Origin of the sequence: Mammaliicoccus sp. JADD-157, assembly GCF_049310805.1 — a bacterium.
In the GTDB taxonomy this organism is placed as follows: domain Bacteria; phylum Bacillota; class Bacilli; order Staphylococcales; family Staphylococcaceae; genus Mammaliicoccus; species Mammaliicoccus lentus.
Genome location: NZ_JBMOVZ010000003.1, coordinates 461,374 through 519,044 on the forward strand (window position 1 = coordinate 461,374; position 57,671 = coordinate 519,044).

At 32.4% G+C, this 57,671-nt stretch carries 55 protein-coding genes (2 of these 55 only partly in view); 18 read left to right on the forward strand and 37 right to left on the reverse strand.

Translation table 11 applies throughout. From position 1 onward, the window contains the following. Positions 1–1,002 carry the end of a YhgE/Pip family protein gene (locus tag ACO6VN_RS11290; protein ID WP_422404685.1) on the forward strand. Its footprint begins 2,130 nt before the window's first position, so only the last 1,002 of its 3,132 coding nucleotides appear in the window; its start codon lies off the left edge, out of view; the stop codon is at positions 1,000–1,002. 283 nt (positions 1,003–1,285) lie between these two features. Here ACO6VN_RS11290 and lacD read toward each other — a convergent pair whose 3' ends face one another. From lacD to pfkB, 3 genes are read right to left on the reverse strand one after another with little or no spacing between them, the layout of a single operon-like run. After that, on the reverse strand, positions 1,286–2,221 hold the full coding sequence (gene lacD, locus ACO6VN_RS11295; protein ID WP_017000422.1) for a tagatose-bisphosphate aldolase: 936 nt from the start codon (positions 2,219–2,221) through the stop codon (positions 1,286–1,288). Next, complete coding sequence (locus ACO6VN_RS11300; protein WP_017000423.1) at positions 2,221–4,143, reverse strand: fructose-specific PTS transporter subunit EIIC; 1,923 nt, start codon at positions 4,141–4,143, stop codon at positions 2,221–2,223. Before ACO6VN_RS11300 ends, lacD begins: the two co-directional genes overlap by 1 nt. Before the next feature lie 11 nt (positions 4,144–4,154). Beyond that, entirely contained in the window at positions 4,155–5,084 is a 930-nt protein-coding gene (gene pfkB / locus ACO6VN_RS11305; protein ID WP_017000424.1) for a 1-phosphofructokinase, read from the reverse strand. 116 nt (positions 5,085–5,200) lie between these two features. Here pfkB and ACO6VN_RS11310 point away from each other — a divergent pair, with 116 nt between their 5' ends. Next, positions 5,201–5,983 carry a MurR/RpiR family transcriptional regulator gene (locus ACO6VN_RS11310; protein WP_017000425.1) on the forward strand — a complete coding sequence of 261 codons (783 nt, stop codon included), beginning with the start codon at positions 5,201–5,203 and terminating at the stop codon, positions 5,981–5,983. Between the two features lie 145 nt (positions 5,984–6,128). On the opposite strand, the gene ACO6VN_RS11315 is transcribed toward ACO6VN_RS11310, so the two are convergent. Genes ACO6VN_RS11315 through nikA form a run of 5 tightly spaced genes read right to left on the reverse strand, consistent with a single transcriptional unit; the run spans position 6,129 to position 10,856 of the window. Beyond that, positions 6,129–6,818, reverse strand: a complete 690-nt coding sequence (locus ACO6VN_RS11315; RefSeq protein ID WP_422404686.1) for an ATP-binding cassette domain-containing protein — start codon at positions 6,816–6,818, stop codon at positions 6,129–6,131. Next, positions 6,811–7,590 (reverse strand): ATP-binding cassette domain-containing protein, encoded by a 780-nt coding sequence (locus tag ACO6VN_RS11320; protein WP_017000427.1) that lies wholly within the window; start codon positions 7,588–7,590, stop codon positions 6,811–6,813. The genes ACO6VN_RS11315 and ACO6VN_RS11320 overlap by 8 nt, the downstream gene beginning before the upstream one ends. Then, positions 7,583–8,404, reverse strand: coding sequence for a nickel transporter permease (gene nikC / locus ACO6VN_RS11325; RefSeq protein ID WP_194200308.1), 822 nt, complete (start codon positions 8,402–8,404; stop codon positions 7,583–7,585). Before nikC ends, ACO6VN_RS11320 begins: the two co-directional genes overlap by 8 nt. Further along, positions 8,404–9,381: a nickel ABC transporter permease gene (gene nikB, locus ACO6VN_RS11330; RefSeq protein WP_147640513.1), complete on the reverse strand. Its 978-nt coding sequence runs from the start codon at positions 9,379–9,381 to the stop codon at positions 8,404–8,406. The genes nikC and nikB overlap by 1 nt, the downstream gene beginning before the upstream one ends. Then, positions 9,378–10,856, reverse strand: coding sequence for a nickel ABC transporter substrate-binding protein (gene nikA / locus ACO6VN_RS11335; protein ID WP_194200307.1), 1,479 nt, complete (start codon positions 10,854–10,856; stop codon positions 9,378–9,380). Before nikA ends, nikB begins: the two co-directional genes overlap by 4 nt. Before the next feature lie 453 nt (positions 10,857–11,309). Between nikA and ACO6VN_RS11340 the strand changes: the two genes are divergently transcribed. The 8 genes from ACO6VN_RS11340 to ACO6VN_RS11375 all read left to right on the forward strand — a co-directional run bounded on the left by ACO6VN_RS11340 (position 11,310) and on the right by ACO6VN_RS11375 (position 17,144). Then, a complete protein-coding gene (locus tag ACO6VN_RS11340) occupies positions 11,310–11,612 on the forward strand; it encodes an urease subunit gamma (RefSeq protein ID WP_017000431.1) in 303 nt (100 codons plus the stop codon). A gap of 13 nt (positions 11,613–11,625) precedes the next feature. Further along, entirely contained in the window at positions 11,626–12,039 is a 414-nt protein-coding gene (locus ACO6VN_RS11345) for an urease subunit beta (protein ID WP_194200581.1), read from the forward strand. Further along, complete coding sequence (gene ureC, locus ACO6VN_RS11350; RefSeq protein ID WP_017000433.1) at positions 12,036–13,751, forward strand: urease subunit alpha; 1,716 nt, start codon at positions 12,036–12,038, stop codon at positions 13,749–13,751. The genes ACO6VN_RS11345 and ureC overlap by 4 nt, the downstream gene beginning before the upstream one ends. Positions 13,752–13,762: 11 nt before the next feature. Then, complete coding sequence (ureE, locus tag ACO6VN_RS11355; RefSeq protein ID WP_017000434.1) at positions 13,763–14,215, forward strand: urease accessory protein UreE; 453 nt, start codon at positions 13,763–13,765, stop codon at positions 14,213–14,215. Beyond that, on the forward strand, positions 14,208–14,897 hold the full coding sequence (locus ACO6VN_RS11360; RefSeq protein ID WP_216683491.1) for an urease accessory protein UreF: 690 nt from the start codon (positions 14,208–14,210) through the stop codon (positions 14,895–14,897). Before ureE ends, ACO6VN_RS11360 begins: the two co-directional genes overlap by 8 nt. 11 nt (positions 14,898–14,908) lie before the next feature. Continuing rightward, entirely contained in the window at positions 14,909–15,523 is a 615-nt protein-coding gene (gene ureG, locus ACO6VN_RS11365) for an urease accessory protein UreG (protein ID WP_422404687.1), read from the forward strand. Beyond that, positions 15,523–16,365 carry an urease accessory protein UreD gene (locus ACO6VN_RS11370; RefSeq protein ID WP_194200306.1) on the forward strand — a complete coding sequence of 281 codons (843 nt, stop codon included), beginning with the start codon at positions 15,523–15,525 and terminating at the stop codon, positions 16,363–16,365. Before ureG ends, ACO6VN_RS11370 begins: the two co-directional genes overlap by 1 nt. A 170-nt stretch (positions 16,366–16,535) precedes the next feature. Beyond that, entirely contained in the window at positions 16,536–17,144 is a 609-nt protein-coding gene (locus ACO6VN_RS11375) for a class I SAM-dependent methyltransferase (RefSeq protein ID WP_422404688.1), read from the forward strand. A 65-nt stretch (positions 17,145–17,209) separates the two neighbouring features. On the opposite strand, the gene ACO6VN_RS11380 is transcribed toward ACO6VN_RS11375, so the two are convergent. From ACO6VN_RS11380 to ACO6VN_RS11395, 4 genes are all read right to left on the reverse strand, one after another. Further along, positions 17,210–18,628 (reverse strand): sodium:solute symporter family protein, encoded by a 1,419-nt coding sequence (locus tag ACO6VN_RS11380; RefSeq protein WP_017000439.1) that lies wholly within the window; start codon positions 18,626–18,628, stop codon positions 17,210–17,212. A gap of 279 nt (positions 18,629–18,907) precedes the next feature. Further along, on the reverse strand, positions 18,908–20,053 hold the full coding sequence (locus ACO6VN_RS11385; RefSeq protein WP_422404689.1) for a Zn-dependent hydrolase: 1,146 nt from the start codon (positions 20,051–20,053) through the stop codon (positions 18,908–18,910). Beyond that, positions 20,043–21,401 (reverse strand): dihydroorotase, encoded by a 1,359-nt coding sequence (locus tag ACO6VN_RS11390; RefSeq protein ID WP_216683487.1) that lies wholly within the window; start codon positions 21,399–21,401, stop codon positions 20,043–20,045. Before ACO6VN_RS11390 ends, ACO6VN_RS11385 begins: the two co-directional genes overlap by 11 nt. Then, positions 21,391–22,797 carry a sodium:solute symporter family protein gene (locus ACO6VN_RS11395; protein WP_216683486.1) on the reverse strand — a complete coding sequence of 469 codons (1,407 nt, stop codon included), beginning with the start codon at positions 22,795–22,797 and terminating at the stop codon, positions 21,391–21,393. The genes ACO6VN_RS11390 and ACO6VN_RS11395 overlap by 11 nt, the downstream gene beginning before the upstream one ends. A 95-nt stretch (positions 22,798–22,892) precedes the next feature. On the opposite strand from ACO6VN_RS11395, the gene ACO6VN_RS11400 reads away from it, so the two are divergent. Next, the gene (locus ACO6VN_RS11400; protein WP_216683485.1) at positions 22,893–23,621 is read left to right on the forward strand and encodes an IclR family transcriptional regulator; all 729 of its coding nucleotides are present in this window, start codon (positions 22,893–22,895) and stop codon (positions 23,619–23,621) included. Between the two features lie 116 nt (positions 23,622–23,737). Here the strand turns inward: ACO6VN_RS11400 and ACO6VN_RS11405 are convergent, their stop codons facing one another. The 13 genes from ACO6VN_RS11405 to ACO6VN_RS11465 all read right to left on the reverse strand — a co-directional run bounded on the left by ACO6VN_RS11405 (position 23,738) and on the right by ACO6VN_RS11465 (position 34,275). Continuing rightward, positions 23,738–24,301, reverse strand: coding sequence for a DUF488 family protein (locus ACO6VN_RS11405; protein ID WP_422404690.1), 564 nt, complete (start codon positions 24,299–24,301; stop codon positions 23,738–23,740). A 157-nt stretch (positions 24,302–24,458) separates the two neighbouring features. Next, entirely contained in the window at positions 24,459–24,683 is a 225-nt protein-coding gene (locus ACO6VN_RS11410; protein ID WP_422404691.1) for a hypothetical protein, read from the reverse strand. Continuing rightward, positions 24,668–24,910, reverse strand: a complete 243-nt coding sequence (locus ACO6VN_RS11415; RefSeq protein ID WP_422404692.1) for a DUF805 domain-containing protein — start codon at positions 24,908–24,910, stop codon at positions 24,668–24,670. The genes ACO6VN_RS11410 and ACO6VN_RS11415 overlap by 16 nt, the downstream gene beginning before the upstream one ends. A 23-nt stretch (positions 24,911–24,933) precedes the next feature. Then, a complete protein-coding gene (locus ACO6VN_RS11420; RefSeq protein ID WP_422404693.1) occupies positions 24,934–26,130 on the reverse strand; it encodes an MFS transporter in 1,197 nt (398 codons plus the stop codon). 52 nt (positions 26,131–26,182) lie between these two features. Beyond that, on the reverse strand, positions 26,183–26,887 hold the full coding sequence (locus tag ACO6VN_RS11425) for a hypothetical protein (protein ID WP_422404694.1): 705 nt from the start codon (positions 26,885–26,887) through the stop codon (positions 26,183–26,185). 184 nt (positions 26,888–27,071) lie between these two features. Then, complete coding sequence (locus tag ACO6VN_RS11430) at positions 27,072–28,541, reverse strand: Mur ligase family protein (protein WP_325889505.1); 1,470 nt, start codon at positions 28,539–28,541, stop codon at positions 27,072–27,074. Between the two features lie 96 nt (positions 28,542–28,637). Beyond that, on the reverse strand, positions 28,638–29,894 hold the full coding sequence (locus ACO6VN_RS11435; RefSeq protein WP_064205168.1) for a hypothetical protein: 1,257 nt from the start codon (positions 29,892–29,894) through the stop codon (positions 28,638–28,640). Positions 29,895–29,983: 89 nt separating this feature from the next. Next, the gene (locus ACO6VN_RS11440) at positions 29,984–30,742 is read right to left on the reverse strand and encodes an anti-sigma factor (protein WP_064210935.1); all 759 of its coding nucleotides are present in this window, start codon (positions 30,740–30,742) and stop codon (positions 29,984–29,986) included. 1 nt (position 30,743) lies between these two features. After that, a complete protein-coding gene (locus ACO6VN_RS11445; RefSeq protein WP_353804846.1) occupies positions 30,744–31,301 on the reverse strand; it encodes an RNA polymerase sigma factor in 558 nt (185 codons plus the stop codon). Between the two features lie 55 nt (positions 31,302–31,356). After that, positions 31,357–31,962: a class F sortase gene (locus ACO6VN_RS11450; protein ID WP_153021200.1), complete on the reverse strand. Its 606-nt coding sequence runs from the start codon at positions 31,960–31,962 to the stop codon at positions 31,357–31,359. 124 nt (positions 31,963–32,086) lie between these two features. Continuing rightward, a complete protein-coding gene (locus ACO6VN_RS11455) occupies positions 32,087–32,902 on the reverse strand; it encodes a formate/nitrite transporter family protein (RefSeq protein WP_422404695.1) in 816 nt (271 codons plus the stop codon). Between the two features lie 277 nt (positions 32,903–33,179). Beyond that, the gene (locus ACO6VN_RS11460) at positions 33,180–33,401 is read right to left on the reverse strand and encodes an MptD family putative ECF transporter S component (RefSeq protein ID WP_082894569.1); all 222 of its coding nucleotides are present in this window, start codon (positions 33,399–33,401) and stop codon (positions 33,180–33,182) included. A gap of 112 nt (positions 33,402–33,513) precedes the next feature. Then, complete coding sequence (locus ACO6VN_RS11465) at positions 33,514–34,275, reverse strand: energy-coupling factor transporter transmembrane component T (protein WP_422404696.1); 762 nt, start codon at positions 34,273–34,275, stop codon at positions 33,514–33,516. A gap of 237 nt (positions 34,276–34,512) precedes the next feature. Between ACO6VN_RS11465 and ACO6VN_RS11470 the strand changes: the two genes are divergently transcribed. Continuing rightward, on the forward strand, positions 34,513–35,247 hold the full coding sequence (locus ACO6VN_RS11470; protein ID WP_422404697.1) for an NAD-dependent protein deacylase: 735 nt from the start codon (positions 34,513–34,515) through the stop codon (positions 35,245–35,247). Between the two features lie 266 nt (positions 35,248–35,513). Further along, positions 35,514–36,518 carry a M23 family metallopeptidase gene (locus tag ACO6VN_RS11475; RefSeq protein WP_194200298.1) on the forward strand — a complete coding sequence of 335 codons (1,005 nt, stop codon included), beginning with the start codon at positions 35,514–35,516 and terminating at the stop codon, positions 36,516–36,518. 62 nt (positions 36,519–36,580) lie between these two features. Here ACO6VN_RS11475 and sqr read toward each other — a convergent pair whose 3' ends face one another. The 3 genes from sqr to ACO6VN_RS11490 are packed head-to-tail and all read right to left on the reverse strand — an operon-like array spanning position 36,581 to position 40,229. Further along, a complete protein-coding gene (gene sqr, locus ACO6VN_RS11480; protein ID WP_194200297.1) occupies positions 36,581–37,774 on the reverse strand; it encodes a type II sulfide:quinone oxidoreductase Sqr in 1,194 nt (397 codons plus the stop codon). A 17-nt stretch (positions 37,775–37,791) separates the two neighbouring features. Then, on the reverse strand, positions 37,792–39,126 hold the full coding sequence (gene cstB, locus ACO6VN_RS11485) for a persulfide dioxygenase-sulfurtransferase CstB (RefSeq protein ID WP_422404698.1): 1,335 nt from the start codon (positions 39,124–39,126) through the stop codon (positions 37,792–37,794). Between the two features lie 32 nt (positions 39,127–39,158). Continuing rightward, positions 39,159–40,229 carry a DsrE/DsrF/DrsH-like family protein gene (locus ACO6VN_RS11490; protein WP_422404699.1) on the reverse strand — a complete coding sequence of 357 codons (1,071 nt, stop codon included), beginning with the start codon at positions 40,227–40,229 and terminating at the stop codon, positions 39,159–39,161. Positions 40,230–40,365: 136 nt separating this feature from the next. Between ACO6VN_RS11490 and cstR the strand changes: the two genes are divergently transcribed. Then, positions 40,366–40,626 (forward strand): persulfide-sensing transcriptional repressor CstR, encoded by a 261-nt coding sequence (gene cstR / locus ACO6VN_RS11495; protein WP_016999818.1) that lies wholly within the window; start codon positions 40,366–40,368, stop codon positions 40,624–40,626. After that, positions 40,626–41,381 (forward strand): sulfite exporter TauE/SafE family protein, encoded by a 756-nt coding sequence (locus ACO6VN_RS11500; RefSeq protein WP_422404700.1) that lies wholly within the window; start codon positions 40,626–40,628, stop codon positions 41,379–41,381. Before cstR ends, ACO6VN_RS11500 begins: the two co-directional genes overlap by 1 nt. A gap of 89 nt (positions 41,382–41,470) precedes the next feature. Here the strand turns inward: ACO6VN_RS11500 and ACO6VN_RS11505 are convergent, their stop codons facing one another. From ACO6VN_RS11505 to ACO6VN_RS11535, 7 genes are all read right to left on the reverse strand, one after another. Then, positions 41,471–42,403: a ketopantoate reductase family protein gene (locus ACO6VN_RS11505; RefSeq protein WP_422404701.1), complete on the reverse strand. Its 933-nt coding sequence runs from the start codon at positions 42,401–42,403 to the stop codon at positions 41,471–41,473. A gap of 99 nt (positions 42,404–42,502) precedes the next feature. Further along, entirely contained in the window at positions 42,503–43,441 is a 939-nt protein-coding gene (locus ACO6VN_RS11510; protein WP_194200292.1) for a TDT family transporter, read from the reverse strand. A gap of 134 nt (positions 43,442–43,575) precedes the next feature. Beyond that, on the reverse strand, positions 43,576–46,743 hold the full coding sequence (locus ACO6VN_RS11515; protein WP_194200291.1) for a DEAD/DEAH box helicase: 3,168 nt from the start codon (positions 46,741–46,743) through the stop codon (positions 43,576–43,578). Between the two features lie 121 nt (positions 46,744–46,864). After that, positions 46,865–48,172, reverse strand: coding sequence for an LLM class flavin-dependent oxidoreductase (locus tag ACO6VN_RS11520; RefSeq protein WP_016999808.1), 1,308 nt, complete (start codon positions 48,170–48,172; stop codon positions 46,865–46,867). Between the two features lie 175 nt (positions 48,173–48,347). Then, positions 48,348–49,721 (reverse strand): YfcC family protein, encoded by a 1,374-nt coding sequence (locus ACO6VN_RS11525; RefSeq protein WP_147640593.1) that lies wholly within the window; start codon positions 49,719–49,721, stop codon positions 48,348–48,350. Positions 49,722–49,905: 184 nt separating this feature from the next. Further along, entirely contained in the window at positions 49,906–51,168 is a 1,263-nt protein-coding gene (locus tag ACO6VN_RS11530; protein ID WP_194200290.1) for a putative glycoside hydrolase, read from the reverse strand. 137 nt (positions 51,169–51,305) lie between these two features. Continuing rightward, positions 51,306–52,373 (reverse strand): M20 family metallopeptidase, encoded by a 1,068-nt coding sequence (locus ACO6VN_RS11535; protein ID WP_216683470.1) that lies wholly within the window; start codon positions 52,371–52,373, stop codon positions 51,306–51,308. Between the two features lie 212 nt (positions 52,374–52,585). On the opposite strand from ACO6VN_RS11535, the gene ACO6VN_RS11540 reads away from it, so the two are divergent. Genes ACO6VN_RS11540 through ACO6VN_RS11550 form a run of 3 tightly spaced genes read left to right on the forward strand, consistent with a single transcriptional unit; the run spans position 52,586 to position 56,230 of the window. Next, positions 52,586–54,028, forward strand: a complete 1,443-nt coding sequence (locus ACO6VN_RS11540) for an NAD-dependent succinate-semialdehyde dehydrogenase (protein WP_216683469.1) — start codon at positions 52,586–52,588, stop codon at positions 54,026–54,028. Between the two features lie 14 nt (positions 54,029–54,042). Beyond that, positions 54,043–55,437, forward strand: a complete 1,395-nt coding sequence (locus ACO6VN_RS11545) for a glutamine synthetase family protein (RefSeq protein ID WP_016999804.1) — start codon at positions 54,043–54,045, stop codon at positions 55,435–55,437. A gap of 25 nt (positions 55,438–55,462) precedes the next feature. Continuing rightward, positions 55,463–56,230 carry an SDR family NAD(P)-dependent oxidoreductase gene (locus ACO6VN_RS11550; protein ID WP_016999803.1) on the forward strand — a complete coding sequence of 256 codons (768 nt, stop codon included), beginning with the start codon at positions 55,463–55,465 and terminating at the stop codon, positions 56,228–56,230. Positions 56,231–56,292: 62 nt separating this feature from the next. On the opposite strand, the gene eutH is transcribed toward ACO6VN_RS11550, so the two are convergent. Beyond that, complete coding sequence (eutH, locus tag ACO6VN_RS11555; RefSeq protein ID WP_016999802.1) at positions 56,293–57,534, reverse strand: ethanolamine utilization protein EutH; 1,242 nt, start codon at positions 57,532–57,534, stop codon at positions 56,293–56,295. Between the two features lie 98 nt (positions 57,535–57,632). Then, positions 57,633–57,671, reverse strand: the end of a protein-coding gene (locus tag ACO6VN_RS11560; protein WP_016999801.1) for an ANTAR domain-containing response regulator. Its footprint extends 528 nt past the window's final position; 39 of the gene's 567 nt are visible here — the last part of the coding sequence; its start codon lies beyond the right edge, outside the window; it ends in the stop codon at positions 57,633–57,635.

The following is a 57,671-nucleotide window of genomic DNA, read 5'->3' on the forward strand; positions in this document are numbered from 1 at the left end:
AAATTTAAAGAACAAGTAGGTAAAGGTGCTTATTACGTTGAAAATGAACTGCCAAACGTTCAATCAGAAGTAGAAAATTTAGCACAGTTTTCAAATAATGATTTACCAGCAATGATTGATAAATACGATCGCGCTGTTCAATTAGTAGATGACAACTTGCCAGAAGCACAAAAAGAAATTCATGACTTAGCAGAATTTGCACGAAATGATTTACCAGGTATTGAAAAAGATATTAAGAAAGCTGCGAACAAAGTTAGAGAAATAGATGAAGATGATACTGTTCATGAACTTATAAAATTATTGAAAAATGATTTGAAGAAACAAGCAGATATTATCGCACATCCAATAGAATTAAAAGAAGAATCGTTATTTAGTGTTCCTAACTACGGAACAGCTAGTACACCTTTCTATACATCTTTAGCTATTTGGGTAGGTGCTTTACTATTATCTAACTTATTAACGACAGATATTAAAAATCCAGAAATTAAGAATAAGTATTCATTAAGACAAACATTCGTTGGAAAGAGCTTTATATTCATAATTATAGGTGTTATGCAATCAATCATCGTGTCACTAGGAGATATGTTTATCTTAGGCGCCGCTATTGATAATAGACTATTATTTATATTACTATCTGTACTCGTTTCTATAGTGTTTATCAGCATAGTATATACATTAGTATCTCTATTCGGTAACGTTGGTAAAGCTTTAGCAATCGTTATAATGGTATTACAAATTGCAGGAGGCGGTGGAACATTCCCTATACAAGTTACACCAAAATTCTTCCAGGCAATACACCCATTCTTACCATTTACTTATGCTGTAGATGCATTAAGAGAAGCGGTTGGTGGTGTAGTACCAGAAATTTTAATTTATAATATAATATTCCTAGTATTATTTGGAGTCGTTATATTCACAATAGGATTTATCGTTAAACCGATACTGGATCCATGGAAAAACAAAACAAGTAAACGAGCTGAAGATAGTTATTTAATGGAATAACTTCATATATCAAAATTAGTCGCCCAATCCCTAGAAATTAACTACTGGATTGGGCGACTTTATTTATAATATTAATCTTGAAAGTGCATGCTTGCCTAGGGGTATGGTTCGAGCCTGTAGTCTCTCACTCATACTATTCCCCCGGGCGTCAGCACTTTCTAAAACCACTAAAAAACAGCTACTTTCTAATATATAGAAAGTAGCTGTTTTGTATATTGATGGCGTTCTTCGTTAAATAGTTGTTCTATTTTAAAGTCGTCTAGTATTTAAATTTTTGCTAGTTTCACTTAATTGGAGTCGCCACCAAATTCACTAAATCATTTAAATTATTAATATTGCTAACCCCAGTTTCTGTTAACCATTTTTTTGCTTTCTTACTATCATCACTATAAACATTCGTTGCTCCACTCCAAGTCGCTCTACCACATAACACACCATTGAAAGTAGACCCTGATTCATTGGCAAATTTTAATGTCTCTTGAAATAAATATGGTGTTACTCCCGCACTCAAGAAAATAAATGGAAGGTCAGTTGCTTCAGACTGTGCTTTGAAATATTCACTCGCTTCTTCTTCCGAATGTAAATATTCATTTTCAGTATATCCCTCAACAAAGTTCATATTCACTGGCACTTCAACTTTTAATACATCGACATTAAATCTATCTTCGCTATATCTCTTCATAGCGTCAATAACTTTATGGGGCTTAACTTTAGCAAATTCTTTACTTTTTTCATCACCAATATTATCATCATATGTTAGTATTTCTAAAAAGAATGGAATATCTTCAGCATTACATTCACTTCCAACACGCTCTACAAATGCTTCTTTTTCTTGGTTAATTCCATCTACTTCATCAACATCGACATAAATTAGCAATTTGATGCCGTCTGCACCTTGTTCTTTCAAATTTTTCACTGAGCAATTAGGAATTAAATCTGGACGTCTGCCTGGCTCTTGTTTATCATATCCTGTTTGTTCATATGCTAAAATTAACCCACAGTTTTCATCCCGATTATATGCTGCATTTAATCCATATTCAGGATCGAGTAATATACTTGATGCAAAAGGTGTTAATTCTTCTGACACAAGCGTTTTAAATTCAGAAATTGCTTCGTACGTTGTTCTTTCACCTAGCATTCTTTTAAGTGCACCTCTTTGATCAATTGCAAGTGCTGTAATTACACCTTTATCATTTGTGAGTTTTTCTAAATCTTTCATTATGAAATACCTCCTTGTATTAATTCAGTTACTTTTTCAGCAGATTGAGCATTTTTAAGTTCATTAATATAATTTTCATTCATAAGCTTTCTTGATAATTGAGATAATATTTCAAGGTGTTTATCACCGCTTCCTCTTGGAACAAGAATACTGATTACAAAATCGGTTAGACCACCGTCCATAGCATCCCAATCAATCCCTTGATTTAATCGAACAATAACGAGACTAGGAGATACAACATTTTCATTAGCTACATGTGGAATAGCTACTCCATTTTCCATACCGGTGCTGCTCTCATATTCTCGATTTTTTAACCCATTTAATATACTTTCAGATTCATTTGTTAAACCTAATTTAACCCCTTGGTTTGCTATGAATTTCAGAACTTCATTTTTATTCTGTATATTTTGATTTAAAAAGACTTGAGAAGGCTCTATAATACTTACATTTACTTCTTCATCATGTGACTTATGTTTTTCTTTATTATCAGCGCTACCAAACACACCATTATTTTTATTCGCATCAATCGTCTGTGACTTAAGAATATGTCGTTTTTGTTCTATAGCCATTAATACACCTGCTACAATCGATCCTATCAAGATAGCTACTACCCAAAATATTGGATGCGTAACTACAGGTAAAACAATAAAACCACCATGTGGTGCGGGCACTTCAACTTTGAGCACGTATGTGATAATTGCGGCAATAGATGAACCAAGCATAAGTATCGGTATAATAGTTAATGGCCGTTTAGCTGCAAATGGAATCGCTCCCTCTGTTATATGAGTAGAACCAAGCAAGAAGTTAACATACCCTGCACTTCTCTCCGTATTAGCATAATATCTCTTACCAAATAGGACAGAAAAACCTGTCGCTAATGGTGGAACAATACATGCAGCAGAAACTCCAGCCATAAACAAGTGATTACCTTGTGCTAATAATGCTGTACCAGTAACATATGCTGCTTTGTTAATTGGCCCACCCATATCAGCAGCACACATAATACCTACTATTAGTCCTAATATGATTGGACTAGAATCTTGGAATCCAGATAAAAAGCTCATCATTGTTTTGTTTATAATTTCCATCGGGACCGATAAATACCACATAATAAAACCAGCAATAAATATACCGAGCACCGGTAAAATAAATATAGATTTTAATCCATCTAATGATTTTGGTAATTTCTGCAACGCTTTTTGAAGTAAAACAATAACAGCTCCTGCTAAGAAACCAGAAACTATACCTCCTAAGAAGCCTGTACCATTATGATCTGCTACCATACCTGTAATAAAACCAATAACAAGCCCTGGTCTATTTCCAATGGATTGTGCTATGTACGCACTTAGAATTGGTACCATTAGTCCCATAGCTATTTCACCAATAGTATGCATTTGTTCAGCAAAAACATTATATTGTTCTGACTTCGGATCAGCAGAATAAATACCAAACATTAGTGATACTGCCATCATGACACCACCAGCTACAATGATAGGTAACATGTGAGAAACACCATTCATCAAATGCACATAAATTTTATGCCAAAAACTAGTGTTTTCATTTCCCTGCTTTTCTTGTTGTCCTTCATATTGGCCAGATGTTTGAAAAACGCTAACATCTCCGCTAATTGCTTGATTAAGTAATGCATCTGGCTGTTTAATACCTTTTGATACTGAAACGTTAATAACCTTTTTGCCGGCAAATCTGTTACTATCAACATTTTTATCTGCAGCGATAATTATCACTTCTGCATTATCAATATCTTCTTGAGTAAATTGATTTTCTATACCACGCTGACCATGAGTTTCTACTTTTATCGACACACCTTTTGATTCTGCAGCATTCTCCAAAGCTTCAGCTGCCATAAACGTATGTGCAATTCCAGTTGGACATCCTGTTACCCCTAAAAATTGATATTTCATAATTAGCCTCCTTAATTCGTAACGTTAATATTGCTAACTTGAACTTCCCCCATTAAATTATTGATATCCTTTAAATCACTAAGACCAGTACTAAAAGCTGTAGATGAGCCGATAGCAACTGCTTTTTTAATAGCTTTTTTAGCGCTCTTTGATTGCATGTATTCTTCAAAGAAACTAGCAAGCATCGCATCGCCAGAACATGCTGTGTTTACAACCTTACCTTCTGGTGCTGTACAATGAATTACTTCTTCATCATTTACAAAGTATGCACCTCTAGCACCAACAGATACTAAAACATTTTGGCAGCCTTGTGTAATAAGTTCTTTAGCAGCCTTTATAATATCTGTGTTTTTAGTCATATTTAATTCTGGAAATAATGATTGTAGTTCGTCATCATTTGGTTTAATTAAATATGGTTTATAATGCATAAGTTCTTTTAAAACTGGATGACTGATATCCAAGACCAAATTAAATTTTTGTTGTCCCGATAATTTGCCTATATCCAATAAAACATTTCCATTCAACCCTCTTGGTAAACTACCTGATACAAATAATGTATCCTGTTCATTTAGTGATTTTAATTTATCCAACAATAATTCTTTTTGTGTTTCTTGAATTTTTGGACCACTGTTAACGATTTTATATTCACCTTGATTAGATTTAAGAAATACATTTATGCGTGTATTACCTTCAACTTTAACAAAATCAGTATTGATACCCATTTCTAATAATTCATCTTCAATAAATTTGCCACTAAAACCACCTACAAATCCTGTAGCAATAGAGTTAGTATTTAATTTTCTTAACATGATTGAAATGTTTACACCTTTTCCATTTGCTTGAACTTCATCGTACAAACTTCTGTTTACAATATCTGGATAAAAATCTTCCATCTCGACAAACATATCAATCGCTGTGTTTAAAGTGCATGTATAAATCATTTTAATTTACCTCCACTTGCCTTTTTTCCATTGTTACATGTAGATTGATGAAAATGTTTACACTTTCTGTGATATAGTAAATTTATAATGAAAAGTTTTTCGCGTGGAGGTTAATTATGAATTTTCAACAACGTGTACAGTACCATTACGATAAATTAAGCGATAGTGATAAATATTTGACCGATTATATCGAAAAACATTATTTAGAATCATTAGATATTTCAATCGTAAAATTAAGTGATAATGCTAATGTATCGACTTCAACTATTGTAAGATGCATGAAAAAGCTTGGTTATAATGGTTTTACGGATTTTAAGTATCAGATGGTTGCTGAGGATAGTCATAAATTTTCTGAACCCATGAAACATTTCGAACATATGGACTCACAAATTCAAACAGCAATTGTTAAAAACCAAGAAGAAGTTGATAAAACGGTCCGCTACTTGAATTACACAATTATAGAAGATGCAATTTCAGCGATTAAATACAGTAAAAAAATAAACATTTTAGCGCGTGGTTTTTCAGAACATATTTCAAATGAAATGACAATTAAACTTCAACTTTTGAATAAACATGCTGAAGAACATAATGATCCTAATATTATAAAGATAAAGTCAAAGTCATTTGATGAAGATGATTTAGTGATATTTGTATCATTAAATGGTGAGACAGATGAACTTATTCAAGCTGCTGAAATATGTAAACAAAATAATGTCAAAACTATCTGTTTAACAACGAATAAAAATAGTCGCCTTTATAACCTATGTGATATCAATTTGCTAGGATTTAAGTCTGACAAGACATTTATTCCGGATTACGAAGTGCGTTCGAGACTGCCATTGCAAGTGTTAGCACGTGTATTGCTTGATGCATACGTAATAAGAAATGGGCAGATATAAACTACTGGATTGGGCGATTTTATTTATAATATTAATCTTGAAAGTGCATGCTTGCCTATGGGTATGGTTCGAGCCTGTAGTCTCTCACTCATACTATTCCCCCGGGCGTCAGCACTTTCTAAAACCACTAAAAAACAGCTACTTTCTAATATATAGAAAGTAGCTGTTTTGTATATTGATGTCGTTCTTCGTTAAATAGTTGTTCTATTTTAAAGTCGTCTAGTATTTCTCCTTCTTTCATAACGATAATACGATCTACGAATTGATTTAAGAAGGCTATGTCGTGTGAAATCATAAGCATGCCTTTATTTGTTTGTTCGTAATAGGCTTTTAGAACTTTAATCATTCTTTGTTCTGCTATTACATCTAGGCTTGCTGTAATTTCATCGCATACTAGCATGTCTGGTTCTAACATTAATGTGCGTATTGTATTAAATCTTTGTAATTGGCCACCGCTTAGTTCGTCTGGAAATCGCTCTAATAGTTTTTCGTCTAATTGCATATATGTCATCAATGTTTCTAGACGTTCACGGACTGTTTCTGATTGGATGTTTTTATAGTATCTTATAGGTTCTTCTAATGATGTTTTAATTTTAAATTTTGGATTAAAACTATTATATGCGTGTTGGAATATTGGCAACATACTTAAACCATTTGTTGAATAATCACCTTGATAATTTTTTAATAGTCCTAACATTATATGTGCTAATGTTGTCTTCCCAGAACCACTTTCACCGACTATTCCAACTTTTTCATCTGGTTTAATTGTTAGATTAATATCTTGTAAAACGGGTGTTTGTTTATACGCAAAGTTAACATGTTTCATTTCAATCATGCGTTTCACCCTTTCTTAATTGACTACGTGCATTAAATAGCTCAAGACTATATGGTTTTACATTTTCATCTTTAAAAGCTTGAACGTGATTTGAATCGACTAATTTTCCGTTTTGGATAACATTGATCCAATCACTAAAATCAAGTACGTGTGATAAATTATGCGTAATCATTAATAACGTCACTTGATGTACTTCGGCTAAATGCTTAATTAAATTCATCACATTATATCCCGTTATAGCGTCTAAAGAGGATGTTGGTTCGTCTGCAATGATTAAACTTGGGTTTAACATCAAGACACTCGCAATCTGCACTCTTGCAAGTTGTCCCCCTGACAAACTAAATCTATACCGCTTCAAAATTTGCTCTGGATCTAAATCAACCCATCCAAGCGCCTGCTTTACATATTTATTGGCCACTGTTTTATCGACTTTATAATGCATTCTATAAATAGCAACGAGCTGTTTACCTAATTTAGTATGATCATTAAAGCTGTGAGTATAATCTTGGGATATAAACCCTATTTCTTTTCCTAGTAATTTACGCATGTCCGTCACTGATTCATCTTTGTATTTCAATGTATCAAAATGTGTTTCTAATGATTTTGGTACTTGTTGTACAAGTGCTTTTGCAGTCAAACTCTTACCAGATCCACTTTCACCTACTAAAACGTTAACTTTACTTTTACGTAACGCCAAATCAAGATGTTGTACAAGTGATTCTCCAGCACTATCTTTTATTGTTAAGTTAGATATTTCTAAAATGTTAACCATCGGCATCATGCTTTCCTTTTAATAATTTATCTCGCAATGCATCACCAGCTAAATTGAACAATAAAATTGTTAAAGTGATTAAAAATGCTGGTACGAGTAATAATAACGGATATGAACTAATATAGTCTCTGCCTGCATTAAGCATTGCTCCCCACTCTGGAGAAGGTGGTTGTGCACCTAAACCTAAGAAAGATAGTGATGATATATATAAGATAATTTTACCAAAATCAACTGTCATCAAGACGATAATTGAAGGTGTGACTTGTGGTAAAAAATGCTGAAAAATAATAGTACGTGTTGGCACATTGAATAGCTTTGCCATTTGGATGTAAGGCTTACCTATTTCACTACTTACAATTGAACGTGTAAGCCTTGTATAAGTCATCCATTTTATAATGGTAATCGCTATAACCAAGTTCCAAATACTCGGTTTAAAGAAACTTGCTAAAGCTATCATCAATACAAATTCAGGAATGCTTAAACCGACATCAATAATTCTCATAATCACCGTATCGACAATGCCTTTTTTATAACCAGCTAAAAGACCAAGTGGCACGCCAATAACAACTGTTATAAGTAAAGTGATTAAACTGATAATCAATGTATATCTAGCACCTATTATGACTCTTGATAATAAGTCTCTACCGTAATCATCAGTACCTAACCAATGCGACATACTTGGAAGCTCCAAAGTACTACCAAGGTTTACTTCAAGTGCACTATCCGTTGAAGCAAAGAATTGAGCTACAACAAGTATCAGTAAATAAATTATAAATATATAAAATATCAAATTTTGTTTATTTATACGTTTCATTATATTTCACCGTCCTGACTATTACGCTTGTTTGAACGGCTACTTTTATTATATCGACGTTTCGGGTCCAACCATAAGAGCAGTAAGTCACTAACAGTATTAGCAAGTACTACAAAGAAACCAATCATGATTACTACACCTTGTACTACTGGATAATCTCTTGCTCTAATGCTATCTACGAGGAAATAACCTATACCTGGAATGCCAAATAAGTTTTCAATAACAACTGTTCCACCGATTAAACTGCCTACAGACATACCTAGTACAGTAATTACGGGAATAATCGCTGGCTTAAATAAATCTTTCCATAGAATATATCGTTCTGACATCCCTCTTAACCTCGCCGCTTCTACTTCTTTAGAATTATACAGTTCTACTAAATTTGAACGCATCAATCTTACATAGTATGCGCTCATACTTACACTTAGCGCTATGACAGGCATAATATACCCTGCCATCGAGTCTAAACCAGATGATGGTAATAGATTAAGTTTTTGTGCAAATAAATAGATTAATATCGTCCCTAAGAAGAATGATGGGATACTCACAGTCAATGAAGTGACTGATCGAATAAAAGTGTCTACCCATGTGTGATAGTATTTAGCTGCAACTATTCCTGAAGGAACGGCAACTATAAACACTATAATGATTGTTAATATCGCTATAAATGCAGTTGGAGGCGTATAAAAAATCAATTCATTGATTACTGGCTCTCCTGTTTGGTAACTCGTTCCGAAATTTAATTGAACGATTTGGCCCAGCCACTGAAAGTATTGAACTACAGGAGACTGATCTAATCCTAATCTTGCTTTTGTTTCTTCTATTTGTTCACTTGAAACATTCGCTACATCTAAATGTAAGACTTTATCAATAGGGTCGCCTGGCGTGAATTTCATTAATATAAAAGTGATAGTAGAAAGGACAAATAATACGATGATCATTTGTCCAATTCTAGAAAGTATATTTTTTAATATCATTGTTTGATATCTACCTTATAATCAATAAGATAAATGCCCTCAGGCGTAGCTTTTAAGTTTTCTACATCTTTATTCATACCAACAATGTTGTCATTGTATGAAATATAACTGTTTGCTATGTCACCACTTGTAATATCAATGATTTCATTTGTAATACGATTACGTTCATCTCTATCTACCGTTTTATTTAATTCATCGATTAAAGAAGTTACTTTTTTATTGTTATAACCGCCGTCATTGATTGCGCCTTCAGGTTTATAAGCTTGATTAAAGAAATAACCAGTATCACCTCTTGGAATAGTGCCAAAACTATAAAGTGAGGCGTCCCATTGACTTTGATCTTTTAAATAACCTAGAATGTCGTCCACGTTACGTATTGTAATATCAATATTCGCTTTTTTAGCATCTGATTGAATAACTTGTGCTAATTTAGGTAGTTCAGGTCGCCCGTTGTAAGTAGAAACTGTCAGTTTCAATGGATTTTCTTTCGTGTATCCTTCTTTTTCCATTAATTTCTTAGCTGCTTCTATATCTTGCTTTTGTACGCTCTTATCTTTAATAAAGTCTAATTTAGTATTGAAAGGTCCAGTAGCTGGTTTGGCATGGCCTTTTGATACGCTATCAGTGATACCTTTACGATCTATCGCTTTATCTAACGCTTCACGTACAGGTTTTGTCATTTTATCGCTTGTATGGTTATACAACACTAACCCAGTTCTAAAACCAGATACAGCTGAAACTTTTGTTTTATCATTGTTTTTCAACGATTTTACTTTTTCAACTGGCACATCTGTAATCACATCAGCTTTACCTGAATCTAAGTCACTTGTTCGTACGTTACCATCTTCTTGGTATGTAACATTGATATGATCCAGTTTAGGTTTACCTTGCCAATAATCTTTATTTCGATCTAATTGAATTTTTTGCGATTGTTTATAAGATTTTATTTGATACGGCCCGGTTCCGACAGGTGTTTTATTTATATCACCTTCAGCTTTTGTATCATAAATTGCTGAGAAAGGACTAGCCAATTCTGATATTAATTCAGGATAAGCATCTTTTGTCGTAATCGATACTTTTTGACCATCAGCTTTTATATTTTTAATAGGTAGTGATCCTTTTACTAAATCACTTTTTTTCATACTTTCTTCCAAGCTTGCTTTGACTGCTTCTCCAGTCACTTTCTTGCCATTTTGGAATTTAATATCGTCCTTTAATGTTAAATCTAATTGTGTTGATGATGTTTGTTTATAAGATTTAACTAATAATTTCTGAACTTCTCCATCAGCTGTAGCTTTAAATAATGATTCTGCTGCTCCGATTTTAACTGGAACATCTGTTTCATATGGTGCAATTGATGTTGTCTTTAATGGTAACTCTACATCTAATGTCTTTCCTTTAGACTGGCTTCCAGAACCGCCACAACCCGCTAATATAACTGCTGTAGAAGCCAATACCGCGATAAATTTCTTCATGTACATACCTCATTTCAAAATTAATATAAATTATAATTTATAATTTATTCCTTAATACGTTATTAATCATTTTCTATTCTCTCATACTTTTAGTGATAAATATTCTTATTAATATTAAAGTTCTTAGACATATTTTTCAATCAGAACACTCCACAAAACACCGAAGAGAAAGTAATATAATGACTATTTTAACTTTAAAATTTTTTCTTTTCATTTATAAATCTGAAACGACTTCTTTATGTATTTAAATCTTTATATCCCCAATATAAGTAATGATAAATTAAAGAATCTAGAATTTAAAGCATATAATTATTTAAAAAGTAAATTTCTTCTAAATTTTTATTGTTTCCAATGTGTAACTCTTGTAGTTATGCACCTTTACCTTTATTATTGAGTTGTAATAGCACTTATGTGTTAGACTGACAATTATTATGTGGAAAGGTAGTGAAAATCGTGCATTTTACACAACGTGAGCAAGATAAATTAATGCTAGTCATTGCCGCCGATTTAGCACGTAAACGCCAAAAAAGAGGATTAAAATTAAATTATCCTGAAGCAGTAGCAATTATTAGTTTCGAATTGCTAGAAGGCGCAAGAGACGGAAAATCCGTTGCAGAATTAATGAGCTACGGAAGACAAATATTAAGTGAAGATGATGTGATGGAAGGTGTTGCTGACATGATAAAAGACTTAGAAATTGAAGCAACCTTCCCGGACGGTACTAAATTGATTACAGTACATCATCCAATCGTTTAAAGGAGGATTCATGATGAAACCAGGAGAAATTATTGTTAAACGTACAGAAATTGATGTTAACAAAGGCTTAGATGCCACAATAATTACGGTTAAAAATACAGGGGATCGTCCTGTGCAAGTTGGTTCTCATTATCATTTTTATGAAGCAAACCCTGCATTAGACTTCGATCGTAAATTATCATATGGGAAACGTTTAGATATTCCTGCAGGTGCTGCTGTTCGTTTTGAACCAGGAGATGAAAAAGAAATACAATTAGTAGAATATCGTGGTAAACGTCAAATTTATGGTTTCCATGGCAAAATCAATGGACCTATAGACGAATCTCGTGTATTCAAACCAAAACACGATACAGAAGACACACAAATTATCGACGCTTCTGAATTACCAGAAGAAAATGCTAATAAAGAAAGTGGGTATAACAGATGAGTTTTAAAATGACGCAATCTCAATATACGAGTCTTTATGGTCCAACTGTCGGTGATTCAGTAAGACTCGGTGATACAAATTTATTCGCAAGAGTTGAAAAAGATTATGCCGCTTATGGCGATGAAGCTTCATTTGGTGGAGGTAAGTCAATCAGAGATGGTATGGCTCAAAACCCAAATGTAACAAGAGATGACAAGAAAGTAGCCGATTTAGTTATTACAAACGCACTTATCCTTGATTATGACAAAGTAATCAAAGGAGACGTGGGGATTAAAAACGGTTATATTATGAAAATTGGTAAAGCTGGTAACCCTGACATTATGGATAATGTCGATATTATTATCGGTGCATCAACGGATGTTATTGCAGCAGAAGGTAAAATTATAACTGCTGGTGCAATTGATACACACGTTCACTTCGTAAACCCCGAGCAGTCTCACGTAGCACTAGAAAGTGGTACTACTACATTAATCGGTGGAGGTGCTGGTCCTTCTGAAGGTTCAAAAGCGACAACTGTAACTGCTGGACCTTGGTATATTCACCGCATGCTTGAAGCAGCAGAATCTATTCCTTTAAACGTTGGGTTCACTGGTAAAGGTCAAGCAGTAAATCATACAGCATTAGTTGAACAAATACATGCTGGTGTAATCGGTCTTAAAGTCCATGAAGACTGGGGTGCAACACCTTCAGCTTTAGATCATTCTTTACGTGTAGCAGATGAATATGATGTTCAAGTTGCGTTACACGCAGATACATTAAATGAAGCTGGCTTTATGGAAGAAACAATGGATGCAGTTAAAGATCGAGTACTACACATGTATCACACTGAAGGTGCTGGTGGTGGTCACGCGCCTGACTTAATCAAATCAGCTGCATTCTCAAACATCTTACCATCATCTACAAACCCAACATTACCATATACACATAACACAATAGACGAGCATTTAGACATGGTTATGATCACTCATCATCTTAATGCTGCTATCCCAGAAGACATTGCTTTTGCTGATTCTCGTATTCGTAAAGAAACAATTGCAGCAGAAGACGTTTTACATGACTTGGGTGTATTCAGTATGGTAAGTTCCGACTCTCAAGCAATGGGTCGTGTCGGCGAAGTTGTTTCTCGTACATGGCAAGTTGCTCACCGCATGAAAGAACAACGCGGTCCTCTAGAAGGAGATAGCGAATATAACGATAATAACCGTATTAAACGTTATATTGCTAAATATACAATTAACCCAGCAATCACACATGGTCTTTCTGAATACGTTGGTTCAATCGATGAAGGTAAACTTGCAGATATCATTATGTGGGAACCTGCATTCTTCGGTGTTAAACCAGATGTCGTGATTAAAGGTGGTATGATTAGTACTGCAATTAACGGTGATGCTAATGGATCTATTCCAACATCTGAACCACTTAAATACCGTAATATGTATGCTCAATTAGGTGGTAACTTGCAAAGTACATCAATCACTTTCGTTTCTTCAATCGCTTATGAAAACGACATCGGTAGAACATTGGGCTTAAAACGTAAATTAAGACCAGTTAAAAATATTAGAAATTTAACTAAAGCAGATATGAAAAATAATAGCGCTACACCTAAATTAGATGTAGATCCGCAAACTTATGAAGTATTTGTTGATGGTGAAAAAATAACAAGCGAACCAGCTACTGAATTACCATTAACACAACGTTACTTCTTATTCTAGGAGGATAAAGTATGATCATCGAAGAAATTAAAGGTAATATCGCAAATCTTTCAGAAGCTGAAAGAAACAAACATGTTGAAAAAGTTTACCTTGAAAATTCTGATTTAGTTAAACGTATTCAACGCGTAACTACAGATCATGGTAATGAAATTGGCATTCGCTTGAAACAACCAATTGATTTGCAGTACGGAGATATTTTATATCAAGACGATACAAACATGATTATCGTAGATGTAAATTCAGAAGATTTATTAGTAATCAAGCCACGTACGTTACAAGAAATGGGCGATATTGCGCATCAACTAGGTAATAGACATTTACCTGCACAATTTACAGAGAATGAAATGCTTGTTCAATATGACTATTTAGTAGAGGCTTTACTTAAAGACTTAGGTATTCCTTATAGTCATGAAGACCGTAAAGTCAATCAAGCATTCAGACATATAGGACATTCACATGATTGATCATGCACATTTACGCCTGTTTCAGTTTTGTGATTCTCAATTTCCAACTGGTGCGTTCAGCCACTCATTTGGACTTGAAACGTATATACAGCGTGACACGGTTCACGATGAAGAAACGTTTAAACAATGGCTTGTGTTGTTTTTAAATGAACAATTAACTTATGCTGACGGCTTAACGATGCGTCTTGTTTATGAGGCGCTTAACGAAAATGATACTGAAAAGATTTTATACTTAGATAAAGTGCTTTTCGTTCAAACTCTGCCTAAAGAAACAAGAGTTGGCTCAAAACAAATGGGCAATCGCATGGTCAAGCTTGCAGCTGAACTATATGATAGTGAATGGGTTAAGTGGTACCAAACTCAAAATAAAAATAAAAAAGCAAAATTGCATCCAGCAATTGGCTTTACTATGCTCGGTCACCATTTAGGTGTCGATATAGAAACGATAATAGATTATTACCTATATCAAAACGTATCGAGTTTAACACAAAACGCAGTACGTGCAATTCCTTTAGGACAAACTGCCGGTCAAAGAATTGTCCATGGTATGATTCCTTTCATGAAAGATACTAGAAATCATATTATGACACTAGATGAGTCGCAATTAGGTATCACTGCACCTGGTTTAGAAATTAACCAGATGGAACATGAAAATGTAAATGTAAGAATTTTCATATCTTAGGAGGGTATTATATGACAGAGACAGTTAAAATAGGTATCGGCGGCCCTGTAGGTGCAGGGAAAACGCAACTTATTGAAAAAATAGTAAAACAATTGGCAAAAGACATGAGCATTGGTGTTATTACCAATGATATTTATACAAAAGAAGACGAAAAAATCTTAGTTAACTCAGGTGTATTACCTGCAGACCGTATTATCGGTGTTGAAACTGGTGGTTGTCCACATACAGCGATTCGTGAAGACGCATCTATGAACTTTGCTGCAATCGATGAATTAAAAGAACGTCACGAGGACATTGAACTTCTTTTCATCGAATCAGGCGGAGACAATCTAGCTGCAACTTTCAGTCCAGAGCTTGTTGATTTTTCAATTTACATTATCGACGTTGCTCAAGGGGAAAAAATCCCTCGTAAAGGTGGACAAGGCATGATTAAATCAGACTTCTTTGTTATCAACAAAACAGATTTAGCTCCATATGTTGGTGCATCTTTAGACCGCATGGCAGAAGATACAAAAACATTCCGTGGCGATCGTCCATTCGTATTTACTAACCTGAAAACTGATGAAGGCCTAGATAAAGTTCTTGAATGGATAGACAAAGATGTCTTACTTAAAGGTTTAGCTTAATGCCTGATTCAAAACAAAAATGGACTGGTCAATTAGATTTAACCGTTTTTAAAAGCGGTGAAAAATCAGTCGCGCGTGACATCTTTTTTGAAAAAGCTTTAAAAGTCATACGACCAGTCTACTTAAATGGTTCGAATATCCCTACTTTCTATATTGTGAATGTGGGTGGCGGTTATTTAGATGGTGACCGCTATAAGATGGATTTTACTGCAGAAAAAGATGCTAGCGTTATTTTAACGTCACAAGGCGCAACAAAAATCTACAAAACTTTAAACGATCATGTCGAACAATATCAGAACTTTACAGTTAAAGATAATGGTTATATAGAATACGTAGGCGATCCAATTATTGCGTTTGAAAATGCTAAGTTCTTCCAACATAATAAATTCAACCTGAGCGCTAATGCGTCATTATTTTATACAGATATTTTGACGCCAGGTTATTCAAAAGAAGACAAAGACTTCACCTACACTTACATGCACTTATTAAATGAAATTTATGTTGATGATGAACTCGTAACTTTCGATAATATGTTGTTAGATCCGTCTAAAAATAAAGTAGATGGATTAGGATATATGGAAAACTATACACATCTAGGTTCATGCTATTTCATCAATCCTGAAGTAAATCAACACTTCATTGATGATGTATACGAACAAATCAAACACTTCCAACAAGAATATGACTGCCGCTTCGGTATTACTCAAATACCAACACATGGCTTTAGTATTCGTATATTATCGAATAAAACTCAAGTAATCGAACGCATTTTAAATGCAGTACAAAAGTATGTTGTTAATCAAATTTTCGATAGAGATGTCGATTTCTTAAGAAAATATTAATCGAATTTAAAGCACCAATCCGTGAATTAACAATGGATTGGTGCTTTTCTAATTAATAAATGATGATTTACCGAGTGTATACTTCGGGGATTTTATAGGTCATATGTTAAAGTAAAAATTAGTTCCCTGAAGTGCACGTATATTATTTCCTGGGAAAAGGAGGTTTTAAAATGAATCATTGGGATGATAAATTTGATTCAAATGATTATATTTATGGTAAAGAAGCTAACGCATTTGTTCAAAATATATTTCAAACACCAACTACTAAACATGAAAAAGTCGTTCTCCTAGCTGAAGGTGAAGGCCGTAATGCAATCTACCTTGCTAAGTTAGGTTATGATGTGACAACTTATGATATGTCACGAATCGGTATTAACAAACAATATAAATTAGCAGAAGAATATAATGTAGATATAGAAGCAATATATGGTGATATCACACAATCTGATTTAATTCCCCAAGCATCTTTTGATTATAGTATTAACATTTTTGGACACGTACCTAATGAAGGTAAACAAGGAATGTTTAATAATCTTATTCAACCGTTAGTTACAGGTGGCCATAGTTACTTTGAGTTCTATTCAACTGAACAATTAACTTATGGCACTGGTGGCCCAAAAGATGAATCAATGCTATATGATATTGATGAAATCAAAAACTACTTAGGCCACCTACCTGTAAAAATTCATAAATTAGAAAAAAGTGAAATTGACCGCAATGAAGGTTCTAAACATACAGGCACAGGCTCTATTATTCAAGGGCATCTAGAGAAAATATAATATAAAAAAAGAATCTGGATAAACGTCCAGATTCTTTTTTATAATGTTTTGCTTTAATCATATAATTAAATTGTTGCTTCATCTTTCTTACTTAAAAATGTAACAACCAATAACATAATAATTGAAAGTGGTAATCCAACTAAAATTGGATGAATCCCAAACGGATGACCAAGTATTTGCCAAATAACGGCTGATCCAAGTCCACTCCACATCGAAATATTCCCGGCGATTTTTGTAGGTCTTTGCCAGAATAAGCCGAAAACAACTGGCGCTAATAAACCTGATACTGACATCGCAGTACCTGTTACCATAAGGTTTACTAATCCAGGAATCATAAGTGATAATATCAAAGAAATAACAGAAACTATTAACACTGATATCTTACTATATAACAACATTTTCTTTTGACTAGAGATTTTGACATTTGGTTTAATAATGTCGTTAGCAATAGATGAAGCACCTGCAATGAAGAACGAATCTGCACTAGATATAACAGCTGCTAGTAACACCATAATCATAACGACTACTAAAGGAAACGGGAAGACTTCTTGAATCACATGATAATAAACTAATGGTGTCTCAGTTATATCGAGATTCAAACCAAATTTACTGTATACACCGATTAAAACTGTCATCGCGCCTAATATCACCGCAATAATCATTGAAATCCAGTAACCATTTCTCGCAGTTTTTAAATTCTTAGCTGCCCAAATACGTTGCCAAACATCTTGTCTAATAAACTGATAAAAAGCTAATGTTAAAAGATAAATTAAAATTTCATTTGGTGTAATATTAAGAAAATCTAACATATCATTTTGATTCTGGTTAATAGCGTTAGCTTGAACTTCGCTCCAACCACCTGAATAATATATAACCACAAAGAACAACACGATAATACCAACCGTAAGTATCGTACCTTGAATAACATCTTGCCAAATGACAGCTTTCAAACCACCGAGATAAGTTTTGATTGTCAGCAAGACCCAACCTAGAATGATACCAACTGTCATATTTAGTCCTAATGTTAAATTTAAAATAGAAGCAATAGCGACAAATTGCATACCTGTCATCGCACAATAAGCAAATAAGAAACTGATAACAGTAGGAATACGTGCAGATTCACCATATCGAAGCGCAGTGTAATCACCTATCGTTACCATGTTATATTTTTCACCTAATAATCTAATACGCTTTAAGAAGAATAATGCAAGAATGATAACGGCACTTATCATCGTAATATGTATCCATTGCTGGCCCATACCTAACGTATATCCATTTTCCATATACCCTAACAATGTAGCACCACCTACACCTGTACCAACAAATGTTAAAATCAATGGGATGACTGATACAGTTCTACTCGCCATATTATAGTCATCGTATGTTTTTATATTTCGCTTTATGTATAAAGACATGATTAGTAAAAACACAAAATAAATTATGATTATAAAACCTAGAACAAATTGTTCATTGTTATTAAACACTACAATACCACCTCGTAAATATGATGTTTTCACAATAAATTAAGCTTATTGTTATTTTTAACTCAATTGAAATCTTATCACTTAAGTAAGAATTATGAAAGCACCTTTTTATAGTACTATTAATTATTAAAATCATGCCTAATTCTTTTTTTAGCATCCTAGAATAGTTATATGTATAAAATAAACAAGACAATCCAACAAAGGATAGTCTTGTTTGAGTAATAATATCAATGAAAGTGCATTGTTCTTCTAAATTCAGTACCAAAACTTATCTTATATTTAATGTTCTAGAATATAATTTAATAGTACATTGCTTCCTTTTACTATTTGTTCTTTACTACTATATTCATCAGGATGGTGACTGATTCCATCTTTGCTAGGTATGAATATCATAGATGAAGGCATAATTGTACTAATTGAATTGGCATCATGATTTGCACCACTAACCATTTTTTTATAAGAATAACCTAATTTTTGTGCTATATTACATAACTTTAATATATTTTGCTGATCTAATGCCGTTGTTTCTTTTTTTATAAGTCTTTCACTTTGCACTGAAAGTTTACTTAATAATTGTGTTTGATACTCGTCGAGTTTTTGCTCGGAATAACTTCTTAACTCTACTAAAAACTCCACTTTATTAGGTATAACATTTGCTTGATTTGGATACATATTAAGTTTCCCAACAGTCAATACTGATTTATTGTCAATTGTTTCCGAGAACTCAAAAATATTTTGTAATTCTTTTGTTGCTTTCTTTAAAGCATCTTGTCTTAAAGCCATAGGTGTAGTGCCTGAGTGTCCACTTTTACCTTTAATCACAATTCTATATCGCCTTAAACCAGCAATGCTAGTGACTATACCAATATCAGTATTTTCACTTTCAAGCACTTCTCCTTGTTCAATATGCAATTCTATATAACTATGAAAATTTTTATAATTGCGCGATGTTATAATATCTTTTTTACTCAATCCAATCGATTCTAACTCTTCATGATTAGAATCGAACATACCAGTAAATACTCGACTACCAAATGTCCCGCCTAAAAGATTAGCTTCTTCCCCTCTAAATGCTACAAGCATAATAGGTTGATTAAGTTTTATATTATTTTCTTTTAGTGTGATTAAAACTTCTAATCCGCTCAGCACACCTAAAGCCCCATCATATAAACCTCCGTTCTGTACCGTATCTAAATGTGATCCAATTAAAATTGGGTTTTCACCTTCACCATATACCCCAAAAATATTTCCTACTCTATCTTTGTGAGAATATAATTGATTTTCTTTTAACACTTCTTCAAACCATAATAATGATTGCTCTTCTATTTCCGTAAATACTCGACGAGTATATCCTTGATTAGGTGTGTCATTATAAACTTTTAATTCTTCAAATAATGACTCTAATCTATCACCATTAATATTCACTTAATCTCCCCCCTTTAAGACCAGGTATAAATTTCCCTTTATTTTCAAATGTAACTTCTTTATCATGATATACAGTTTTTCCACGTACTATTGTTTCTATTATTTGTGCTCCTATGGTATTCCCATTAAATACTGATTGATTTGAGATAGATTGGTAAAATGCTTTTTCTAATTTCCACGGTTTATTAGGGTTGATTACAGTAAAATCCGCGTCGTATCCCTCTTCTATTTTTCCTTTATCAACAAGATTAAATCTTTCGGCTATGTTAGACGAAAAAAGTTCCGAAAACTTTTGTTCATTAAATCCTTTTTTTGATACAAGATAGTCAAACATAACTGGAATCATAATATCTAAACCTGTAAGCCCAGATGGGGCTTTAAATATATTTTTTTCAGTTTTATCTTTTACCCATGGTGCATGATCAGAGGTGATAAAATCTATATCACCTTTCTGTAATTGTTCATTTAGTTGTTCTACTTCTGATGGTCTACGTAAAGCTGGGTTACACTTAGCTATAACGCCATATTTTTTCAAACTATCTGTGTCTAAAGTTAAATATTGATAACATGTTTCATAAGTAACATTTATACTATATATCTTTTTCATTTTTTCTATCATATCTACAGTGTGTGGATGGCTAATATGCACAAGATGAAGCTTCGCATTGTTCCAATATGCTAAGTCTAGTAGGCTAGAGACCGCTGATGATTCAGATTCTGGCGGTCTACTAAGATGGTGGTAAATTGCTTCAACCTTACCTTCACTAGTATACTGATTAACTAGATTCGTTATAATATCTTCATTTTCAGCATGAAATGCTAATAATATATCATTCTTTGATGTAATTTTCATAATATCTATTATCTGATGGTCCGGAATACTAGGAAACCTTTGAGGGTCAGTTTCAAATGTAGATAACTTGAATGCAATAGCACCCGCATCAATCATTTTTTGAACTTGATTCACACCTTTATTTTTTGCTACCGTTCCCCATAAAGCTACATCAACAACTGCATTTTGATTTATATCTTCTATTTTTCTATTAAATTTTTCTACAGTATCAATAGGTTCTGGTCGATCATATGGCATATCAATAATTGTAGTTATTCCTCCTTGTGCAGCTGCTCTTGTAGCTCTATTCATTCCTTCATTTGGATTAGAATAACAATGGACATGGGAATCTATAAAACCTGGAAATATAATTTCATCATTATATTCAATAACTTTATCTGCACTTAAAGTTCTATAACCACTTAGCTCTACAATTTTTCCATCTTGTATTCCTATATCACCTTTTTGCAACCCATTACTCACATAAGTTCCTCTAACTACTACATCATATCTCATTTTGAACAACCTCAACTTTCTTTTTAGTTAAATAGCTTATTGTAAACAAGCAAATAATTGATAAACAAATACCATAAAATACATATGGTAATGAAGTCCCTATAGAATGCGCAATTCCTGAACCAACAATTCCTCCTACAATCGAGCTAATTCCACCATAAGTATTAATCCATCTTGTTCCTTTAAAAATAAATCCAAAAATAATTGGAACAATTAATGCTGATACTGAATAAGCAAAGGATGCTACAATCCATCCTAGTGCTTGAGGTACTAAAATAGATAAACTAACTGCAATAATTAATACGATTACAGCAATCAATCTTGATACAAAAACTTGTTGACTCCTTGTGGTTTCTGGATGAATATAGCTTACATAAATATCTTTCGTTAAAGTAACAACAACAGATTGAATGGCGCTTGATAAAGTAGACATTATAGTTGCAACGATAAAAGTAGAAAATATGACTGTAAACCATACAGGAGTTTGAGTTAAAAACCATCCTGTTGCATTTTCTGGATTAGACATTCCTGGATTTAAATGTCTAATAGTAATACCCATTACTGAAGACCATGCTGTTGCAAAAGCAAACAAAATAGCTGTCGCAATAATAGAAATTCTAGCGTTTTTAGCATTATCGGCAGCATATATTCTTTGGAATATTTGTTGGTTAGTCAAATTACCAGGCATTACACCAAATATCCAAAACAAAATCATAGTTCCTCCTATGCCAAATAATCCATTTGGCATTTTTGTATATTGAGGTTCTGAATTAGTAACTATTTCTGACCAACTTCCTCCCATTTGTAGTGCCACTATAACTGCAATAATTGCACCGACAATCATAAAACAACCAAAAATAAAATCAGTCCAAGCAACCGTAGTCATTCCGGCTGGTAACACAAAAGCTAAACTAATTAATGCAAAAATAATTACAACTGTGCTTTGCTCGAAACCGGTAATTTCCGAAAAAATTTTTCCAAATCCAACCAATTGAGTAATCATCCATCCAAATGGAACAATTAATGTTGCGATAATAACTAAAATCATAAAGATTTTATTTTTTCCAAAAATAGCACTTAACGCGTCAGGTAGTGATTCAAACTCACTATTTCTTAACCATTTCGCCATAAATATAAATGGAATTAATCCAATTGCAGTCAAAATTCCATAAGTTAAAGATGCCCACCCATAAGTATAGGCTGTACCTACTAAACCAACAATTACAGCACCCCCCATAACAGTTGCAAATTGAGTTCCAATTTGAACATAGATTGGCAAAGACCTTCCACCGACATTCCAATCATCAAGACTTTGATGTCTTTTTCCCATAATTAGAGAAAATACAAATAATCCCGATAACATAACCCCTAATGCAATAACTAATGGCAATAACATTTACAGCACCCCTTTGTTATAATTTATATGTATTCTATGTTATTATTTTATAATAAACAAATCACTATTCTTGTAATGTGAGAAAGAGGTGCATAATGAATGACATTAGAAGTATTATAAAATCTAATGAAATTTTACGCTTATTTATTAACAAAAAACGTCCTTTACGAATAAAAGAAATTATTCAAGAATTAGAGATTCCTCAAAGTACTGCTTATCGCATTATAAAAACTCATGTTAATCAAGGTATAATTGAGTCTTTAGGAGATGGGTTATACAAACCAGGATGGGTCATTCAAGCTTTGTACGAACCAGTTTATCCTCAAAATAGTAAATTAACTAAAATAACTAGACCTTTACTTGAAGAAGCAGTAGAAAAATTGGGTGAAACTATAATATTGACAACTTTACGAGGAAGTAGTGTGTTGGTGTTAGATACAGTGGAAAGCAGTCAAAATTTGAGGTTTTCTTTTTATAAAAATGAGGTATTTCTACCTTATTTCGGTGCTTCCTCTAAAGTTCTTATTGCATTCGCAGAACAAAATTATAGAAATGATTTAATTGAATTAAGCGAAGATATAGATAAAGGGATTTTTAGCAAAGATTTAGAAAATATAAGAAATAAAGGACACGCCATCTCTAAATCTGAGGTTGACGTTGGTGCAATAGGCATCGGGGTACCAATAATAGTCAAAAAAAAGCTGATTGGAGGACTTTCAGTCGCTGCTCCTGAATTTAGAATAGATGATTTAAAGAAGACAGAAATTATTAGTTACCTTAAAAACATGACAAAAGAAATCGCTTTTTTAATGCAAAATGATTAAAATCCAAATAAGAAAGATTATTCCTATTATATATTAATAAAAAACGACATTGAATAAATCATCAATGTCGTTTTAAATTATTAAATATAGATATAATTTTCATATCCCTACTATAACTAATTATTTTCCCCTGTTTCTTCCGGATAAACAACCTCGCCATCATCTTCTATAATTGGCATTGCACCCCATTGTCCGAGTTTATGTGGCACTATTTTTATTCCTTCTTTATCGTTCAATATAATATGTTTAACTTCTGTATCATATGCCACTAACCAATTGCTTATAATTAAACGATGACATCTTGAAGGATGTTGTTCTGCACATAAAATTGCTACAGTATCATTTTTAGTATCATTTATTAATGATTTAATACCTGTCTTGAAATCGTCTGTTAATGTGTAGTCTGCATAATTATGAAATGAATGGTTTTTCCAACCTTCATTTAAAGTTTCCCCTACTTCTTGAGATGGTTTTCGTCTTCCACCTAATAAATCTATATGATGGTAATTTATATCATGATTTTTCAGCCATTTCTTAAATGACCCTTGATTGTACTGCGGATGTCTTTTGCTATTAGGAAATGCACGAATATCAACAATCATTGTGATATGAGCCTTTTTCAACATTTTTAGAAAAGTATCTAACTCATAATCAAAATGACCTATAGTATATACACACATAAATTTCATTACCTCCATGTTTACAGATCTTTTTCATGTGAAACATCTTAGTTCCAAGTGTAGTTACATTTTATACATTGTATCATTTTATTTATTAATCCAAACCAAAATAAAATCCTATCAATAAATGATAGGATACATAAACACTGAAGTTTAATTATTGAGTTTGAACTTCTGGAGCAATATCACAACTACCGCCAGAACCATAATTATTAGCCATTTTATCACCAGGCTTAACTAACACATACAATGTATATAACGTCACTACTCCAGCTACAACTGTACCAAATGCACCAGCCATCAACGACGCACCAAGCATACCAGTACTTCCAGCGCCTGCAGCTACAAGGATAGCTACAACAAACGTTACAGTCGCAGCCAAAGCATAAGGCCACTAATATGAGAAATGATTGCAAGAACCATTGTACGATTTGAATCATGTAAACGTCTTGTCATAACAGTGAATGAAGGTATTATGACTGCCAATCCGAAAAGTCCGCTTAGAAACCCAGCTGAAACCATTCCTAAGAGAGAAGTTATTACAAAGTTGATCCAAAAAGGATGCCAAAGGTATAACCTTATATAGCAAATGAATTTAAAATTATTCATATTAAGAATAATAGATTTTTATTTTATATATGTAATTTTTTTATTTTACTGAACTTAGAAAAAATAACCGCTATTATACATGTAATTATCCCCGATATAGTATAAATATATTGTATTTCAATATGATCTGTTATATACCCTACTATTAAGATAGAAAATAAAAACGAAACCTGGACAAGTGAATTTTTCAATCCTGTTATTTTAATCATATCTTTTTCATCAATGTTATTAATAATGAAGGTTTCTTGAATTATATCTTTAATTTGTAAAACTGGACCCACTAATAAGACCAAAAATAACGCTATAATATCTATAACATTCACCGAATATAGAATTAACAAAATGCCGTATAGCATCATAAATATTACTATCTTTTTAATTGGTTGATGATTAAATAATTTGCTATATTTCATTACAACAAATGCTCCAAATATAGTGCCAAGGTAATAATTAGCGTTAATGTACCCCCACCAAGTAACATCTTGGCCTAAGTGTTCCTGAACAAATTTTAATGTAACTGACCCTATCCAAATAGAGCCTATTAAAACTTCTAAACATTCTATCACAATCAAATTACGTATCAAAGGCTTCCTGTTCAATAAAGAAAAACTACTCATAATCGTTCTAATAGGGTTTTTACTATTTATTTCTTCTTTTTTATTTTCTATTTTTATATTAATAACAGCTATAAATGCTAATGAAAGCAATACTAAAGATAATACTAGGAGATTATTGTTACCAATCATCGAAATAATCCAAGCACCTAATATCCACCCAGAAAACAATAATATTTGATCTAAACTTGTAATTATTGATAAACCTTTTGCCATATTTTCTTTATCTAGATTTTCCTTCAATATTCTTGATTTCAAAGGTGTGAAAATACCATTTACAAAAGATAAAAACATAATAAGGGCATAAATTATGATAAGGTTAGCACTATTTTTTATAAATATTAGTAGTAATATTATACTTAATATTTGAAATATAGTATTAAATGTCAATAAACTTTTCACTTTAATTCTTTCAGTAATAATAGAAATACTCAAGCCTGAAAGGATTTTGGAGCCAACGCTTATAAACGTTATTAAACTTGAGTAAAACACTGAATTAGTTAGATTATATACATAATAAGTAAGTGCCATAGTGTAGAAAGAAAAAGCTAAATTAGTAGAAAGTTGTGTTATTAAAAGTGAATAAAAACTTAAATTATACTGCATTAGCTATTCTCCTTCTTTTTAATAATACCTTTATGACCTCAATTTTTAGTTCTTACGAAGCTTTTTGACTCTGTTTATTAATAATTGTTTGTATATAAAGTGCCAAAAGTAATTCTGAATATTCGTGGGCAACATCAATTTTAATATAGTGTTTTTCACCGCGCTTTTTTGTATTTTGTTCTTTTGAAAAGTCAAAAACACTTCTATCCGCTTGAAATAATACTGCATCATTATTATTTGTAATAGTAGTTTTAGTGCTCATATATGCATTGTGAAGTGAATACTCATCATCTTCAGAACGAAATGTGTAAGGTAATTGTTGCTTAATACCTTTATCTTTGATGAGCTTTTTCATTTCATAAATTCCTACAAAATCATTATTTAAATAAATATTATACTTATATCTAAGTGAAAATGCATTTCGCAGAATAATTTTAATTTTATTTTTATCAGATGACAAATAAGTACTATAAATTGGCATAAAACCAAAAAGACTGATTAGTTTATGCAATTTATTAAAATAAGTTGGAGTATATGTTATATTTCCTTCTCCGTATATAGGAATCACTTGGTTATCAACTATGTATAAAGGAGATTGAAAGAAATATTCATTCTCCTTTAAATTTAATTTACTTTCATCAACTAAGCTATAAGATGAATACTTTTTTTGCAAAAATTTACGAAATAGAAATATTGTCGTGATAACAATTGTAATTCCTAAGAGAAATAGCCACGAACTCCATAATGGTATATTCAATAATTCACCATTCCCAACGACTATTGAAAAAGTATTTATAACACTGAAGATAAATATAACTATCCATATTAGCGTTTCACGGAACATTGCCAACAATAAAACCTCTTTTTTTAAAAGTAATACTATAAAAACTTATCATTTTTCCGCTTTAATATAAATAGGCTTTGATTCTCTATATCAACTTTCAACCTCGCTCATGATTAATACACTTTGTTATATATGTTTTATCGTCATGTCCAATGAGTTTTCCTCGGTAGTGTTGTGGCTCATTAATGCCTGTTAGTAGTATAATGTTTTCTTTTTTATTAACTTTATTTATTATTTTCTCTATTGCTTCTTTTCGAGATTTGCCTATAATGAGATTATTCAAATCGTATGTTTTGGGTAAATTTTTAATCATTGTATCGATAATTAAATTTTCATTTTCATATCCAACTTGCTCAGAAGCTAATACTACTTGATCGATATACTTTGGAATGAGTTTCATAGTGGATTCTATTTTATCGTAGCCTCTTAATCCGACTCCTGTAATCATAACTGTAAGTTGTTTATCTATATTTGAAGCGTATCTTAAGGCGTCTTCAATGGATTCTTTAATTGCTAATGGTGTATGCGCGAAATCTAATATGAATTGATAGTCGTTTATCTCAAACGTTTCAAATCGATGTGCTGGGGGTTTCATCGTTTCAACTGCTTTTAATATATCTATAATATTAAAGTTTAATTTGTGTAACGTAAATATGCTAGTCGCTAGATTAATATAGTTATGTGTTCCATTGAATAGGACATCTAATTTATAAACTTCTTTACCAATTGATATATATAGTTTATTATTTTTCAACTCATATTTATAATAGGTATCGTTATTATTAGAAAAATGATATTTGTCATTACATATTTTTAAATATTCTTTAGTATCATAATTCACCATGCTTCTCTTACTTAATTGATCTAGCTTTAGTTTTGATTCTAAATAGTTCTCTATTGTGTGATGATATTCTAGATGTTCAGAACTAAAGTTTGTAAATACAGCTATTTCATTTTCAATAAAATCTACTCTTCTTTGATCTAGAGCGATAGATGTTGCTTCATATACAATATAATCATAATCTCGTTCAGCGAAATACTTTATGATTTCGGCAAATTCAAAGTGCATAGGTGTTGTAGGAGTTGAATGTAAAAATTCTATTTTATTATAGTCATCATCGTAAACGCCTAACGTACCAATGGTAGCTACTTTTACATCCATTTTTGATAATAGCTTACATATCATATGGCTTGTAGTAGTCTTTCCATTAGTACCCGTAACTGCTATAAATTTTAATTGTTCTATATATTTGTCGTAGAATAAGTGGACTAGTTTAATTGCGACTGATTCATAATTATCTATATACACAACATAGACATTCCCTTTAATATCATCCAAACTATTTAATGGCATATTCGTGATGATTAACACTGGGTTTTTCTTAACCGCTTCTATTGCATATTTTTTTGAATGCTTTGATGATTTCAAAATAAAAATTGATGAGTCTTGAATATCTTGATACATAGATGTTACATCTGAACAATCTTTATTAAAATTAACTTTGTAACTATGATCATCAAATATGATATCTCTTTTTATTTTTGATAATACATTTGTAATTTCCATATTTTTCTCCCTTTAATGAATGATTCAGTCTTATCCATGTAAAAGAAAACTATATCCCCATGGGAAATAGTTTCCTCTTAAATCATTAATTGCTAATTATTTTTGTGCACCTGTATCTGGCATTTCTTTTGGCATATCCATTTCAAAATCTGATTTGTTCTGCATTACAATTGCGTTACTTAAACCTTTAGCTGGCATAAACATATGAGCGTATGCTTCTCTTACTTTCATAGTAGATGTTTTATAATCGCCTTTTGTATATGCATCAAATGAAGCTAGTAATTGATCTACGTGCATACCTAAACCATCAGCTAATTCATTACTTTTCAGTTGATTATCTGTAGCTTTAGATAAGAATGCTCCAAACTCTTTACTGTAATTATCTAAATTGCTTTTCGCTTCTTGTTTAGCATCTTTATCGTTATTTTTAGAAGCTTCTACATAATCTACAAAGTAACCAATGTGTTCAGACCACATTTTTTCAAATTCCATTCCTGCGTCTTTACCATATGCGTCTTCTATTGCTTTTGATAAGTCTTTCGTATTCATTTCTAGCGCTTTTACAGAGGCTTTATAATTTTCAGAACCATCATATCCATTTTGCATTGCATCAGCTGCTAGTGCTGCATGCTCACTCATGAGATAATTTAAATCTGATCTTAAGTCTGCTGCTTTAGTAGTTGCACTTGTATGATGATAGTCTTCTGGGAACTGTTTAGTAATTGCGTCCGATAAGCCTTTACTCACCATGTACATATGATGAATGGATTCTCTTTCATATTTATAAGCTTTGTCGTAGTCTCCATTTACCGATGCGTCAAATGCACTAACTAATTGGTTAACATGCATTTGTAAACCGTCTGATAATCCTTTAGCTTCTAATTTTTCATCAGTGGCTGTAGCCATAAATTGTGAGAACGTATCTCTATAATTATCTAAGTTATTCAACGCTTCTTGTCGTCCTTTTTCATCATTGTTGTTTGTAGCATTCACGTAATCTACAAAGTAACCAATATGTTCAGACCACATTTTTTCAAATTCCATTCCTGCGTCTTTACCGTATACATCCCCAATAGCTTTAGATAACTCTTTCGTATTCATATTTAGTGATTTTACTGATTCATCAAAGTCTTTAGAGCCTTCTGCACCTTTTCTCATTGTATCCGCTGCTAAATACGCGTGTTCACTTAGTAACATGTCTAAATTACTTCTTAACTCAACCGCTTTGCTATCTGTTTTTGTAACCGATTCATGCGATGCGTCGTGTGCTTGTGCTACTTGTGACATACCTGCGCCCGTCCCTAACAATGAAACTGATAATGACATAGCTAATACTTTCTGTGAAATATTCATCAAATCACTCCTTTATTTTTTTGTTCATAAGGTATACGTAACAAATAAAAAAAGAGATCACATTATTTAATGTAATCTCTAAAAAATTTTTAAACTTTTTCACTCGCCATAATAATATCCCCTTCAGGAGCTTGGTTATTAGGTGATGGTTCGAGTGTAATCGCTATTTTATCTTGTTTGTCTAATTCAATATCGCTTAGGTCAAAGACAACCATTCCGGAATCTTTGCTAGAAACAAATGTACCTGCACGGTATGGCTTTTCTCCTTTGAGTATCCACACTTGGTATGCTTGATTACCTTTTGTTTCTTGTAAACCGTTTGCTTGTACAACTAATTGCTTCTCATTATTACTCTTTGCTACAAAAGCTTCTCCTTGAACTTTATCTTGTTCGGTAGATTTTAATTTTATAACTTGTGCATCATCTTTATTGATTAATTTATTATCTTTCGGTTTCTTTTCTTTGTCTTGTGTATTAAATTGATAAACATTTCCTATCAAAGATATAAATAAAAGTGCAGCCATACTTACAAATGCTATATTTCTAATTATATTATTTTTTCGTTTTATAGGTTTTTGTTTCTTTTCAATAAACGATCCACTTTTTTCTTGGTGTGACGATTCTTCTTCTTTATTGTCTTCATTTAATATATTATTCATTATTCTGCTCTTCATCTCTTTAGGAGGAGTTACACGTTCAACATGATAAGGAAGAGACTCATTTAATATATTTAAATCGTTTAGTTCATCTTGGCATGCTTTACACGTTTTTAGATGTTCTTCGAATTCTTGCTTTTCTTCTTCAGTTAGTCGGCCATTAAAATATTCATATATTTTTTCACATTCCATATTAATTCATCTCTCCCTTCTTATTATTTTTGAATTTATGTTTTAAATGTTGAATGGATAACCTCAGTCTACTTTTGACTGTTCCTAGAGGTATTTCAAGTGTTTTCGATATTTCTTTGTGATTACAACCTTTAAAATAAAATAAATATAGAATTATTTGTTGTTTTTCATCTAATTCGTCTATACATTCTTTAATTTGTTCAGATTGTTCTTTCGTTATTAATTCGGATTCTGGTACATTATCAGCTTTTAAATTATCTCTTTCTTCATCATATTCATATGCTGACATTTTGGTTCTTCGAATATAATCAATTGCTAGATTTCTTGAAATTGTAATAAGCCATGTTGACATTTTCCCCTTGCTACTATCAAATCTTGCTTTTTGATTCCAAATTTTCATAAATACATCTTGAAGCACTTCTTCACTTGATTGCTTATCTTGTGTTATTTTATAAATAAAATTATACAATAAAGACTCATAGCGATCGTATAAGATTTCTAAACTATTCGCGTCTTTAGATATAATTTTACTGTACACTTCTACATCCGACTCTTCCATTGTCACACCCCCTGACACTCACCATTATATGAGAGTGAACGTCATATGCAAAATCTCAACCACTTTTTAATTCTGTATACACAACTAATCTATTCGGTGTACTTCCTAATTCGGGGTTATATTCTCCTTCACAAGTGATTAAATTTAAATGTCTATTGCTAGAATATCCAAATATTTTTTCTACTGGTGATTTTTTTAATTCATATAATTTTTTATCATATACTTTAAAAATTAACTTCTTATGATTTTTATCTTCTACCTCAATCTCATCGCCCTTTTTCAATTTATGCAGATCCGTAAAGACACCTGGATTTTGCCCATCATTTACATGACCAGCAATAACCGCGTTTCCATTATCTCCAACCTTATAACCTTCTTTAAACCACGCAGGTGTATCAATATCTTTAGGTACTTCCATCTCGCCATCAGAATTAACACCAGTATGTTCTAATTTGTTAGAAATATTTAACCTCGGAATACTAATCTTCACAGGCACAATCTCACTGTCATAACTTTCGAACTTTTTAGGTTTTACCTTAGTAGATTTCTCACTCTTTAAGTTGCTATCTTTGTTTTTATTTACATCGCTATCTGTGTCATTAGCATTCATACATCCACTTGTAAATATCGCTAAAATAAGTATTATTATTATTTTCTTCAAATCACTCACACCCTTTATAGGGTATACGCATTAATTTTTTTAAGGGATCACATAAACACTAAGTGATTGCGACTTTTTTGTGACAAATTTTCTCAAAACATTCATATATAATACTTCATTATAATTAAAATTTATAGTCACTATTACTATTTAAATATGCATAAAATAGTCCTATAATCACTCCTCCACCAATATAGTTACCTATACATGAAGCAATTATATTTATCATCACTGGAATCGTACTTAACTCTTCGCTTTGATATAATAGTCCTCCTGTAAATAATACAGTGTTATAAACTACATGCTCATATGCCATAAAAGCAAAGATTGAAACACCAAACATAAGCACAAACATTTTAGCTAAAATATCTTTTATTTGCATAGAGATAACCAATGAAATATTAATAAAGAAGTTTGCAAAAATACCTTTAACTAATATAGCTGTAAAGCCTGAAGTTAATGTTTTATGAGCAATAATTTTATCTAGTTGAGTTAGCATTTCTGGAGTCATTACATCCGATAAATAAAACAATACAAAAAATATAAAACCACCTAAAAAGTTTCCTAAAAAGCAAAGAATAAATATTTTCATAACTCGAATAGGGTTTGTAATGCGATAGTATAAACCAACAGTAAAATACATAAAATTACTGGTAAGAAGCTCAGAATTAGTAAACAGTATAAGAACTAAAGCAAAACTAAAACAAATGGACGCAATTAAATTGATTAGACCACTAGCAATTTGTCCATCTAATGATGCTCTTATCATTAAAACAAATACAGTAATCAACCCTAAAATAAACCCCGACATAGTAGCTCTTAATATATATCTTTTTCTATAAAAACTTTGCAAAATATCTTTTGTTTTTATTGTATCCACAACATCGTCTATAAACTGTTTTCCATAAAATACTTTATTATTGCTATTAATATTATCCAACTTTATAACCTCACTTCTTAATATACAAACTAGATTATGATTTAATAATAACTAATTGTGAAGTATTTCACAATATGTTTTTTAAATAAAATAACTTATTAAATGTCGTAATACTAGGTTATGCAATCAAATAAAAAAATAAATTCTCCTAATCCGTTAATTATAAATTATTATGGATTAGGAGAATTATTTTGAGCGAGGAATTATATGTTCCAATTTTCTATATATATATTCACACTTACAATACGCCTGAACGTTGAAAGTGCTTTTTCAATATTTATTTTGCGATAAAACCTCCTGCTATTGCACCAAGGATACATAAGATGAAAATTACTGGAATAACTTGATATGTAAATACTGAATCAAACGCTTTGGCATAATCTTCACCATGGTTTTGTTTCATGTTGCTAAAATATTTATCTCTCATAATATAAAATGGTAATAACCCTCCTGTTGTCCAAATTGAAAAGACAACAGGAGGGTTATTATCCAAAACCATTGTTTATATTTACCAACATTCATAATTAAGTCACCAATGATTATAAGCGGAATAACGATGGCCATTTTCATAAGTAAATGAAATGTTTTTTAATTGGATCATATGTATAACCTCACAATAGATAATAAAAAATTGTTAAAACGACTGCTAAAGCTAGTATAGATACGTCATACCATTTGAGCCTTAACTGTATAATTGCCGTTTTCGGACGTGTAATATTTAACCCTCTGGTTACCGAAGCAATCGTAAGCTCATCAGCAATTTTAATCACACTGTTTAAGACAGGAACCATTCTATACTCTATGTATGTGATCAGCCTATCGAGTGCATTGCGTAAAGATATGTTACCCATTCTCATCGCATCATTAATATATGAAGACTCTTCTTTAATAGTAGGCAAAAAGCGAAACATGACAGCAATAGGGATTGTTATTTTTCGTGAACATTTAAGCCTCTCAAGACCTTCGATTAATTCTTCTACTTGCGTCGTGTTTAAAAAATAATACCCCATCACAACAGTTGGCATAAAAGGTGTAACAATACCTGCTGGAACAAAAATTAATATATCGTATAACTGACTTTTTCCTCTTATAAGAAAAGCTTCGGCATACCACCCTAAAAATATAATTAAGCAAAACACAGTACCTTTAACAATTTCTTTATTAGCTACAACTAACAAACTAGGAATAAGCAAGATAACTAATCTCGCATAGATACTGTTTCCCTTAATGTTTCCTCTAATCGCAATAAAAGATATAATAATCATTAAAAAATTTTGGTACGAGGGTCTACTGTAAAGAAAACTCGTTTTTTGTTCATTTATATCATCACCGCACGTATAAAATATATTGCAATCAGCAGTTAACCCACCCATAAAAGCATCCATAATCTAAGACAAAATAGAAAAAATGATTTACGCCTTGATAAATCGTAATAATTACGTTTTATATTATCACGATAATTACTAGTAATGTCAAGGTCATTAGTAAATTAATGGTTATCTTCACTTATTTGCTTAAACGAGTATTAGAATTTAAAATTGAAGTAAGTATAAGAAATGAATTCAAAAAATTTCTGTTTGAATTCAAATTTTTAATGGAGTGATATAAGTATGAATCGTAATATTGAACAGTTAAAAGACATCATTGATGCTTCTAACAAAATTACATTTTTTACAGGCGCGGGTATATCTGTAGCAAGTGGTATTCCTGACTTTCGTTCTATAGGCGGTTTATACGACGAAATTTCAGAAAAAGGTTACCCACCTGAATATTTATTAAGTGATGATTATTTAAAAAATAATCCAGAGGGTTTTATTAATTTTTGCCATCAGTACTTACTATTTGCTGATAAAAAACCTAATATCGTTCATGATTGGATAGCACAACTTGAAGAAGATGGTCGTTCATTAGGTGTGATAACTCAAAATATTGATGGTCTTCATTCGGATGCTGGTAGTGTAAATACAGACGAACTACACGGTACGTTAAACCTGTTTTATTGTACGCAATGCGACCAACAATATTCGAAAGCTCATGTTATAGATAATGATTTACGACATTGTGAAAATTGTGGCAGCCCAATTAGACCTGACATTGTTCTTTATGGAGAAATATTAGACCAAGGCACTATATTTAATGCACTTCATAAAATAAAAGAAGCAGACACGTTAGTCGTCTTAGGTTCTTCACTCGTCGTTCAACCAGCAGCAGGACTTATTTCAAATTTTGAAGGACAAAACCTTATCATTATTAATAAAGAGGCTACCCCTTATGATAGCGACGCCAATTTAGTTATTAATGAAGACATGGTATCAGTCATTAAAAAACTTAAAAATATAGAGTAAATCATATAGTATGATTTATAATTAATATTTCAATACAAAAATTTCTTATCAATAATTGATAAGGAATTTTTTCGTGTATTAGTTCTATAACCTACTATTCATCAGTTCTATATATTAATTTTGAATATTATAAAAAAAGTAATCATATTATATAATTATTACACTTTATTAACTCGAAGGAACAAAGCAATTACAAGTGTTTATTTCACTCTATACCCATGATAAATTTGTATCAGTTATTTTAAGAAAGGGAAGGTTTAAACATAATGAAGAAATTATTAACAAGCTCTATAGCAACTATAGGGATACTTACAATGGGAATATCACAATATGAAGCAGATGCAGCAGAGCAAGATACCGCATCTAATCAAGCTACATCAGGTTATGAAAATGGAGCTTACTATACAATAGATTCTAACGGGAATTTTCATCACACTTTAGATGGAAATTGGAATCAATCAATGTTCGACAATAAAGAATATCAATCTTATGAAATAGATGAAAATGGTGTTTACCATTATTACTACTTTACTAAAGGTGGACAAAACTACGCACCTAGTCAATCACATAACTCGATTGAAAATAATGGTTACAATGTTGAACAATCAAACGTGAATAATAAAGCGTCAAATAATAATGAAACTTCAAACAATAATACAACTTATCAAGAGACAAATGTTAATGAAAATACGAATGCAGAATATAAAGCACCTTCAAATGAAACTGTTTCTTCACTAAAAGATACTCAGTCAAATGCAGCTCAGTCAGAAGACACTAATCAAAATTCTGATCAAGCACAAGTAAATAATAACGAGAATGCAGAGAGTGCAGAAAATGTAACTGAGAGTTCTCAAAAATCTGAAGGCACTGATCAAGCTTCATCAAATTGGTTATCTAAAAATGCTAAACTTCAAGAGTATGGCCAATATCATGGTGGCGGTGCACATTACGGCATAGACTATGACATGGAAGAAAATACACCAGTATACTCACTTGCTGATGGAACAGTTATTCAAAGTGGATGGAGTAACTATGGTGGCGGAAACCAAGTTACAATCCAAGAAAAAGATAGCGATTATTATCAATGGTATATGCATATGAATAAATTAAATGTTGAAAAAGGCGACGAAGTAAAAGCTGGTCAACAAATTGGTGAATCAGGTAGCACTGGTAACTCAACAGCACCTCATTTACACTTCCAACGTATGAAGGGCGGCGTAGGTAACGAATACGCAGTTAACCCAGAATCATATGTTAATGGCAACCAATAAAATATAATATATAAATAAAACCACGTTTTTAGTAAAAACGTGGTTTTATTTATTGTTTAGTTTTACATGAACCCTTTTAACATTCCATACCAATACATCCTTGGTAATAAATCTTTTTTAAATATATACATACTTCTTCGTTCTTTAGCTTGATTAAAAGGCATTGTTTCTTGCGTTTTTTTATTATAATCAAATTCAGCTAATATTAACTTATTATAACCGGTCACAATAGGACATGAAGTATAACCATCATAATGATTAGTCAGCATATCATTATTCATAGCTTGCATTAAATTGTGTACCACAACAGGTGCTTGTTTTCTAATAGCTGCACCTGTTTTAGAAGTCGGAACATTAGATGCATCACCTAAAGCAAATACATTTGAATATTTTTTGTGTAGTAATGTAGTTGGATCAACTTCAACCCAACCGTCATTATCTGAGAGTGTACTTTCCTTTATTACGTCTAAAGGGCCCATAGGCGGCGTAACATGTAACATTTCATAATCCAATGATTTTTTATTACCCGTATGAATATGTTCAAATGTAGCCACTTTCTTCTCTCCATCAATTTCAATAAGATTACAATTATAATCTACAATAATATCTCTTTTTTCAACAATTTTTTCTAATTCTCTATTATATTTATCCACATCAAACAATGTATCTTTAGGTGTTTCATATATTACATTCGCTTTTGAGCGAAGATTATATTTTCTGAAGTAGTCTTCAGCTAAATACATGATTTTCATAGGCGCCCCTCCACACTTAATAGGTGTATTAGGGTGCGTAAAAATAGCATTCCCACCTTTAAAATTAGAAATCTGTCTCCATGTTTCATTTACATATTCGGGTGAATAGTTAGAGCAAACGCCATTTTTACCGATATTTTCTTGTAAGCCTTTAATAGACGACCAATTAATCTGTAATCCTGGTGCAACGATTAAATAATCGTAATTGACAGTAGTGTTATCTCCTAAAGTAATACTATTATTTTCAGGTTCAAAGCCGGAAACAGCTTTTTTTATCCACTCAACACCTTTAGGTATAACATTCTTCATATTTTTACGAGAACTTTTAAATTTTGAGGCTCCAGCGCCTACTAAAGTCCATAAAGGTTGATAATAATGATATTGAGCCGGGTCAATAATGCTTATATTGCCTTTGAATTCTGGCTTTTGTCTTAAAATTCTAGAAGCTACTGTGATTCCAGCTGTGCCTCCGCCTACAATTACAACTTGATAATGTTGATTCATTTCTCCACATCCTTAAATTATTTTAATGATGATGGTAAGTCTTGGTAGCCTTCTCTAACGTTCACAACATTTGTAAATCCTTTATATTCTAATATACCCGTTGCAATAGAACTTCTAACGCCTGATTGGCAGTGGACATATATTTTATCATTTTTATCAAAAGGTATTTCTTCGTTTAAAAGTTTACCATGAGGGATATTGACTGCTTGTTCTAAATGACCATTATCCCATTCTTCATGATTACGTACATCTAGCACATATTCTTCTTCACCAGTCATTTCAGCACTATAAATAGATTGTGTCTGAACTTCCGATTTTGGCAAACGATAACCTGAGACGTTTTCGAATCCTATTAATTGTAAAGTATGCTTTGCTTGTTCAACTGTAGATTTATCACCGATTAAATCTATATCTTCATCAAAATCTAAATACCAACCGATTTGGTTAATAAAGTTTTTATTATAAGGAATATTGATGGTTCCTTTTGTATGACCGCCGTGGAATGCTTCTTTACTACGTATATCAAATGCAAGTCTTTCATTATCCAAACTAGGATAAACATTATATGGTTGATACGAGTTCGTACCAAATTGATTAATTTTTTTCATTTTAGCAAAATGATGAGGTGGTACTGGCTGGTTTGATGTTAATGTTTCAATAAATGTTGCTTCATCCGTTACATTGAAAGCCCAGTTGTTTATTTTTTCATAACCTAACGTAGACATAGGCACTGCCCCTAAAGTTTTACCGCAAGGGCTACCTGCTCCATGGCCTGGCCAAATTTGAATATAATCTGGTAAGTCTTTAGCATTTTTTATAGATTGATACATTTGTTTCGCTCCGATTTCTGTAGAACCTTTCATTTGAACAGATTTTTCTAATAAATCAGGTCTACCTATATCGCCAACGAAGATAAAATCACCACTAAATAGTCCCATTGGAACACTGGAGCCTCCACCTTCGTCAGTGAGTAAGAAACTAATACTCTCTGGGGTATGTCCTGGTGTGTGCAACACTTCTAATTTAATATTACCTATATAAATAACATCATAATTTTTCACAAAATGCGTTTGTTTTGGCATATTTTTATAACTTAATTCATCATTACTTTCACCAGATACATATATTTTTGCATCTAACTTCTCTGCTACATCTCTAATACCCGAAGCAAAATCAGCATGAATATGGGTTTCAGCAGCTTGAGTAATTGTGAACCCCTCATTCTCTGCAACTTCCATATAATTTGTTAAATCACGTATCGGATCAATAATCATTGCTTCTCCTGTACGCTGACATCCAATTAAATAAGATGCTTGTGATAAGTGATTATCATAAAATTGTTTGAAAAACATAGAAAGCTCCTCTCTTTAATATATTTGCTTTATTAAATAAATAAATTATGACTTGCTTGTTCAGTGTCACCGATATAAGTACCTACACCACCATATTCAACTTCGTCTCTTAATTCTTCTTTTGTAATACCCATGACCTCCATACTCATCGTACATGCGATTAATTTAATATCTTGCTCTATCGCTTGATTAATAAGCGATGGTAAAGAATCAACATTTTTCTTTTTCATTACATAACGCATCATGATATTACCTAATCCAAACATATTCATTTTTGATAACGGCATGCGTACTGGTGTTTTTGGCAACATCAAATCAAACATTTTTGCGATGCCTTTTTTATTAACATTAACTCCATGTGTTTTTTTCAATGTATTAAGACCCCAGAAAGTGAAGAAGATGCTCACGTCTCTACCTGCAGCTTTAGCACCGTTAGCGATAATCATTGCTGCTACTGCTTTATCCAATTCACCACTAAATAAAACGATTGTAGTACCTTTAGTAGTATGGCTTACATCTAATCCTTTCGGTTGTTCTTTTTGAATGATTGCGTTGATTCCTTGGTTACTCTCATCAAGTTTTACAAGTGTGTGTCCAGTTTGTTTCACCCAGCTTTTAATATCACTAAGAAAACCAGAATCTGTGACTGTGACTTCTATTTGATCGCCATTTTCTATATTTTTTATTTCTTTACTAATATTAACAATAGGGCCTGGGCACTGAAGACCACTAAAGTTAAATTGTTTACGATTTGGTTTAATTTTTAAATTTTTATTTTCTTCTGCTGTACTTTCATCATTGATATGTTGTTTTTCGTAAGCAATATAACCACCATCTAAATTAACAATATCGTAACCTTGTTTTGCTAAATATTTACTAGCTTTGGCACTTCTATTACCACTTCTACAGTAAATATAGTAAGTTCTATCTTTATCTTTATTAAAAGTTTCAATACGCTCAACTGGGTGTAAGGTCGAACCATTGATGTGCCCAATTTCATATTCTTCTTGCGTTCTTACATCGATTAATTGACCTTGCTCTGCTAACTTTTCTAATTCTACGTTTCTTAGTTCGTTGATATGTTGTTCTTTATACTGTTTCATATTCTCCTCCTCAAAATACCCTCAAGGGTATATTAACAAGGGTGGTCTTTTCTGTCAAATACGGGTAGGGGTATTTGACAATCTATATTAAATTTATTAGTATAAGCTTATTCAATTAAAGTCGGAGGAAACGAACATGAATTATGATAAAAAAATGATAAATCGTATAAATAGAATACAAGGTCAATTAAACGGCGTTATTAAACTGATGGAAGAAGAGAAAGATTGTAAAGACGTAATCATGCAGCTCAGCGCTTCTAAAAGTTCAATTCAACGTTTGATGGGAATTATAATTAGTGAAAATTTAATAGAATGTGTAAAAGAAGCTGAAGATAATAATGAAAGTTCTCAAGAATTGATTAATGAAGCAGTTAATTTATTGGTAAAAAGTAAATAATGGATATAATAAATATGATTGTTATGTTATTAATTGGAGTGTTTGGAGGGTTTATCTCTGGTTTAGTTGGTATAGGCGGAGCGATTATTATTTACCCTGCCATTCTTTTACTACCACCATTATTTGGAGCATCTGCTTATGGCGCATTCATTGCATCAGGCTTAACTTCTAGCCAAGTATTTTTCAGCACACTGAGCGGATCATTAAAAGCCAGAAAGAAAGCTGAATTCTCTCCCAAGCTTGTAATGAACATGGGAGGAGGAATGATTATCGGTAGTACTTTAGGAGCGATTATAGCTAATTTATTTAGCTCTACTTTTATAAATATTATATATATAGTCTTTGCTATATTTGCACTAATATTAATGTTTATTAAAGTTAAACCTGCTTCTCAAGTTACCAATTTTAATATTCCTTTACTCATTATTATAGGGTTCATTGTTGGAGTCATTTCTGGAATTGTTGGAGCTGGAGGTGCCTTCATTATTATTCCTATATTGTTGGTTTTATTCAAATTACCAATGAATACAGTAGTAGCTAATAGCATAGTAATCGCTTTTATATCCTCAATTGGGGCTTTCGTAATTAAGTTTATACAAGGCTATATCCCTTTTGAAGATGCAATATTTTTAATAATCGGAAGTATACTCTTTGCTCCTATAGGATTAAAGGTTGGCAATAAAATACCTAGTGTTATACAAAAAAGCATTGTAAGTATCTTAATCACGATTGCAATTTTACAACTTATATTTTAGTTAAACTTAAACATAATACTATAGAAAAAACTCTTTCAAAGTTATCTACCTTGAAAGAGTTTTTATTTATATTAATATAATTTTATTCGCTACATAATCTTCATTTCTAATTGGTGTATTTGATGTGTAAGCAACGTATTTATTGGAGTTGGTATGCCTAATTCTTCTCCATATGCTGAAATTTGTCCATTAAGATAGTCTATTTCTGTTAATCGACCTTTGTTATAATCTTGATGCATTGATGGATAATGAAGCCCTTGTGTTTCTTTAGGGTAAGCCGCTTCAATTTTATTTAATAGTAATTTACCGTCTAATTCAACATTTCTTGCTCTAGCTACAGACACTATTTCTTCAATCATCGGTATAATCATTTCACGTGAATGTTCATAGCTGCCAAATTCATAAATAGTTTTATCTAATATCGTGCACAGTGGGTTTAACACACTATTCAATGTTGCTTTGGACCATATCGATTTGAAGATATCATCACTTACTCGTGCATTTAAATTTGCATTATTTAGTAACTGAAGTATCTCGTTAGATTGTTCATCGACAATACCGTCTGAACGATGAAAGTCTATATAACCCCCACCTTCTAGCAACAACTGACCGGGACCTCTTAATCCAGCTGTCCACATTACGACAGCAAGATAAACCTGTGACATAGGAACGAATTTTGATAATCTCTCTCCATGACCTAAACCGTTCATCATGCATAATATTGCAGTATCTTTATGGATTGAACCTGCCTCTTTTAAGCGTTGCATCATTTTTTCAGAGTTCATCGCCTTTGTTAAGATGATAATCAGATCAAATGAATCTGATACATCCTTAGACAATACTGCTGGAACATCGACTGTATAAACATCCGTTTCAGTTTTAACCTCAACACCATGTTTGTTAATACGTTGAACATGTTCTTCCCAGTCATCAATTAGTTCCACATCATAACCAGCCTGTTTCAAGGAAATACCGATTCGACCACCCATTGCACCTGCACCAGCTATAGCTATTTTATACATATTGTACACTCCTCATTGCCATTTTAATGATAAACATCCAGAATAAAAGTACTATCCTTAAATGTTATATCAATAAACTATTTTTCTCATATAATATATTTACCCATAAACCACATTTTTTAAAATTAAAAAGAGAATATATTTATAAAGAACATAGACTACAATGAGAGTTGCCCATATAATTTCAATAATTGATATGACATTGACTAAATTCGTAATTGTATCGTTTAAATTGAGATTTTGATTCACATTATATAGTGATGCTGCAGTTGTCACCCATGGGAACGTCAGCGCTGAAAAGGAGACTTTAAATCCTTCTTTCATGATTTTAGGTAAAAATATTAAAGTAAATAAAAATAACAATTGCGAAAGTACTAAAAATGCCGATACATAAGCAACTGAGTAACTTGAATGATTTAAAATATAACTATTTAAGCAAAGAGCTGCCGGTGCGCTCATAATAATTACCATTGGAAACTGTTCCTGATTATATGTTTGCCATGCTTTAGTAAATAATACATATCCAAGTATTAATATTAAAAATATTGAGCCAAGAATGATCGCTATGTTACCTATACTAGTATTGAACGCAGACGATGTTTCACCAATTACGCCTATTCCAACAAACATCACAAACCAACTCGTATTTGGCCAAGACTTATAATTTCTAAATGCGTAAAATCCAATAAATATTATGATAAAACTCATATGTAATAAAATAGATACATACCAAATAACATTTAAAATATATGTGCCCACTAAAAATTGAGTTTTAACAATAGACACCAATATCATTAACGTCATAGGTAGCGCTGGAAGAATAGCAAATGTATTTATATTTTTAAGTTCTTTTAAAAACATAGTCGGATAAACAATCCATTTTGAAGTGACAATTAAAAGTATTGCACAGGAAATAATAAAGAAAGACAAGCCAAATAACGTTAAGTTTAAATTATAAAATAAATTACTTAACGCCATCACACCTAAAGACAATCCACATATTGCGATTGGGGTTCTTTTCAACCCTGTTTTTAACATGTTCAATACCCTCTCATAGATAAATTCATAAAATTATATTTTACTATATCTTTATATAACTGTTTGCTAACATAGACAAACCAACGCACCTTTTACATCACAGTAAAAGGCGCATTATATTTATATTCTTTATACTATTTAAGATTATCTATATTAGCTTCTGCATCTATATTACTATAATATGGTTTAGATTTAATGCGTTCTTTATCACCTATTACATAAAACTCATTTTTAGCTCTTGTTACAGCTACGTTCAATAAATTTGGTTTTTCACATGACCAATTGACCGCTCCGTCTTGATTACTATCTGTACCTATTACAAAATAAACCTTCTTCGCTTCTTTACCTTGGAATGTATGGACAGTGCCAATTGATTTATCGATCCATTTTATAATTTTCTTTCTTTCATCATCTACACTGTTAACCAATCTATTTCTAGCAGAATTTTTAATTTGCCTTTGAACTTCTGTAAATGGAGAAATAACGAAAACACTTGGCTCATATTCTTTTTTCTCTTTTGCTTGTCTCCAATCATTTATAAGCAATTCTATTACTTTATCTCCTTGCTTTTTTACAAATTGTCTTTGAGAAGCATTACCTTTAATATCGTGCCATCCAGTTTTGCCTAGGTCAGTAATGTATTCAGGTAACACCATTTTATTATTATAAGCAATTTGGTTTGCGATGGTAAACATTGGGTTTAAGCATCTTCTATGTACCCATAGTGGTATACCTATCCAGTTCTTATTCTCTTCATCACCTTCTATTTCAGGTTTCCAATATCCATACTTATTAGCTAAATCAGCCACTGACTGTACTGAAGATTCTTTTGAAAGTAAATGTTCATGAATATTATATCCTTTTCTAATATTATCTATTAAATTAGATTCCATCGTAACGACAGGTTCTATTTGAATAGGATCTCCTACTGCAACTACTTTTTTAGAGCGGTATAGTGCGCCTACAGCTGCTTGCGGAATAGCTTGTCCCGCTTCATCTATAAATAAATAATCTATAAAATCTTTAGGAAGTCCTCTATACATGTTTGCAAAACTAGCAAATGTAGTACTTACAACCGGAAAGATGAGATGCATCACATTCCATGCATTCTTTACACGTTCCGGTGCAGAATCTAAATATGCATTACGATTTTTAAAGTCTTGCATAGCATAATAAACTGGGCCATTATTTGCAACTAACAATAATTTTTGGAGTTTCATTGCTTTTAAGAATAATAAGCCACGACGATAATGTAATTCCTTAGAATTCCATAAATTTTCTACTTGGCGTTTACCATAATTATTCTCATCCCAAAAATTAGAGTCCGGGAAGGTCACATCTGATTTTTCTTTATACTTATTAAATTCAGCCAATTTCACATTATAGTCTTTAATTCTTTCTTCATTGAACTTTAATTTTTTCTCATACCCTTTGATATCATTTTCAAGATTTTTTATATTGTTTTGTAACGTATTACTTTTTGTATGATAAGCTTTTTGTTCTTCTAATAACTTTATTTTCTCTTCTTTATATTTATTTTGACTATCATCTTCATTCGCATTAAATATTGATATCATTTTTTCAAATAATCCCTTTTGATTACTTGTTTGAATCATTTCATTAATGGTTTCAATTTGTTCTTTCCTATATTGTAGTTCTTTATTAGCATCCTCTAATTCAGCATTTTTATTAGATAACACTTCATCACTTTCTTTTAATTGCGCATTTATCTTTTCTATATCTACTTTTAAATCTTTTTCTTCCATTAATAATTGTTCATTCTCTTTATATTTACGATATGCTTCGATTGATAATTGTTTTAGTTCTTTGACTTTCTTTAATTCTTCATTAAATTCTTTCTTACATTCTTTCCATTTTACTGCAAGTTGACTGTTAATATCTTTATTTTCATCTTGAAGTAGTTTTACAAACGGCTTTTGCTTATTATCAGTTTCGGAATCACTATTAAGAATTTGTTGCATAACATTATTAATGTTTTTACTTTTACCAAATACACCTGAAAACAGACCCCAGGCAGGCTCTCCTATCAAGTTAGAAGCAACCGTACCAAAGCTTTTCAACTCATCTACTGCATTTTTATAGTCGGCCTCATATTGTGGATTGCTCGTTTTTTCAGGATTGCGAACGACTTCTTCCAGTTTAGGTAAATCTTTAGATATATTCTCTACAGCTCCATTATTGCTTGAAGTAACTACCATTTTAAATTTAGTAAATTCTTCTTTTAATACTTTGATAGTTTTAGAGTCAGTTTCATGTATTTTTACTGATTCAAAAGCATGCCAAGGAACATCTAATTTTGCGAAAGCTTTAGCTCTTTCAACTACTAAATGTGCAAAAATATCCTTTAATAACGTTGTTTTCCCTGTTCCAGGGGGACCATTTACTGAACTAATGTGTTCTTTACTGTTGGTAATACTATTTACAGCTAATTGTTGCATCAAATATAACTTATGTTCAATTTGGGATGGCCAACGACCGTCAGGTAAATATATTGGGTTTAAAAACTTATCAAAGATAGCTTTATTCTCATGAACTTCAGTTCTCTCTGAATCATCTATGCCTTCTATATAAGCTTTCAATGTCTCATTTGGATCTTTACGCGCTCTTTCTATATCAGTAATAAAGAAACTATTAAAATCAGGGTCTGGTGTGTCACTGTTCTTAACATATTCAATAGCAAAGTAATGTCTATGCATACCAGCATTTTCTGAAACTAGTACAGCAAAATAGTCTTGATAAGCCTCATCTAGTCGAACCAATTTCTTTTCATCAATCAGTTCATCTGCAATGATTTCATTAAACTTCTTTGCAAATTTATCTTTAGAATCATTAAAGCTTTCTTCGATATTAGCACTTTTGTCTTTTCTTATTTCCTTTAGTGCACTCATAATCATAGGGATATGTAGGCTATCTGAAATAACTTTACCCGTTTCATCTGTTTGGAAAGTATAACCATAACATTTAGTTTTATTCAGATTAAAAATTTCCTTGTCATCATCAAATATATTTCTAATTTCTTTATCAATCTCTTTAAACATAAAACAATTTCTATATAAACGGAAAATTCTTTTACCATTCTTTTTATCTTCTTCTGCAATTTTAAATCGTTCATCGTTCCATATATCATAATAACTCGCAAAAGATTGTAGACGCTTTTGCTTTTTACCATTTAGGAAATTGCTTTTTTGCATAGTGCTATCATCATCATACTTAACCTCGCCAGGATTTAAAGATTCAACAAGTAACCAAGCTGATAAAGTATTATTTACTAAACTGTCCATTTCATCTCATCCTAACTCACTAAAATTCACTCACCTACTATTTTAACAATATTCTGACAAAATTTCACAAAGCTAGAGGAAATAGTTTATAGGATAATCTTAACAATATAAACAACAGTTATTAACTATGTGTTTTAACATTACTCAACCCTAATTTTTCTCGTAATGTGCCTTCGTTATAGTCTGTTTGAACTAAGCCTCTTTCTTTTAATATCGGCACGACTTTATTAACGAATAATTCAAATTGTGTAGGGTTTAATGGAGGCATTATATTGAAGCCATCTGCTGCGCCACGTTTAAACCATTCTTCCATTCTATCGGCTACATCTTCGGGTGTTCCCACTATAATATGGTGACCTCTCGCACCGGCTACATGTTTCATTACATCTTCTAATGTTGAATTATTTCTCTTAGCTGTTTCTTTAATAAGGTCGACACGACTTTGTATATTGTTTCCTTTATCGACTTCAACATCTTCAAATGGCGTATTTAAGTCATAACCACTTAAATCTGTATCACCTAAATAAGAAGATAATAATTCTAATCCCATTTCTGGGTCGATTAAATCTTGTAATTCTTTATAGTTAGCTTGTGCTTCTTTGCGAGTTTCTCCGATAAACGGGAATATACCTGGCATAATAACAACTTCTTGCTCTGGGCCACGCTTTTCTTCAACTTGTCTTCTTAATTTTTGAGCAAAATTAATAGATGCATCGATATCATTTTGTGCAGTAAATATAACTTCTGCATGCTTTGACGCAAAATCAGTACCCTTTTTAGAAGAACCAGCTTGAACTAGTAAGGGATAACCTTGTGGTGATTGATCAATATTTAAAGGTCCTTTAACGCTATAAAAATCACCTTCATAATTAATTGGTTCAGGTTGTTGATTCTTTAAAAATTTACCTGCCTTATGAACGCTTTGAGAATCTACATCTCGCCAAGAGTTCCATAACTTTTTCGATATTTCTACAAATTCATTCGCTTGATCATACCTTAAATCATGATCAACATTATTTACGCCACTAAAATTTTTAGCAGTATCATTAATACCAGAGGTCACGATATTCCATCCCGCTCTACCATCGCTGTAATGATCTAATGAAGAAAAGATTCTAGATAAGTTAAATGGTTCTGAATATGTAGTGGACCCTGTAATAATAAGGCCAAGATGCTTTGTTTCCATAGCTATTATAGACATTAAAGAAATAGGTTCGAACATTGTAAACATATCTGGGTGTGTTTTCTTATCGACATATAGACTATCCGAAACAAATAGAAAATCAAACTTTGCTTGTTCTAAAGACTTTGCTTGTTCAATCGTTTTCTTTAAATTCATACCACCACGCTCTACTGACTCTGGATGTCTACTACTTGCAACATGATGACCAAAACCAGTTAAAAAATATCCTAATTTCATTCTTTTCATCTTTGACCCTCCATAATTTACTATTCCGATTGATTTAATATGATTTATGTTACCATTGTATTTTTATAGAGTCAATTTACATTTTTAAAATTTAATTATTGAAAAACAAAAAAATCCACCAACACTTGTGTTGGCGGATTTTTTAGCATATTTGTATTCAATTAATTTTTTCTTTTTAAGACCATCCGATTAATTGAGCGAATACTAATGAAATAATTGAAATTACACCCCATAGGATAAATAATGGGAAGAAGAACCGGATCCATTTTGTATAAGAAACGCCTGCGATTGCTAATGCTGCCATAAAGTAACCACTTGTTGGATAAAAGACATGTGTAAACCCATCACCAAGTTGGAAGGCTAAGACCGCAGTTTGTCTTGTAATACCTAACATATCTGCTAAAGGCGCCATAATTGGCATTGTCACCAATGCTTGGCCACTGCCTGATGAAATGATGAAATTAATCAGTACTTGCACGATATACATACCAACTACTGCAACTGTTGGCGTTGCACCATCTATTACTGAACCTAAACCATGTACAATACTATCCATAATTTTACCGTCTTCAAGTACTACAGCAATTGAACGTGCTAGTCCAACTATAATGGCTCCCATTAACACATCTTTAAACCCATCATTAAATGATTCACAAATTTCACGTGTGTTTAAGCCAGTCACTAGACCAACCACTATACCCATCATGATAAATAGACCTGACATTTCTACCATAAACCATCCTTGAGTAACGACACCATATACGAGAATTATAAAGAATAAAAGCACAACACCAATACCTATTTTTTGACGGCGCGTTGCAACTAATGGCTCATGTTTAGTAATTTCTTTGTACATTTTTCTTTTTTCAGTATCATCTTCATAAACTAAGCTGATTGATGGATCTTTTTTTACCTTTTTAGCATATTTCATAATAAATAGTACTGTCACTAAAAGTACAACTATAAAAATAACTAAACGTAATCCAATACCTGAAAAAGTAGGTATACCAGATAATTTTTGAGCTAAACCAGTATTGATTGGATTCAAGACCCCAACTGTAAAGCCAACTACCGTACCACATAAGGCAATGGATGTTGCTGTGATAGAATCATAACCTAACGCAATAACTAACGGTATAATGACCGGGATATAGACAAGTGACAGCTCTGCTGTACCTATCAACGTAGCTATAATTGCAAATACGGTTGTTAACACTGGAATGATTAAAATACTTTTATTTATAAATTGACGTGCAAGTTTATCTACCCCTATTTCAATAATGCCTGTACGTCTCAATACCATGAACATACCGCCAATAATTAAAGTGAAGAAGACTATTTCTCCTGCCTCAATTAGGCCACGAGGGATAATCGATATAAAATCAACCAAACCCACAGGTGAAGATGCTATGTAATGGAAAGAATCTGCATCAACCATCTCTCTACCTTCAGGGCCTTTAATACGTTTAAATTCACCTGAAGGTATTAAGTATGTAGAAATCGTTGCAATAACACCAAAAATAAATAAAATCACATAGATATGTGGCATACTAAACTTCTTGTTAGAACTCTGTTTCCTGTCTACTTTGTTATTTATCTTTACCAAATTGTATGACCCCTTTGCTTTACTAAATAAAACACCTTAATATTACCACGTAAAGGTAAGTTTACAATTATGCAAAGTAGACAACTTATAAAAATTTCTTGTAACATATGACAAAAAATCGAAATATTTACTTTTCTTGTTTTTCATTATACTGTTGGTTAGGTTTTTGAGCGTCTGGGTTCGAATATTTCTCTGGGTTATAATCGACGCCTTTATTATAGTTACCTGATGCATCCCATAGTAAAAACTCATCAATACCATGATCTTTTAATGCTTGAATTTGTGCAGTTACTTGTTCTTTATTGTAATCTATATAACGACCTTCACCTAAGTAAGACGCTGTAAAGTCTTGAAGCCATGGACGTGATTTAACTTTTTCACTGTCTACATCTTTAAGTGCTTCTTTTTCTTTATCTAGATAACTGTCTATCGTTTTATAAGGTTCTGTATCTGGATTTTCTAATCCAAAATCACCAGTACCCCAATGTGAGGGATAAACCATAGATGATATAACATCGACGTTTTCAGCTATTTTAGGAAAACTCTGTCCAATACCTGGTGTTTCTTTAACTGTAGCTGCGTAACCAAATACATCTGCGGATGTTTTAACGTCATATGATTTCAAATTTTTACGTGCTGTTTTTAAAAACTCTGTAATTGTATCTACACGTTGTTTGATATTATTTAAATCGCTACCTTTGTATTTACCATTAGAATATTGTAATTCCGCGTCTTTGTTTTCAAACCCTTCTGGGAAACGAACATAATCAAATTGTACTTCTTTAAATCCGGCTTTAGCAGCTTCTTTCGCTACTTCTATATTATAGTTCCATACATTATCATCAAACGGATTTATAAAGCTGTCTCCACCTTCATTTTCCCATACATTACCATCAGCCGTTTTAAACGACCAATCAGGTTTTTGATGAGCTAAATTAGAATCTTTAAATGTAACAACACGCGCGATTGGATAGATATCATTCTTTTCCATTTCTTTGATGATTTTTTTAACATCTACACTGTCTACTGTATTACTACTAATTAACTTATTATCACTTTTGAAGTCCATCGTAATATTACCTGAATCATCTTTAACATCGATAACCAATGCATTTAATTCTGTTTCGTTTATAAACTTAATCAATTCATCAAATTGTTCTCCACTTGCTGAATCTGGTGTCACGTAAATACCCTTCACACCATCTTTAGGATAATCAATATCACTATATGTATCTTTCTCTGATTCATTACTATCTTTCTTATCTTTACTACTAGTTTTCTTTTGTTCACTGCTATTCTTCTTCTCGTTGTTTGAATCAGTATCTTTATTACAAGCTGACATAACCAAGATAACTGCAAGCGCCACTGCTAAAAACTTCCATGATTTCATCATTTTCTCCCCTTATTTCTATATATTGATTTTGAAAAAGTTTCTAAACATTATATTATTCCACGCTTCGCATTTTACATATTTTTACTATTTTAAACAAGGTATATTTTATTCTTTACTTCTTAATGAATTGATAATCAAAACACTTTACTAAACGAAACAATGATATCTTTGTATGTATCTATTGAATCTATAACTGCATATTCTCCATCCCCGTGCCATGCATCACCGGATGGTCCAAATTCGATTGCTGGTACGTTGTATCTCGAGAAATACCTTGTGTCTGCAAATCCATGCTGACCAAATATAGGTACCTCTTGTAGTTGAGAATGTTCTTGAATTTCTTTGATTAGTTGCTGTATGTGGGGGTTTGTTGTTTCATTTAAGACTGCCGGACCTGTTAAATTAATCGTTATTTCTCCATCAGTGATGTTTTTGATTTGTTCTAGTATTTCGTCTTTATCTTGAGTAGGTAAATATCGTATATCGAACGAGATTGTACATGAGTCAGGTACTTTATTATAGACTTCTCCTCCATTGATTTTGGCCAAGTTTATTGACGGTGCTTCGTATATATCTGTTGATTCTTTAGCGAATGGTAAATTCATTATTTGATTATGAATTTGTAATGCTTTTTCTATCGCATTTTCTCCTTCCCATGGTCTACTTCCGTGTGCAGATTTACCAAACAGTTGGACATCAAATTGTAAGATGCCCTTTGCTTGGAAACCTATACCGAGTTGTGTAGGTTCCGCACATATTACAAAGTCTCCTAAATAACCTTGATCTGTTAAATATGCTGCACAGTTATTTCCTCCAATTTCTTCGTCGGTCACGAGTTGTAGTTGTACTTTCGTGTCATTTAATTCTGAGTGTTGAATTTCGCTCATCGCTACCATAAACGCTGCTACACCTGCTTTCATGTCTGCGGAACCTCTTCCATATATTTTTCCATCTTTGATAACTGGCTCGAACTGCCCTTCTTTACCACTTACGACATCTACATGTCCATTTAGCACAAGCGTTTTATTTCCATTCCCTATTGTACAAATCAGCATTTTATAGTCGTTGTTTGTTATAATTTCTGATTCAAGATTATGATTTTTTAACCATTTTTGGCAGTAATCGATTATTTCATTTGCTCCTTCTTTACTAGAACTATCGTAAGAAATTAATCTTTGTAATAGTTTTAATGTTTTACTCATGTAATCATCCCCTTATCATTTTGAGGAAAGTATAGTATATTGACAGAATATTGACAAGATTTAAAAATTTTAGTAAAGTTTAGTTGTATTAATACATCTTAAATATAAACTAACAACTTATTTTAAAGTGAATATATTAAGCAAAGGCGCTTATATCCCAACATTCCGTGTTGGGGATATAAGCGCCTTTTTGCATTTTAAGGGGGATATTTATGACACGAGATTTAAATTATAACTGGGTTAATGGTGAAAAAGTCACAACTGATGAGGTGATTTCAGTATTCAATCCTGCCAACAGTAACAACATTGGAGGTGTACCAAGTGTTTCTAAAGATACTGTCCAAGAAGCGATTAATTCTGCTGTTTCTTCTTTCGAAAAGTGGTCTAATTATACTGCTGAAACGAGACAATATTATTTAGAACAATGGGCGGTTAATTTATTAAACAAACAAGAAGAATTAGCACAAATTATGAGTGAAGAACAAGGTAAGCCATATGCCGAAGCTTTTGGAGAAATTGGCGTTTGCGCCAAATTTATACGTTGGTTCGGTGAAGAAGGTAAACGTATATATGGAGAAGTTATACCTCCATCTTCAGAAAATCAACGTATTTCAGTGATTAAACAGCCTGTTGGGGTTTGTGGTCTCATTACACCGTGGAATTTCCCAGGTGCAATGGTGGCACGTAAAGTAGCACCCGCCTTAGCTGCCGGATGTACTGTAATTGTTAAACCATCAAGTGAAACACCTAGGATAGCTATTGCAATCTTTGATGAATTAATGGCTACAGGAATAGATAAAGGTGTAGCTAATATTGTTACAGGTAGTTCTTCATTAATTTCAGATACTTTATTCGCAGATAAACGCGTTAAGAAAATATCGTTTACTGGTTCAACTCAAATTGGTAAGACTCTAATGAGTAAAGCATCCGATCAAGTTAAACGTATCTCGCTCGAACTCGGAGGGAACGCACCTGCAATTGTACTTCCTGATGCAGATTTAGATAATGCAGCAGATGCGATTGTTGATAATAAATTCGAAAACAGTGGTCAAATGTGTAACGGCATTAACGTCATTCTCGTACATAAAGACGTGAAACAAGAAATGACTGAAAAAATAATAGAACGCGTCAAGAAAATTAAAATCGGATCAGCTGATGAAGAAAATGTTCAAGTCGGACCTTTGATTAATAAAAAAGCTATAGATAAAGTAGAACAACTCGTTTCCGAAGCTCAAAAAGAAGGGGCATTTATAGAATTAGGTGGAAAGAAGGCCAATACAGGAGAATCTGAACTATTCTATCAACCTACTGTTATCAGTGGCGTTAGGGCTAACATGACAATTGCCCAAGAAGAAATATTCGGGCCAGTAGCACCTATTATATCGTTCGACAATGAAGATGAAGCAATAGATATTGCGAATGCTTCGCCATATGGACTTGCAGCTTATTTCTTCTCAAGCAATATCAATACAATTTATAAAATGAGTGAAAAACTCGAATTTGGCATGATTGGTGTTAACGGTACTCAATTAAGTGTCCCTCAAGCACCATTTGGAGGAATTAAAGAAAGCGGTATGGGTCGCGAAGGCAGTCACTACGGTTTAGACGGATTTTTAGAATTGAAGTATATTTCATTATCTTTACTTAAATCATAAGGGGGTTGTCATTTATGAATACTAATGGCAAAAAAGTAACTGGAGATATTACGAAAGATCAATTAATTGAATTAGTAAAATCTGAAGACATCGACACGATTATTATGGGATTTTGTGACATGCAGGGACGTTTGATGGGAAAACGTGTTACTGGCGAATTCATATTAGAAAATGATATTTCAGAGGGTACTCATTTCTGTAATTACCTATTAGGTACCAACTTCACAATGGATACAAATGAAAACTTTGAGTTCATGAATTGGGACAAAGGTTATGGTGACTATTTAGCAGTTCCTGATTTAAACACATTAAAAGTGATTCCTTGGCTAGAAAAAACAGCAATCGTATTCTGTGATGTATATACAGTGGATGGAAGTGAACCAATTTGTATAGCGCCACGGAACATACTTAAAAATCAAATTGAAAAAGCAGAAAAACTTGGATTTTCTCCACATATGGCAAGTGAACTTGAATTCTATCTTTTCAATCAATCATTTGCCGAAATTGACAAAAAAGGCTATGACAACTTAGAAACTGCCGGCCATTTAAATGAAGATTATAATTTATTACAAGGTAGTAAAAATGAACCTTTATATCAAAGAATAAGAAATCAAATGCATTTGATGGGTATACAAATTGAATCTTCAAAGGGTGAAGCTTATAAAGGTCAACATGAAATCAATTTGAAATATGCAGACGCTTTAAAAGCAGCTGATCAACACATTATGTTTAAACACGGCATGAAAGAAATATGTATTCAAAATGAGAAAGCTGTAACATTTATGGCTAAACCATATGAAGAATGGACTGGTTCGAGTGGTCATATTCATTTAAGTTTAATGGAAAAGGGAACAAAAAATAATGCTTTTTATGCCGGTGAAGACGCAGTTGATCCTAAATCAGAAACAATGCAGCACTTCTTAGCAGGAATTATCAAATATACGAAAGATTTTGCATTATTATTTGCCCCATACGTCAATTCTTATAAGCGATTCGCACCTAATACTTGGGCGCCTGTAAGCATTGCGTGGAGTAAAGATAATCGTTCAGCTGGATACCGCGTAGTCGGTGACGGTAATTCATTAAGGTTTGAATCTAGAATTTCAGGTGCAGATATGAACCCGTACTTAGCATATTCAGCTTTAATCGGTGCTGGTTTATACGGTATTGAACATAAAATTGAATTACCTGATGAATTAGTTGGAAATGCTTATGAACAAGAAGATATAGATCGCATACCATCTTCTTTACACGAAGCAATTTGGAATTGGAAGAACAGTGACGTAGTGAAAGAAGTTCTAGGTGAAGATGTTGCTAAACACTATTTAGAAGCTGCTAGATCCGAGCAAAATGAATTTGATTCATTCGTCACAACTTGGGAACGTTCACGATACTTTGAACAAAGTTAATGTTGATTTTAAGGAGGAATATATGATGAGACTCAAAGATAAAGTTTGTATAATTACTGGTGCAGGCGGTGGAATGGGAAAAGTAGCTGCTGAAACATTTGCTAAAGAAGGCGGTAAAATAGCTGTTTTTGAAAGAGATGAAAAAGCAGGGCAAGCAACAGTAGATTCTATTCATAATAATGGTGGAGAAGCTTCATTATTTGTAGTAGATATTTCAAATGAAGAAAATGTTAAAAGTGCGGTAGCTGAAACAATAACAACATACGGAAGAATAGACGTTCTCTATAATAATGCTGGTGTAATGCCAGAAGCAGATAATTCTGTAGTAAATACAGAAGAAAGTGTATGGGATTTAGTCATGAATATTAACGTTAAAGGTATATTCTTTATGACGAAGTATGTCATTCCAGAAATGGAGAAAAACAGTTCTGGATCAATCATAAATATTGCTTCATTCGTCGCTCAAATGGGTTGTTCAGTACCACAAGATGCTTATACCGCTTCTAAAGGCGCTGTAGTAGCCTTAACAAAATCATTAGCAATACAATTCCGTCCTAAAGGCATTCGTACAAATGCGATTAGCCCTGGGCCAATTGAAACGCCATTGTTAATGGAGTGGCTTGTATCAGATGAAGAAGCTAAGAAAGTACGATTAGACAGACAACCCGCAGGCAGATTTGGTAAGCCTGAAGACATTGTAAATTGCGCTTTATATTTAGCATCAGATGAGTCTAATTGGACAAATGGAGCTAACATTAATGTAGATGGTGGTATAACTTCTAATTACTTCTAAGTATTATGAAATAACAGCAAAAACGCCCAACACTTTAATCAAGTGTTGGGCGCTTACTATTTTTAAAATTTATCTTCTAAGTATTCTTTCTCACCTATAATTCCCATTTTTCTATCCAGTTTTTCTAACTTTTTCGCTTTCGGTATACATAAGATATAAGCAAATATGATAGCTATTATCCCTCCACTCAATTTCCCAATTAGCACTGCGGGTATTAATGTAGGCTGAAAATTAGCTGAGTATGATAAATGGTCACCTAATAAGAACGCTGCACATACACCAAATGCTATGTTCAACACTTTATCTTTAGGTGGCATATCTCTTACCAACTTTAGCATAGCTAGTATATTAGCTATAGTAGCAATAAATCCTGCGCTACCTACTTCACTCAGTCCAACTTTATTACCTATTCGATGTAAGCTACTAGAGAAATATTTACGAATTAGGTATACCATAGGGAATGCACCAGAAAGCATAATTGCAATGTTACCTGCATTCTCCAATGCTCGGAAATTATCTTTTTTATCAGCCATAATTGGATCAAACCCCCAACCACCAAATACGTTTGTAAATAAACCTGTAAATATTTCTACTACCGAGAACACAAATACTAATTTAATACATGCATCTAATATTCTTCCGAAGAAAATAAATAACTTTATCATAATATCTGAGAAGAAGTATAATCCTATTGCTGTAACAACTACAAAGATAATAAGTGGCAGTAAATTCGTAAATATTGTAGTCATACTTATTTGAAACAAATGCGTTGGGTCACTAGTTGTATCAATCGTAGTTCTTATTTTCGTATTGCTAAATAGAATTATTACCGTGGAAATAAATACACCGAACGGTATTGCTAACAAACCAGATAATATACCTAAAGCCATATATTTATGATCTCGTTTATCAAGCATTGGCAAACCAAGTGGTATTGTAAACACTATTGTTGCCCCTGCCATCAGCCCAACAATCATCGCCATTATCCAACCTTCGTAGCTCGCCTTTAATACATCTGCCAGTTGATATCCTCCCATATCCGTAGCAAGTATAGAAGTAGCTGCAATTGCAGGATCTGCACCTATCTTATCAAACATAGGTCCAAAAAATTTCTCAATAAACTTTGAAATGAATGGAATAGATGCCATAATTCCTGCTGAATTTGCAAAAATTGGACCAATTGTATATATCCCTTCCATAAACTCTTTACCAATACCTTCGTTTGCATTTCGAATTGCACCAAACGCACCTAATACTGCACATAACATAATAATATAAATAATAATTGTACCTATATGCTCCATATTAAATCCTCCTTATTTTAAATCTAAAAATGCAAAAAGGTGCCTATTTGATTAATTCAAATAAGCACCTTTGCTTGGTTGTATTCACTTTTAACATATTACCCTAATTCATTGATAATCTCTGTAGCTTCTATTTC

Coding starts and splice junctions, on each gene's coding strand:
- lacD (WP_017000422.1), bottom strand. CDS start 2,221: ATGAAAGATTTAGAAAAACTCACAAATGATAAAGGTGTAATTACAGCA.
- ACO6VN_RS11300 (WP_017000423.1), bottom strand. CDS start 4,143: ATGAAATATCAATTTTTAGGGGTAACAGGATGTCCAACTGGAATTGCA.
- pfkB (WP_017000424.1), bottom strand. CDS start 5,084: ATGATTTATACATGCACTTTAAACACAGCGATTGATATGTTTGTCGAG.
- ACO6VN_RS11310 (WP_017000425.1), top strand. CDS start 5,201: ATGAATTTTCAACAACGTGTACAGTACCATTACGATAAATTAAGCGAT.
- ACO6VN_RS11315 (WP_422404686.1), bottom strand. CDS start 6,818: ATGATTGAAATGAAACATGTTAACTTTGCGTATAAACAAACACCCGTT.
- ACO6VN_RS11320 (WP_017000427.1), bottom strand. CDS start 7,590: ATGGTTAACATTTTAGAAATATCTAACTTAACAATAAAAGATAGTGCT.
- nikC (WP_194200308.1), bottom strand. CDS start 8,404: ATGAAACGTATAAATAAACAAAATTTGATATTTTATATATTTATAATT.
- nikB (WP_147640513.1), bottom strand. CDS start 9,381: ATGATATTAAAAAATATACTTTCTAGAATTGGACAAATGATCATCGTA.
- nikA (WP_194200307.1), bottom strand. CDS start 10,856: ATGAAGAAATTTATCGCGGTATTGGCTTCTACAGCAGTTATATTAGCG.
- ACO6VN_RS11345 (WP_194200581.1), top strand. CDS start 11,626: ATGAAACCAGGAGAAATTATTGTTAAACGTACAGAAATTGATGTTAAC.
- ureC (WP_017000433.1), top strand. CDS start 12,036: ATGAGTTTTAAAATGACGCAATCTCAATATACGAGTCTTTATGGTCCA.
- ureE (WP_017000434.1), top strand. CDS start 13,763: ATGATCATCGAAGAAATTAAAGGTAATATCGCAAATCTTTCAGAAGCT.
- ACO6VN_RS11360 (WP_216683491.1), top strand. CDS start 14,208: ATGATTGATCATGCACATTTACGCCTGTTTCAGTTTTGTGATTCTCAA.
- ureG (WP_422404687.1), top strand. CDS start 14,909: ATGACAGAGACAGTTAAAATAGGTATCGGCGGCCCTGTAGGTGCAGGG.
- ACO6VN_RS11370 (WP_194200306.1), top strand. CDS start 15,523: ATGCCTGATTCAAAACAAAAATGGACTGGTCAATTAGATTTAACCGTT.
- ACO6VN_RS11375 (WP_422404688.1), top strand. CDS start 16,536: ATGAATCATTGGGATGATAAATTTGATTCAAATGATTATATTTATGGT.
- ACO6VN_RS11390 (WP_216683487.1), bottom strand. CDS start 21,401: ATGAGATATGATGTAGTAGTTAGAGGAACTTATGTGAGTAATGGGTTG.
- ACO6VN_RS11395 (WP_216683486.1), bottom strand. CDS start 22,797: ATGTTATTGCCATTAGTTATTGCATTAGGGGTTATGTTATCGGGATTA.
- ACO6VN_RS11400 (WP_216683485.1), top strand. CDS start 22,893: ATGAATGACATTAGAAGTATTATAAAATCTAATGAAATTTTACGCTTA.
- ACO6VN_RS11405 (WP_422404690.1), bottom strand. CDS start 24,301: ATGTGTGTATATACTATAGGTCATTTTGATTATGAGTTAGATACTTTT.
- ACO6VN_RS11415 (WP_422404692.1), bottom strand. CDS start 24,910: ATGAATAATTTTAAATTCATTTGCTATATAAGGTTATACCTTTGGCAT.
- ACO6VN_RS11420 (WP_422404693.1), bottom strand. CDS start 26,130: ATGCAGTATAATTTAAGTTTTTATTCACTTTTAATAACACAACTTTCT.
- ACO6VN_RS11430 (WP_325889505.1), bottom strand. CDS start 28,541: ATGGAAATTACAAATGTATTATCAAAAATAAAAAGAGATATCATATTT.
- ACO6VN_RS11435 (WP_064205168.1), bottom strand. CDS start 29,894: ATGAATATTTCACAGAAAGTATTAGCTATGTCATTATCAGTTTCATTG.
- ACO6VN_RS11440 (WP_064210935.1), bottom strand. CDS start 30,742: ATGGAATGTGAAAAAATATATGAATATTTTAATGGCCGACTAACTGAA.
- ACO6VN_RS11445 (WP_353804846.1), bottom strand. CDS start 31,301: ATGGAAGAGTCGGATGTAGAAGTGTACAGTAAAATTATATCTAAAGAC.
- ACO6VN_RS11460 (WP_082894569.1), bottom strand. CDS start 33,401: ATGGTTTTGGATAATAACCCTCCTGTTGTCTTTTCAATTTGGACAACA.
- ACO6VN_RS11465 (WP_422404696.1), bottom strand. CDS start 34,275: ATGGGTGGGTTAACTGCTGATTGCAATATATTTTATACGTGCGGTGAT.
- ACO6VN_RS11470 (WP_422404697.1), top strand. CDS start 34,513: ATGAATCGTAATATTGAACAGTTAAAAGACATCATTGATGCTTCTAAC.
- ACO6VN_RS11475 (WP_194200298.1), top strand. CDS start 35,514: ATGAAGAAATTATTAACAAGCTCTATAGCAACTATAGGGATACTTACA.
- sqr (WP_194200297.1), bottom strand. CDS start 37,774: ATGAATCAACATTATCAAGTTGTAATTGTAGGCGGAGGCACAGCTGGA.
- cstB (WP_422404698.1), bottom strand. CDS start 39,126: ATGTTTTTCAAACAATTTTATGATAATCACTTATCACAAGCATCTTAT.
- ACO6VN_RS11490 (WP_422404699.1), bottom strand. CDS start 40,229: ATGAAACAGTATAAAGAACAACATATCAACGAACTAAGAAACGTAGAA.
- cstR (WP_016999818.1), top strand. CDS start 40,366: ATGAATTATGATAAAAAAATGATAAATCGTATAAATAGAATACAAGGT.
- ACO6VN_RS11500 (WP_422404700.1), top strand. CDS start 40,626: ATGGATATAATAAATATGATTGTTATGTTATTAATTGGAGTGTTTGGA.
- ACO6VN_RS11505 (WP_422404701.1), bottom strand. CDS start 42,403: ATGTATAAAATAGCTATAGCTGGTGCAGGTGCAATGGGTGGTCGAATC.
- ACO6VN_RS11510 (WP_194200292.1), bottom strand. CDS start 43,441: ATGTTAAAAACAGGGTTGAAAAGAACCCCAATCGCAATATGTGGATTG.
- ACO6VN_RS11515 (WP_194200291.1), bottom strand. CDS start 46,743: ATGGACAGTTTAGTAAATAATACTTTATCAGCTTGGTTACTTGTTGAA.
- ACO6VN_RS11520 (WP_016999808.1), bottom strand. CDS start 48,172: ATGAAAAGAATGAAATTAGGATATTTTTTAACTGGTTTTGGTCATCAT.
- ACO6VN_RS11525 (WP_147640593.1), bottom strand. CDS start 49,721: ATGCCACATATCTATGTGATTTTATTTATTTTTGGTGTTATTGCAACG.
- ACO6VN_RS11530 (WP_194200290.1), bottom strand. CDS start 51,168: ATGAAATCATGGAAGTTTTTAGCAGTGGCGCTTGCAGTTATCTTGGTT.
- ACO6VN_RS11535 (WP_216683470.1), bottom strand. CDS start 52,373: ATGAGTAAAACATTAAAACTATTACAAAGATTAATTTCTTACGATAGT.
- ACO6VN_RS11540 (WP_216683469.1), top strand. CDS start 52,586: ATGACACGAGATTTAAATTATAACTGGGTTAATGGTGAAAAAGTCACA.
- ACO6VN_RS11545 (WP_016999804.1), top strand. CDS start 54,043: ATGAATACTAATGGCAAAAAAGTAACTGGAGATATTACGAAAGATCAA.
- ACO6VN_RS11550 (WP_016999803.1), top strand. CDS start 55,463: ATGAGACTCAAAGATAAAGTTTGTATAATTACTGGTGCAGGCGGTGGA.
- eutH (WP_016999802.1), bottom strand. CDS start 57,534: ATGGAGCATATAGGTACAATTATTATTTATATTATTATGTTATGTGCA.